Annotated in this window: 53 protein-coding genes (2 of these 53 running past the window's edge); 31 read left to right on the top strand and 22 right to left on the bottom strand. The window is 68.9% G+C overall.

All coding sequences use genetic code 11. The features are described from left to right. The 5 genes from HKK74_RS18470 to HKK74_RS18490 form a co-directional block, all read right to left on the bottom strand. Window positions 1-83 carry the 5' portion of an FtsX-like permease family protein gene (locus HKK74_RS18470; RefSeq protein ID WP_187244485.1) on the bottom strand. The gene continues 2,569 nt to the left of window position 1, outside the view, so 83 of the gene's 2,652 nt are visible here — the first part of the coding sequence; it begins with the start codon at window positions 81-83; its stop codon lies beyond the left edge, outside the window. After that, a complete protein-coding gene (locus HKK74_RS18475; protein ID WP_187244486.1) occupies window positions 71-742 on the bottom strand; it encodes an ABC transporter ATP-binding protein in 672 nt (223 codons plus the stop codon). Before HKK74_RS18475 ends, HKK74_RS18470 begins: the two co-directional genes overlap by 13 nt. After that, entirely contained in the window at window positions 739-1,437 is a 699-nt protein-coding gene (locus tag HKK74_RS18480; protein WP_222722438.1) for an ABC transporter ATP-binding protein, read from the bottom strand. The genes HKK74_RS18475 and HKK74_RS18480 overlap by 4 nt, the downstream gene beginning before the upstream one ends. Further along, the gene (locus HKK74_RS18485) at window positions 1,398-2,045 is read right to left on the bottom strand and encodes a hypothetical protein (protein ID WP_187244487.1); all 648 of its coding nucleotides are present in this window, start codon (window positions 2,043-2,045) and stop codon (window positions 1,398-1,400) included. Before HKK74_RS18485 ends, HKK74_RS18480 begins: the two co-directional genes overlap by 40 nt. 94 nt (window positions 2,046-2,139) lie before the next feature. Beyond that, window positions 2,140-3,474, bottom strand: a complete 1,335-nt coding sequence (locus HKK74_RS18490) for a sensor histidine kinase (RefSeq protein WP_312881599.1) — start codon at window positions 3,472-3,474, stop codon at window positions 2,140-2,142. Window positions 3,475-3,565: 91 nt separating this feature from the next. Here HKK74_RS18490 and HKK74_RS18495 point away from each other — a divergent pair, with 91 nt between their 5' ends. Together HKK74_RS18495 and HKK74_RS18500 are read left to right on the top strand one after the other, a co-directional pair. Next, window positions 3,566-4,264 (top strand): response regulator transcription factor, encoded by a 699-nt coding sequence (locus HKK74_RS18495; protein ID WP_187244488.1) that lies wholly within the window; start codon window positions 3,566-3,568, stop codon window positions 4,262-4,264. A 22-nt stretch (window positions 4,265-4,286) separates the two neighbouring features. Next, the gene (locus HKK74_RS18500; RefSeq protein ID WP_187244603.1) at window positions 4,287-5,495 is read left to right on the top strand and encodes an ROK family transcriptional regulator; all 1,209 of its coding nucleotides are present in this window, start codon (window positions 4,287-4,289) and stop codon (window positions 5,493-5,495) included. On the opposite strand, the gene HKK74_RS18505 is transcribed toward HKK74_RS18500, so the two are convergent. Beyond that, window positions 5,490-6,113 (bottom strand): TetR/AcrR family transcriptional regulator, encoded by a 624-nt coding sequence (locus tag HKK74_RS18505; protein WP_187244489.1) that lies wholly within the window; start codon window positions 6,111-6,113, stop codon window positions 5,490-5,492. The genes HKK74_RS18500 and HKK74_RS18505 overlap by 6 nt on opposite strands. Before the next feature lie 114 nt (window positions 6,114-6,227). Between HKK74_RS18505 and HKK74_RS18510 the strand changes: the two genes are divergently transcribed. Together HKK74_RS18510 and HKK74_RS18515 are read left to right on the top strand one after the other, a co-directional pair. Further along, window positions 6,228-6,674: an SRPBCC family protein gene (locus HKK74_RS18510; protein WP_187244490.1), complete on the top strand. Its 447-nt coding sequence runs from the start codon at window positions 6,228-6,230 to the stop codon at window positions 6,672-6,674. Between the two features lie 33 nt (window positions 6,675-6,707). Continuing rightward, complete coding sequence (locus HKK74_RS18515) at window positions 6,708-7,295, top strand: chloramphenicol phosphotransferase CPT family protein (protein ID WP_187244491.1); 588 nt, start codon at window positions 6,708-6,710, stop codon at window positions 7,293-7,295. Window positions 7,296-7,320: 25 nt separating this feature from the next. Here the strand turns inward: HKK74_RS18515 and HKK74_RS18520 are convergent, their stop codons facing one another. Both HKK74_RS18520 and fabG read right to left on the bottom strand, forming a co-directional pair. After that, window positions 7,321-8,511 carry an MFS transporter gene (locus HKK74_RS18520; protein WP_187244492.1) on the bottom strand — a complete coding sequence of 397 codons (1,191 nt, stop codon included), beginning with the start codon at window positions 8,509-8,511 and terminating at the stop codon, window positions 7,321-7,323. 31 nt (window positions 8,512-8,542) lie between these two features. Next, window positions 8,543-9,310 carry a 3-oxoacyl-ACP reductase FabG gene (gene fabG, locus HKK74_RS18525; protein WP_187244493.1) on the bottom strand — a complete coding sequence of 256 codons (768 nt, stop codon included), beginning with the start codon at window positions 9,308-9,310 and terminating at the stop codon, window positions 8,543-8,545. A gap of 56 nt (window positions 9,311-9,366) precedes the next feature. Here fabG and HKK74_RS18530 point away from each other — a divergent pair, with 56 nt between their 5' ends. Then, the gene (locus HKK74_RS18530; RefSeq protein WP_187244494.1) at window positions 9,367-10,353 is read left to right on the top strand and encodes an ArsR/SmtB family transcription factor; all 987 of its coding nucleotides are present in this window, start codon (window positions 9,367-9,369) and stop codon (window positions 10,351-10,353) included. Window positions 10,354-10,405: 52 nt separating this feature from the next. Then, window positions 10,406-11,578, top strand: coding sequence for a M20 family metallopeptidase (locus HKK74_RS18535; protein WP_187244495.1), 1,173 nt, complete (start codon window positions 10,406-10,408; stop codon window positions 11,576-11,578). 82 nt (window positions 11,579-11,660) lie between these two features. Here HKK74_RS18535 and HKK74_RS18540 read toward each other — a convergent pair whose 3' ends face one another. Both HKK74_RS18540 and HKK74_RS18545 read right to left on the bottom strand, forming a co-directional pair. Then, the gene (locus tag HKK74_RS18540; protein WP_187244496.1) at window positions 11,661-12,125 is read right to left on the bottom strand and encodes a hypothetical protein; all 465 of its coding nucleotides are present in this window, start codon (window positions 12,123-12,125) and stop codon (window positions 11,661-11,663) included. Between the two features lie 241 nt (window positions 12,126-12,366). Then, window positions 12,367-13,293 carry a sigma-70 family RNA polymerase sigma factor gene (locus HKK74_RS18545; RefSeq protein WP_187244497.1) on the bottom strand — a complete coding sequence of 309 codons (927 nt, stop codon included), beginning with the start codon at window positions 13,291-13,293 and terminating at the stop codon, window positions 12,367-12,369. An 803-nt stretch (window positions 13,294-14,096) separates the two neighbouring features. Here HKK74_RS18545 and HKK74_RS18550 point away from each other — a divergent pair. Then, entirely contained in the window at window positions 14,097-17,240 is a 3,144-nt protein-coding gene (locus HKK74_RS18550) for an AfsR/SARP family transcriptional regulator (RefSeq protein ID WP_187244498.1), read from the top strand. Between the two features lie 4 nt (window positions 17,241-17,244). Here the strand turns inward: HKK74_RS18550 and HKK74_RS18555 are convergent, their stop codons facing one another. The 4 genes from HKK74_RS18555 to HKK74_RS18570 form a co-directional block, all read right to left on the bottom strand. Continuing rightward, window positions 17,245-18,081 (bottom strand): DUF4097 family beta strand repeat-containing protein, encoded by an 837-nt coding sequence (locus tag HKK74_RS18555; RefSeq protein ID WP_222722439.1) that lies wholly within the window; start codon window positions 18,079-18,081, stop codon window positions 17,245-17,247. A 109-nt stretch (window positions 18,082-18,190) separates the two neighbouring features. Next, window positions 18,191-18,940 (bottom strand): ABC transporter permease, encoded by a 750-nt coding sequence (locus HKK74_RS18560; RefSeq protein WP_187244499.1) that lies wholly within the window; start codon window positions 18,938-18,940, stop codon window positions 18,191-18,193. After that, window positions 18,937-19,878, bottom strand: a complete 942-nt coding sequence (locus tag HKK74_RS18565; RefSeq protein WP_187244500.1) for an efflux ABC transporter ATPase subunit, DrrA-related — start codon at window positions 19,876-19,878, stop codon at window positions 18,937-18,939. Before HKK74_RS18565 ends, HKK74_RS18560 begins: the two co-directional genes overlap by 4 nt. Window positions 19,879-20,246: 368 nt before the next feature. Continuing rightward, window positions 20,247-21,005, bottom strand: coding sequence for a serine/threonine protein kinase (locus tag HKK74_RS18570; protein WP_187244501.1), 759 nt, complete (start codon window positions 21,003-21,005; stop codon window positions 20,247-20,249). Between the two features lie 117 nt (window positions 21,006-21,122). On the opposite strand from HKK74_RS18570, the gene HKK74_RS18575 reads away from it, so the two are divergent. Genes HKK74_RS18575 through HKK74_RS18585 form a run of 3 tightly spaced genes read left to right on the top strand, consistent with a single transcriptional unit; the run spans window position 21,123 to window position 26,769 of the window. Further along, a complete protein-coding gene (locus HKK74_RS18575; RefSeq protein ID WP_187244502.1) occupies window positions 21,123-23,138 on the top strand; it encodes an outer membrane protein assembly factor BamB family protein in 2,016 nt (671 codons plus the stop codon). Continuing rightward, complete coding sequence (locus tag HKK74_RS18580; RefSeq protein ID WP_187244503.1) at window positions 23,135-24,538, top strand: outer membrane protein assembly factor BamB family protein; 1,404 nt, start codon at window positions 23,135-23,137, stop codon at window positions 24,536-24,538. The genes HKK74_RS18575 and HKK74_RS18580 overlap by 4 nt, the downstream gene beginning before the upstream one ends. 2 nt (window positions 24,539-24,540) lie before the next feature. Further along, on the top strand, window positions 24,541-26,769 hold the full coding sequence (locus HKK74_RS18585; RefSeq protein WP_187244504.1) for a serine/threonine-protein kinase: 2,229 nt from the start codon (window positions 24,541-24,543) through the stop codon (window positions 26,767-26,769). 148 nt (window positions 26,770-26,917) lie between these two features. On the opposite strand, the gene HKK74_RS18590 is transcribed toward HKK74_RS18585, so the two are convergent. Continuing rightward, window positions 26,918-27,343, bottom strand: coding sequence for a hypothetical protein (locus HKK74_RS18590; protein WP_187244505.1), 426 nt, complete (start codon window positions 27,341-27,343; stop codon window positions 26,918-26,920). Between the two features lie 158 nt (window positions 27,344-27,501). Between HKK74_RS18590 and HKK74_RS40900 the strand changes: the two genes are divergently transcribed. Continuing rightward, on the top strand, window positions 27,502-28,092 hold the full coding sequence (locus HKK74_RS40900) for a DUF4232 domain-containing protein (protein WP_222722440.1): 591 nt from the start codon (window positions 27,502-27,504) through the stop codon (window positions 28,090-28,092). A 74-nt stretch (window positions 28,093-28,166) separates the two neighbouring features. Here the strand turns inward: HKK74_RS40900 and HKK74_RS18600 are convergent, their stop codons facing one another. Further along, the gene (locus HKK74_RS18600) at window positions 28,167-28,571 is read right to left on the bottom strand and encodes a hypothetical protein (protein WP_187244507.1); all 405 of its coding nucleotides are present in this window, start codon (window positions 28,569-28,571) and stop codon (window positions 28,167-28,169) included. Window positions 28,572-28,769: 198 nt separating this feature from the next. Here HKK74_RS18600 and HKK74_RS18605 point away from each other — a divergent pair, with 198 nt between their 5' ends. From HKK74_RS18605 to HKK74_RS18615, 3 genes are all read left to right on the top strand, one after another. Then, window positions 28,770-29,516, top strand: coding sequence for a haloacid dehalogenase type II (locus tag HKK74_RS18605; protein ID WP_187244508.1), 747 nt, complete (start codon window positions 28,770-28,772; stop codon window positions 29,514-29,516). A 139-nt stretch (window positions 29,517-29,655) separates the two neighbouring features. Further along, a complete protein-coding gene (locus tag HKK74_RS18610; RefSeq protein ID WP_222722441.1) occupies window positions 29,656-30,435 on the top strand; it encodes a class I SAM-dependent methyltransferase in 780 nt (259 codons plus the stop codon). 262 nt (window positions 30,436-30,697) lie between these two features. Continuing rightward, on the top strand, window positions 30,698-31,519 hold the full coding sequence (locus HKK74_RS18615) for a hypothetical protein (RefSeq protein WP_187244509.1): 822 nt from the start codon (window positions 30,698-30,700) through the stop codon (window positions 31,517-31,519). Window positions 31,520-31,542: 23 nt separating this feature from the next. On the opposite strand, the gene HKK74_RS18620 is transcribed toward HKK74_RS18615, so the two are convergent. Then, the gene (locus HKK74_RS18620) at window positions 31,543-32,010 is read right to left on the bottom strand and encodes a GNAT family N-acetyltransferase (protein WP_187244510.1); all 468 of its coding nucleotides are present in this window, start codon (window positions 32,008-32,010) and stop codon (window positions 31,543-31,545) included. A gap of 110 nt (window positions 32,011-32,120) precedes the next feature. Between HKK74_RS18620 and HKK74_RS18625 the strand changes: the two genes are divergently transcribed. Then, the gene (locus HKK74_RS18625; protein WP_187244511.1) at window positions 32,121-32,288 is read left to right on the top strand and encodes a hypothetical protein; all 168 of its coding nucleotides are present in this window, start codon (window positions 32,121-32,123) and stop codon (window positions 32,286-32,288) included. Window positions 32,289-32,338: 50 nt separating this feature from the next. On the opposite strand, the gene HKK74_RS18630 is transcribed toward HKK74_RS18625, so the two are convergent. The 4 genes from HKK74_RS18630 to HKK74_RS18645 form a co-directional block, all read right to left on the bottom strand. Further along, window positions 32,339-32,836 (bottom strand): hypothetical protein, encoded by a 498-nt coding sequence (locus HKK74_RS18630; protein WP_187244512.1) that lies wholly within the window; start codon window positions 32,834-32,836, stop codon window positions 32,339-32,341. 42 nt (window positions 32,837-32,878) lie between these two features. Then, on the bottom strand, window positions 32,879-33,352 hold the full coding sequence (locus HKK74_RS18635) for a hypothetical protein (RefSeq protein WP_187244513.1): 474 nt from the start codon (window positions 33,350-33,352) through the stop codon (window positions 32,879-32,881). Between the two features lie 787 nt (window positions 33,353-34,139). Next, window positions 34,140-34,475 carry a type II toxin-antitoxin system RelB family anti-toxin gene (relB, locus tag HKK74_RS18640; protein WP_187244514.1) on the bottom strand — a complete coding sequence of 112 codons (336 nt, stop codon included), beginning with the start codon at window positions 34,473-34,475 and terminating at the stop codon, window positions 34,140-34,142. Beyond that, complete coding sequence (locus HKK74_RS18645; RefSeq protein ID WP_187244515.1) at window positions 34,472-34,789, bottom strand: type II toxin-antitoxin system RelE/ParE family toxin; 318 nt, start codon at window positions 34,787-34,789, stop codon at window positions 34,472-34,474. The genes relB and HKK74_RS18645 overlap by 4 nt, the downstream gene beginning before the upstream one ends. A gap of 236 nt (window positions 34,790-35,025) precedes the next feature. Between HKK74_RS18645 and HKK74_RS18650 the strand changes: the two genes are divergently transcribed. The 6 genes from HKK74_RS18650 to HKK74_RS18675 all read left to right on the top strand — a co-directional run bounded on the left by HKK74_RS18650 (window position 35,026) and on the right by HKK74_RS18675 (window position 43,742). After that, window positions 35,026-36,546 (top strand): glycoside hydrolase family 30 protein, encoded by a 1,521-nt coding sequence (locus HKK74_RS18650; protein WP_187244516.1) that lies wholly within the window; start codon window positions 35,026-35,028, stop codon window positions 36,544-36,546. A gap of 233 nt (window positions 36,547-36,779) precedes the next feature. Then, on the top strand, window positions 36,780-38,201 hold the full coding sequence (locus HKK74_RS18655; RefSeq protein ID WP_187244517.1) for a dihydrolipoyl dehydrogenase family protein: 1,422 nt from the start codon (window positions 36,780-36,782) through the stop codon (window positions 38,199-38,201). Window positions 38,202-38,228: 27 nt separating this feature from the next. Continuing rightward, window positions 38,229-39,617 (top strand): glucose-6-phosphate dehydrogenase, encoded by a 1,389-nt coding sequence (gene zwf / locus HKK74_RS18660; protein WP_187244518.1) that lies wholly within the window; start codon window positions 38,229-38,231, stop codon window positions 39,615-39,617. Window positions 39,618-39,854: 237 nt separating this feature from the next. Then, window positions 39,855-41,918: a transketolase gene (gene tkt, locus HKK74_RS18665; protein ID WP_187244519.1), complete on the top strand. Its 2,064-nt coding sequence runs from the start codon at window positions 39,855-39,857 to the stop codon at window positions 41,916-41,918. A 71-nt stretch (window positions 41,919-41,989) separates the two neighbouring features. After that, window positions 41,990-43,018 (top strand): phosphogluconate dehydrogenase (NAD(+)-dependent, decarboxylating), encoded by a 1,029-nt coding sequence (gnd, locus tag HKK74_RS18670; protein WP_246491723.1) that lies wholly within the window; start codon window positions 41,990-41,992, stop codon window positions 43,016-43,018. Between the two features lie 217 nt (window positions 43,019-43,235). Further along, window positions 43,236-43,742 (top strand): GNAT family N-acetyltransferase, encoded by a 507-nt coding sequence (locus HKK74_RS18675; protein WP_187244520.1) that lies wholly within the window; start codon window positions 43,236-43,238, stop codon window positions 43,740-43,742. 27 nt (window positions 43,743-43,769) lie between these two features. On the opposite strand, the gene HKK74_RS18680 is transcribed toward HKK74_RS18675, so the two are convergent. Continuing rightward, window positions 43,770-45,227, bottom strand: a complete 1,458-nt coding sequence (locus HKK74_RS18680; RefSeq protein WP_312881600.1) for a WGR domain-containing protein — start codon at window positions 45,225-45,227, stop codon at window positions 43,770-43,772. A gap of 429 nt (window positions 45,228-45,656) precedes the next feature. On the opposite strand from HKK74_RS18680, the gene HKK74_RS18685 reads away from it, so the two are divergent. From HKK74_RS18685 to HKK74_RS18730, 10 genes are all read left to right on the top strand, one after another. Then, a complete protein-coding gene (locus HKK74_RS18685; RefSeq protein WP_187244521.1) occupies window positions 45,657-46,487 on the top strand; it encodes an alpha/beta fold hydrolase in 831 nt (276 codons plus the stop codon). Between the two features lie 158 nt (window positions 46,488-46,645). After that, window positions 46,646-47,836 (top strand): helix-turn-helix domain-containing protein, encoded by a 1,191-nt coding sequence (locus HKK74_RS18690; protein WP_187244522.1) that lies wholly within the window; start codon window positions 46,646-46,648, stop codon window positions 47,834-47,836. A 476-nt stretch (window positions 47,837-48,312) separates the two neighbouring features. Next, entirely contained in the window at window positions 48,313-48,534 is a 222-nt protein-coding gene (locus tag HKK74_RS18695) for a hypothetical protein (RefSeq protein ID WP_187244523.1), read from the top strand. Continuing rightward, window positions 48,531-49,409 carry a hypothetical protein gene (locus HKK74_RS18700; protein ID WP_187244524.1) on the top strand — a complete coding sequence of 293 codons (879 nt, stop codon included), beginning with the start codon at window positions 48,531-48,533 and terminating at the stop codon, window positions 49,407-49,409. The genes HKK74_RS18695 and HKK74_RS18700 overlap by 4 nt, the downstream gene beginning before the upstream one ends. A 115-nt stretch (window positions 49,410-49,524) precedes the next feature. Further along, complete coding sequence (locus HKK74_RS18705; protein ID WP_187244525.1) at window positions 49,525-50,919, top strand: glycosyltransferase family 39 protein; 1,395 nt, start codon at window positions 49,525-49,527, stop codon at window positions 50,917-50,919. A gap of 245 nt (window positions 50,920-51,164) precedes the next feature. Then, window positions 51,165-52,487: a glutamyl-tRNA reductase gene (locus tag HKK74_RS18710; protein ID WP_187244526.1), complete on the top strand. Its 1,323-nt coding sequence runs from the start codon at window positions 51,165-51,167 to the stop codon at window positions 52,485-52,487. Between the two features lie 207 nt (window positions 52,488-52,694). After that, complete coding sequence (locus HKK74_RS18715; protein WP_246491724.1) at window positions 52,695-53,687, top strand: hypothetical protein; 993 nt, start codon at window positions 52,695-52,697, stop codon at window positions 53,685-53,687. 219 nt (window positions 53,688-53,906) lie between these two features. Then, a complete protein-coding gene (locus tag HKK74_RS18720; RefSeq protein ID WP_187244527.1) occupies window positions 53,907-54,902 on the top strand; it encodes a DUF1702 family protein in 996 nt (331 codons plus the stop codon). Window positions 54,903-55,170: 268 nt separating this feature from the next. Next, a complete protein-coding gene (locus HKK74_RS18725) occupies window positions 55,171-56,139 on the top strand; it encodes a DUF1702 family protein (RefSeq protein WP_246491725.1) in 969 nt (322 codons plus the stop codon). 3 nt (window positions 56,140-56,142) lie between these two features. Continuing rightward, window positions 56,143-56,824: the 5' portion of a CRTAC1 family protein gene (locus tag HKK74_RS18730; RefSeq protein ID WP_187244529.1), read on the top strand. The gene runs 1,289 nt beyond the window's last position; 682 of the gene's 1,971 nt are visible here — the first part of the coding sequence; its start codon is at window positions 56,143-56,145; the stop codon falls past the right edge of the window.

Below are 56,824 nucleotides of genomic sequence, written 5' to 3' on the forward strand. Positions count from 1 at the left end.
GCCGCCGCCACCCCGACCGCCGCCGCGGCCAGGCGCGCGGCGCGGTGGAGGAGCAGCCCGCGTAGCCAGATCAGGGTGAGCATGTCTCGTCCTCTCGGAGGGTGCCGTCGTGCATCGCCCACCGTCGCGGCAGCCGGCCGGCGATCCGCGGGTCATGGGTGGCGACGACCAGCGTGGCGCCCAGGTCGGTGGCGGCGTCGACGAGCAGGTCGATCACCGTGAGCGCGTGCGGGGAGTCGAGCTGGCCGGTGGGCTCGTCGGCGACGATGAGCCGTGGGGAGGCCGCGAGGACGCGCGCCACGGCGACCCGCTGGGCCTGCCCGCCGGACAGCTCCTCGGGAAGGCGTCCGGCGAGGTCGCCGACGCCGACGGAGGCCAGCGCCTCCAGGGCCTTCTCGCGAGCCGGCCGCGGTGCCTCACCCGCGAGCAGCAGGGGGAGCGCGACGTTGTCGGCCGCGTCGAGGGGCGGCAGCAGGCTCGGGCCCTGGAACACCAGGCCGACCTGTCCCGGTTCGCTCAGCGGATGACCGCCGAGCGCCGGCCACCGGATCGACCCGGTCGTGGGCCGGTCGAGGCCGGCGATGAGATGCAGGAGCGTGGTCTTGCCGGATCCCGACGCGCCGGTGACCGCGACCTGGTCGCCGGATTCGAGCCGGCAGCTCACGCCGTGCACGGCGACCACCGAGGCGGATCCGCTCCCGTGGGTGCGCGCCACGTCCTGAAGCTCGACGAGGGTGTTCACCGGATCTCTCCGTCCAGCATCGTCACCGTACGGTCCGCCGCGTGGGCCACGGCGGCGCTGTGCGAAGCGACGATCACGACCGTGCCCTGCTCGGTCTGATCGCGCAGCAGGTCGAGCACCTCGCGCTCGGTCTGGGCGTCGAGCTCACCGGTGGGTTCGTCGGCGAGTACGACGGCGGGATGCGTGGCGAGCGCGACCGCGAGGGCGGCCCGGGCGGTTTCGCCGCCGGACAGCCTGCTCGGACGGCTGTCGGCGCGCTGTTCCATCCGCAACTCCGCAAGCAGTTCGGCCTGCCATGCCGGGTCGTACCGCCCGGCGAGGCGCTGGGCCAGTTCGATGTTGCGGCGAACGGTCAGGTGCTCGATGAGGTTGCCGGACTGGAACATCACCCCCACGAGCCGGCTGCGCAGCGCCGCTCGCTCTCCTTCGGGCCGGTGGCTGAGACGGGTGCCCTCGATGCGGACGGTGCCACCGTCGGGCTCGTCCAGCCCGGCGAGGCAGGCCATCAGCGTCGACTTGCCCGAGCCCGAGGGCCCGCTGATCCCGATGAACTCGCCGGCCAGCGCGCGCAGGGTGACGCCGCGCAACGCGGCGGTCTCCTCTTCACCGGCGCGGTAGAAGCGGTAGAGGCCGGTCGCCTCCAGCACCACCGGGCTCATGCCGCCCACCGGAAGGAGTCCGACACGGTGCGCCACGGGTCGACGTTGTCGGCGCCGACCGGGCCGGAGAGGGTGAGCACGGCCTCTTGCCCGTGGCTGAAGAACTCATAGCGTTCGACGGCGTCGCGGACGATCTTGCCGGTCACTGGGTCGGGTGTGCTGTCGGCGGCGTACCGGATCCGTACGGCGGTCCCGCCGTGGCGTTGCACGGTCTCGATCTTCTGGAGCGCGACGTTGTGCCCGGCGGCCTCGATCTTCGGGACCTCCTGCGCACGGGCCGTCGCCGGGGTGGGCGCCGCAGCGGCGGGGACGACCTCCACCCGGACGGTGTTGAGCTTGTCGGTGAAGCTCGCGCCCGTCGCGAGATCGGTGCGTGCCCAGCCCTCGGGCACCTTGATCTCGTATCCGTGCGACCGGAAGGCCACGTACTGCGTGTCGTCTGGAATGTCGCCTGGCGGGTTCGACTCGGTCTCGTGCGGCCGGGGAGCGTCGGAGGAGCCCGGCCGGGTCGAGGAGCCGGCGGTGGGTCCGGCGATCCGCCGGTCGGTCGCCTGTCCGCAGCCCGCGACGGCCACCGAGGTGAGGGTCGTGGCGAGGACGATGGTGAGGACCATGGTCACGGTCCGGTGATGGTGCGTGCGCATCGGGGCTCCCGGGTCGTGGGGATGTTCCGCCACGGTAGGAAGGCCCCGGTCAGCGGCGGCTTAGCGCGAGGTAAGCCCCGTGATTACCTTCCGCCTACTGGCCGTCGTTGCCTGGCGACGGCAGCAGCAGGGTGAAGATCGGCGGAACGGGCCGCCGCAGCACCAGGCGCCCGCCCTCGGCCTCCGCGAGAGAGCGGGCGAGGGCCAGCCCGATGCCATGCCCCTTCCCGGTGGAGTTCCGCCGGGCGAAGACGTCCTCGCCGTCGGCGATCCCCGATCCCTCGTCGGAAACGTCGATGGCCAGCCCGGTGCCGACGTCGCCGGCCTCGACGGTGATCCGGCCGCGCCCGTGGACGGCCGCGTTGTCCACGAGTACGTCGAGGATCTGCCGGATCGTGGAGGGCATGGATTGGATCTCCGGCAGCGGCTGCTGCACGACGATGGTGAACGGGCGGCCAGTGGCGGCGAGAGGGCCGTGCCAGCGGGCTCGCAGCTCGTCGAGGAGCGCCGGAGTATCGAGCCGCTGGCGTTCGGGTCCGGCATCACGGGCCAGGCGGAGCAGATCTTCGATGATGTCCTGCAGATGCTCGCCGCGCCGGACGGCCGTCCGGATGGCGGCGGGCAGGTCGGCCCGGGGCCGCTCCAGCGCCGATTCCAACCCGAGCAGCAGGCCGGTCAGCGGGGTACGGAGCTGATGCGAGACATCGGCGCTGAACGCGCGTTCGCGGTCCAGCACCGAGCCGAGACGGCGGGCGGTCGCCTCCAGGGCGAGTTCCGCCGCCTCGGCCTCGCGTACTCCGGAACTCTTGGCCCTGATCGTGAAGTCGCCGTCACCGAGGGCCTGAGCCGCCCCGGTCAGCCGTTCCAGCGGCCCGGCCAGCCGGCCCGCCTGGTGACGGGCGAGCGCCGCTCCGAGCCCGATGACCAACATGGCCAGGCCGGCCATGAGCAGCCACGCTCTCCTGATCCGATCGGTGACGGTGTCGTCGGGCATGCTCACCCGCACCATCGCCCGCGGGACCTCATCGGAGGGGATCGGCGCCGACACGGTCAGCTGGCCGTGCTCGACGGACTGATGAAGCCGCCCGTCCGCGGCGTCGGCCGCGGTCTTGGACCGGGCGGGTCCCTCACCCGCGATGCGCTCGCCGCCGTCCCGGTAGATCCCCACGCTCAACCAGGGATGCAGCCCCTTGGGCAGCCGGACCGCACGGGGATACGACGCTTGATCGTCGGGTGCCACCGCGGCGACCCGGGTCGCGTCGCGTTCGAGCGACGTCACGGCCTCGCCCCGATAGAGCCGCTGAACGGCGACACCGAGCGGAATGGCGAAAAGAACGACGGCCAAGGTGGTGATCCCGACGATGGCCATGTGCAGCCGCCTGCGCAGCGGTACGCCGGCCGGGGACGCGGGGTGCGGGCGCAGGGCCACGGCTGAAGCCTCCTGTCGAGCGGCTGCCTGCAGGGTATGCGCCCACCCGGGTGAACGCGGCGCTTACCTTGCCCGGCCTACCATCGGTGTCATGGGAGCTCAGGTACTGGTCGTCGAGGACGACGAGGCCATCGGCACCGAGCTGACCGAGGCGCTGATCAGCCAGGGCTACGAGGCCGGCTGGGTCACCACCGGGAAGCAGGCGCTGGACATGGTGGACCGGGTCGCGCCCGAGCTGGTCCTGCTGGACCTCGGGCTGCCGGACGTCGACGGGGTCGCTCTGTGCAGAAAGCTCCGCATGACGCTGCACGACACGGTGATCGTGGTGCTGACCGCCCGTACGCTCGAGTTCGAGGTGGTGATCGCACTGGACGCCGGAGCCGATGACTACCTCACCAAGCCGTTCCGGCTGACCGAGCTGATGGCCCGCCTGCGGGCCCACCTGCGCCGTAGCGCGGCCCGTCCAGAGGAACGGTACGTGACGGTCGGTCGGCTGCGGCTCGATCTCGCCGCCCGGCGCGCCACCATCGGTGGTGCCGAGATCGCACTGCGTCCCAAGGAGTTCGATCTGCTCGCGTGCCTTGCCGCCCGCGCGGGTGAGGTGGTGACCCGGGAGGACCTGATCGACCAGGTCTGGGACGTGAACTGGTTCGGCCCCACCAAGACACTCGACGTGCACGTCTCGGCGCTGCGCCGCAAGCTCGGGCAGCACGGAGAGGACGCGTTCCGCATCACCACCCTGCGCGGCCGTGGTTACCGCTACGAGGCCGACCAGGTGTCGGATCGCTGATGATTGTGGTCCTATGGGGACGATGCTGAAAGCCGGTCGTTCCCAGGAGGAGATCCGCCAGCGCAATCTGGGCACCCTGCTCCGGCACGTGCACCTTGGCGGGCCAGTCTCCCGTACGGCGCTGGCCGGCCGGATGGGCCTGAACCGCAGCACGATCATGGCGCTGACCGCGGAGCTCACCTCGGCGGGCTTGGTGCGCGAGGAACTCCCCAAGGACACCGGCAGGGCAGGCCGGCCGTCGCTGGTCGTGCGCCCGCAGTCCGACCGGGTGTACGTACTGGCCTTCGACGTCGCCGTGGACCGGCTGGTCGCCGCCCGGGTGGGGCTGGGCGGCAAGGTCCTGGACCGCAGGGAGGCCGTCCGGCGACGCGCCGGGGCCGACCTCGACGACGTGGTGGGGGTACTCGCCGGGTTCGCCCATGAGATGCACCGCGAGGCGGACTCCAACTCGGTGTGCGTCGGAATCGGCGCGTCCTACTGCGGCATGATCCGGCCCGGCGACGGGATGGTGCGTTTCGGGCCGGACATGGGCTGGGTCGATCAGGCCTTCGGTACCGAACTCGGCCTCAGGCTGGAGCTCGGGCTGCCGGTGTCGGTGGGCAACGAGGCCCATTTGGGCGCGCTGGCCGAGCACCAGCGCGGGGTGGGCATCGGCGTCCAGAACCTGATCTACCTGCACGGCGATGTCGGCGTGGGCGGCGGGATCATTGTCGGCGGCAAGCTGCTGGACGGCGACGGCGGTTACGGCTGCGAGCTCGGGCACATGGTGGTGAACCCGTACAACGGGCGGCCCTGCGGGTGCGGCTCGCGAGGCTGCCTCGAGGCGGAGGTCGGCGAGCGGGCCCTGCTCGACGCCGCCGGCCGGTCCCCCGAACTGGTCGGCCGCGAGGCCGTACGGGCCGTGGTGGACGCCGCCGAGCGCGGCGACATCGTGGCGCGCGAGGCACTGCACCGGATCGGCGACTGGCTCGGCATCGGAGTGGCGAATCTGATCAACCTCTTCAACCCCGGCCTGGTGGTCTTCGGTGGGATGCTGCGTGACGTCTACCGGGGTTCGGCGGCCCAGGTCCGCAGCCGGATAACGGCCAACGTGCTGGTGATCTCGCGGGAGAAGGTGCGACTCCGTACCTCCGCTCTCGGGGACGACACCACCCTGATGGGTGCGGCCGAACTGGCCTTCTCCGAACTGATGGCCGATCCCCTGAACGTGCTGACCCGCGCGACGTCATGAAGCGGCGGGTCGGTTCGCCGTGTTCGCCGGTGTACGGGTGGCGTCGTGGATCAGTAGCCGCGCGGTGGCATGCGCCTTGTCCATGACATCACTGACGTTGCCGAGCGCGTGATTGGCGATGGCTCCTTCGTAGACGAACAGGAGCCGGTCGACGAGCAGCCCGGGGTCGGCCGTACCGGTCGCCTGGGCGAGGCCGAGCATGCGTTCGCGCAGCGCCTTCTTGCTGGAGGTGACGACCTCACGTGCGGGGTGGCCCGGGTCGGCCAGCTCGGCCATGGCGTTGGCGAACGAGCAGCCACGGAATCGGGACTCCGACACCGCCCAGGTGCGCAGCGCGCCGAAGACCGCCAGCAACCTGGCGGACGGGTCGTCGCCCGCCGCCTCGATGGCCCGCTCGAGGATGCCGCGCCAGCGGACGTCCCGGCCGTCGAGGTAGGCCAGGATCAGACCTTCCTTGCCGCCGAAGTGCTTGTAGAAGGTCATGCGCGCCACCTTGGCGGTATCGATGACGGCGTCGATACCGGTGGCGTTGATGCCGTCGACGTAGAACAGCCTGTCGGCGGCGTCCAGGATCCGGCGGCGGGCGGAGGAGGTCGGGGGTTCGGTTTCACTTGGCATGGCTCGACTATACGGAACGTTCTATCTCCTGTATAGATCGTTCCGTCTACCGCCCGTCCGTGGGACAATGCAATGTGCGCCGCAGTCGGAGCGCGAACGACCAGAGGAGGGGCCATGGCGGGTCAGTTCGAGGCGACGATTGAGATCGACCGCCCCATTGCAGAGGTCTTCGCGTTCCTCGCCGACGGTGAGAACGATCCCAAGTTCAGTCCCCGGGTGCTGCGGATGGCGAAGTCCACGGACGGCCCGACCGCGGTGGGCACCGTATACGCCAGCACGGTCAAGGACGCCGGAATGAAGACCCAGCGGGAGTTCCGGATCACCGAGTTCGAGCCGCCCAGCAGGATCCGCTGGACCGAGATCTCCAAGAATCTCGTGACGGCCACCGAGGGCGGCTACGACCTCGCGCCCACCCCGGAGGGCGGAACCCGCCTTCGGGTCTTCAACGTCCTGGAAGGCCACGGCATCGGCAAACTCATCGCGGGCTTTGCCCTGAGCGCCGCGCGCAGGGACGCTGACGCCTTTGCACAGCGCATCAAGGCGGCCGTCACCGCGTCCTGAACGGCGCCGGCCGCGAGCGTGCATCCTTGGAGCGTGGAACCCCGTCCATTTCACCGTGGTCCCGGTCGCGTGATCCTGCTCAACGGCGCGTCCAGCTCAGGCAAGTCGACGCTGGCCAAAGCGCTGCAACGCACGCTCGGGGAGCCGTTCTTGCACGTGTCCTCCGATCAGTTCGTGGCCACCGGCATGCTGCCGGATCGGCGGGAGGAATCCGGGCCGTTCAACTGGTGGAGCCAGATGCGTCCCCGCTTTTTCGCCGGATTCCACCGCTGCCTGCCCGCGCTCGCCGAGGCCGGCAACGATCTGATCGTCGAGCATGTGATCGAGTTTCCGGCATGGCGCGATGAGCTGGCCAGGCTGCTGGCGCACCTGGACGTCTTCCTCGTCGGCGTGCACTGCGACCTCGACGAACTGGATCGGCGCGAGCGCGCCCGCGGTGACCGCCGGATGGGCGAGGGCCGCAGCCATGTCGAAGAGAACCTCATGCACACCTTCGGCCCGTACGACTTGGAGGTGGACACGACGGCGGGAGTATCGGCCACGCTCGCCGATTCGGTCCTGACGGCCTGGCGGAATCGGACCGTACCCCGGGCCATGCGGCCGGGACCGGCCGCGGGATGAGATGGGCGTTCGGCGGACCAGCGCTTCAAAGCCGTCCGGGGACCTCGGCACGCACAGGTGACGCGGATGACGACAGGTGGCGGCCCAGGGCCACCGCGGCGAGCAAGGCCACGACCGCGCACACGCCAGGCCACCCGACGTGGGCATAGGCGCGGGCTCCGATCCAGGAACCCATGCTGCCGCCGAGGTAGGCACAGGTCATGTAGGCGGTGTTGAGCCTGCTGCGGACCTCTGGGCGCAGGGCGTAGATCCGCACCTGGTTGGCGACCTGCCCGGACTGCATCGCGACATCGAGTAGCAACGTGCCGATGACCAGCGCCACCAGGCCCAGCGCACCGCCGAGGCCGCCGAACGCCAGGACGCCGGCCGACGCGATGACCCCCAGCATGCAGACGAGGTTTACCGTGTCGGGCCCGCGCCGGTCCACCTGGCGTCCCGCGACCGGTGTGCACAGCATGGTCCCGGCGTTGACCAGGGCCAGCACCCCGACCGCCTGCGCGCCCAGGTTGTACGCCGGGCCGGTCAGCAGCAGCGCGACGCCGGTCCAGACCGCCGAGAAACCGGCGAAGATCGCGGCCTGGTAGAAGCAGGAACGGCGCAGCTCCGGCTCGGTGCGCAGTAGGCGTAGCGACTCGGCCAGCAGCGCGGGGTACCGCTGTCCCGACGGCGGGGACGTCGTCGGCAGCGCGCGGGCCAGGAACGCCGCGATGAGCAGAGAGAGTGCTGCGGCGATCAGGTAGGGAGCCCGCCATCCCCACCACTCGCTGATGGTCCCGCCGAAGGCGCGGGACAGCAGCATGCCGCCGATGGACCCGCTCAGCAGCGTCCCGGTGACCGTACCGCGACGGTCGTCGGCCACCAGGCCGGCCGCCATCGGGGCGATGATCGGTGCGACCACGGTGGTGACCCCGATGAGGATGCTCGCGCCGACGAGGGGCGGAAGCGCGGGCGCGGCGCTCGCGGCGAGCAGTCCCAGCCCGGTGATGCCGAGCAGGGTGACGATCAATGGACGGTACGGGAGCCGGTCGCCGAGCGGGACGAGCAGGAAGATCCCGGCCGTGTAGCCCAGCTGCACCGCGGTCACCACCAGGGCGGCCGAGTCGGGTGTGATGTGCAGGCCGGAGGCGACCGACGGGCTGATAGCCTGCGGAAAGTAGACGTTGCCCACGGCCACCCCGCAGGTGAGGGCCAGGAGCAGGGTCAGTCGGCGGCTCATGTGGGACCCGGATGTTCTTTCGTCGGCCACGTCAGTCCACCGGCCCGCCGGCGACGTAGATGACCTGGCCGGAGACGAACCCCGCCTCGGGGCTCACGAGATACGACGCGGTGTGCGCGATGTCCTCGGGCCGGCCGACCCGGCCGACCGGGATGGACTGCGCCGCGAGCCGCTGGTGCTCTTCGAAGTCGCGGCCGAGCCTCCGGGCACTGGCCCTGGTCATGTCGCTCACGACGAAGCCCGGCGCGATGGCGTTGGCGGTGACGCCGTGCCGCCCGAGCTCGAGGGCGAGCGTCTTGGTGAAGCCGATCAGGCCGGCCTTCGCGCTGGAGTAGTCGACGCGACCGGCGTCGCCGACCGCGGAGATGCTCGACATGTTGACGATGCGCCCCCACCCGGCCTCGATCATGTGCCGGCCGACGGCCCTGGTGGCGAAGAACGGGCCGCGCAGGTTGACCCCGATGACGGAGTCCCACTGCTCGGTGGTCATCTCCACGATGTCGGCACGGGGACCGATTCCGGCGTTGTTGACCAGCACCGTGGGCGGCCCCAACTCGGCGGCGACCCGCGCGACCGCGGCGGTCACCGCGGCCTCGTCGGCGACGTCGGCGGCGACCGCCATCGCCGACCCACTGTCGCTCGTGATGGCCTCGACGGTGCCGGCGCAGTCGGCCTCGCTGAGGTCGATCACCCCGACCGCGAGGCCGTCGCGCGCCAGACGCTCGGCCACCGCGGCGCCGATGCCGCGTGCCGCACCCGTAACGATCGCCGTGCGCTGCCCATGGGCTGTACTCGTCATGCGCCGAAGTCCACGGCATCGACGTCCCGCTGCCAAACGATGTAGCGTATGGCTTAATGATCAGCTTTGTGCTCGGCGTCGAGGATCTCGCGGACACCCGGTTCGCGATCTCACCCCTGCACGAGACGGTGTGCAGCCTGCGGGTGCTGCGCGATCCCAGCCGGTACGCGTTGCAGCTTCCGTGGCGCAGGTCCGTTCTCGGCAGGCTCGACGGGCTCGACACCGGTCTGCTGATGTCCATGGTCGGGGACAGCCACGCCCTTCCGGACTTCCTGACGCCGCGGCCCATGGCCTTCGCTCCGACCTTCGAAGAGGAATTGGCCTTCGTACGCCGGACGTCCCCGGATCTCGTACGCCGTGACCTGCTGGCCACGCACGCGCCCGGCCCGATTCCGGACGCTCTGCAAGAGGTCCAGGCTCCTGGCGACGCGCCGGTCCGCAGGCTCCGCGATGCCCTCTGCGAGCTCTTGCGGGACTACTGGGACGTCGCAATAAAACCGACATGGCCGCAGATGCGACTCGTGCTGGAAGCCGACATGACCTACCGCGCGAGGCAACTGGCCGTCGGCGGCGCGCGCCTGCTGTTCGCCGACATGCATCCGAATCTGCGATGGCAGGACGGAGTGCTGCACATCGACAAGATGATCGGCAGGCACCGCGTCGCGGCGTCCGGTCGAGGGCTGCTGCTGGTGCCGTCGGTGTTCGCCTACAAGCCGGCCCCTCCGCTCAGCCCGGAGGAACCGCCGCTGCTGTCGTACCCGAGCCGTGCGGTGGCGACGCTGTGGGCTCCGGTGCCGACCGCCGACGCGACCGCTCTCGCGTCGCTGGTCGGAGCGCCCAGAGCGAGACTGCTCGGTCTCCTCGACGAGCCGCTGCCGACGGTCGAGATCGCCCGCCGCCTCGCGGTGACGCCCAGCGCCGTGTCACAGCACCTGCAGGTGCTCCACGCGACCGGTCTGGTCACCCGCACCCGCGACGGACGCCACGTGCTGTACCGTCGCAGCGGCCTCGGCGACCGGCTCGCCGACCAGTCGGCCGGCTGAGTGCGCGCGTCAGGCGTCCGGCGCGGCCAGCCGTCGACGAAGGTGGCCTGACATGGACTCCCCGGATCCCGTCACCCGCATGCGCGCCGCGCTGCCGGGGATGCTCACCGACATCGAGGAACTGGTCACGTGCGAGTCGCCGTCCGCCGACCTGGCAGCGGTCGCGCGCAGTGCCGACACCGTGGCCCGCGTCGGCACGCGGCGGCTCGGCGTACCTCCGGAGCGCATCGTCATCGACGGCAGGACCCACCTGCGGTGGCGGCTGGGCGACGGGCCCGCGCGGGTGCTCCTGCTCGGCCACCACGACACGGTCTGGCCGCTGGGCTCGCTCGAAACCCGTCCGTACGCGGTGAGCGGCGGGGTGCTGCGCGGCCCCGGCAGCTTCGACATGAAGGCTGGCCTGGCGCTGGCGATGCACGCGGTGGCGAGCCTCGCCGATCCTTCGGGCGTGACGCTTCTGGTCACCGGTGATGAGGAGATCGGATCGCCGAGCTCGCGGACCCTCGTCGAGGACGCGGCGGCGGGTTGCGCCGGGGCACTCGTGCTGGAGGCGTCCGCGGACGGCGGCGCGCTCAAGACCGAGCGCAAGGGCGTCTCGTCGTACGGCGTCCATGTGCACGGGCGGGCGGCGCACGCGGGCCTCGAGCCGCAACGCGGAGTGAACGCCTCCGTGGAGCTGGCCCACCAGGTGCTGGCGATCGGCGCACTCGGCCGTGATGAACGCGGGACGACGGTCACCCCGACCACGATGTCGGCCGGGACCACGAGGAACACCGTTCCCGCCGCCGGCGAGCTCGCCGTCGACGTACGGGTCCGCGACGCCGCGGAGCAGGCCCGGGTGGACGCCGCGATCCGCTCCCTGTCTCCCGTGCTCGACGGCGCGCGCCTGGAGATCAGCGGCGGGCCCAACCGCCCACCGCTCACCCTCGAGGCGTCGTCGGCGCTCTTCTCCGCAGCCGCGGCGCTGGCCGGGCGGCTCGGCCTGCCGCCGCTGACGCGCGCGGCGGTGGGCGGCGGCTCGGACGGCAACTTCACCGCCGGGATCGGCACCCCCACGCTCGACGGGCTCGGCGCGGTGGGCGGGGGAGCGCACGCGGACGACGAGCACGTCCTGGTCGACGCACTGCCCGGCCGTGCCGCGCTGGTGGCCGCCCTCGTCACCGAACTGCTCGCCGGCCCCGGCCGGCCGGAACCGGACCCTTCCGCCGGAGCGCCCCGGCCATGACCGACCCAGACGAGATCACGAGAATGAGACCCGAGACACGTAGCCGGCAGAGGAAGGCGACGCCGCCTCAACCCGGGCCGGGTCAGTCTGCCGGTCGCAGGTCGGCCGGGAGAAGTTGCTCGGTGAGCAGACGGCGGACTCGCGAATCGCGGTCGGGAGCGGCGAGCCAGGAGTCCAGGAGCCGCCAGCCGTGGAAGTATCCGAGGACGTACAGGGCCATGCCCGTCGCTCGCAATGAGCCCAGTGCCGCGCCGGTCTCGGTGTCGGAGAGCAGCGCCCAGCGGGACAGGTAGGCGGCCAGTTCCGTGTCCGGGCGGCCTTCGGCGGCCATGCACGCGGTGTTGGCCCAGACGCCGAACAGGACGTTCTGGGCGCGGTGGATCGCGGCGAAGTCGCTGCCGTCTGGGGCCATGCCGTGTTCGGCGAGGGCGTGGTCGGTCAGCCATGCCTGGGCCTTGTCGCCGGGGAAGACGATGTCCTGCGCATGCAGGCCCAGCCCTTCACTGATCACGAAGCTCCGGCAACTGACGCGGAGCCGGCAGGTCATGCGGCGTCACCCTTGGCTGCCCGCCCTGATGGCCACTCGCCCGCTGCTCGACGGCTCCGACGTTGCACGGCTGCGGCGTGACCTGGACCAGGCCATCGCCTTCCCGGACGCCGCCCGGCGCACCGGGTGGGTGCTGGGAGACGTCGCCGTCGCCCCCGGTGAGCAATCAGTGCAGGTGCTGGACACGCCACAGGGCAGCCTGGCTCCACGCCCGGCGGGCTCGCCGGTTCCCGCTCGTCGTTCATCCTGCCCGTCCTTCGAGTCTTCCGGGACCGTCCGACAGGTCCACGATGGGCTCGGCGAGCTTGGCCAGCGCCTTCTGCTGGATCTGCCGCACCCCCTCGCGCGACAGCCCGAGCCGCTCGCCGATGACGCGCAGCGACTGCTCCGGCTCGCCGTCCAGCCCGAACCGGCGCTTCAGCACATATCGTTCGCGGGGGTCGAGATTCGACAGGCCGCTGATGGCGCGCAGATCAAACCGCAGCAACACCTGCTCCTCGACGCCCGGGGAGGGGTCGTCCAGCCGTTCGTCCCATGGCACCTCGTACTTTCCCTCTCCCGGGGCGGGCGCGTGCAGGCTGTCGAGCCGGGGCGCGTCCAGGACGCGGCGCACCTGGGCCTCGGTCACCCCGGCGCGCCGGGCGACGGCGGCGTGGTCCACCGGGGCGGTAGGCCCGACCTCCTCCAGGAACGCTCGCTCGGCGGCCAGGATGGCGGGGCGCTTCTCGAAGTCCCCGGGATTGAGATTGGGGTGGTCGGCGTCCCGCACCGCGCGCAGCACCTCGCGCTGGATCGGCTTGAACGCCCAGCCGGCGAACGGGCCACGCTCCGGGTCGTAGGAGGAGATCGCCCACAACAGTCCGACCTTGCCGGCACTCTCGAAATCCTCGACGTGCTCTTTGGACCTGGACGTGAACATGGCGACGTATCTGCGGACCAGACCGAAGTTCACGTTCAGGATTTCGTGGGTGACATCCTCGAACTCACGCTCGGCCCGGCGCAACGCCAGTTCCGAGAGCATGTCCAGTTCACCGGAATCGGCTCGGGCGCGCAGAACGGTGAGCTGCTCCTGGAGCTCTTTGCGGCGCGCGAAGTGCTCGTTGTTGCGGGTGCGGAAATCCTCGGCGGCGGCGGGACGCCCGCCATCGGCCAGCTGCACGATGTTCATCCGTCTCCTCGCCATTGGAGGTCGTTTCATTCGGCGATGGCAGGTGATGCGACGGCATTACCGGCAAAGGCCAGAAAAGGGCAGGGCCTTATCAGCCACACCAAATGGAACAACATCTCTTTTGTGTGCTGATTTCCCCCATCGGCACCCTGATACGGAGAAGATGACACGCGGGCGTCGTCGACCGCCCCTGGAGAGTTCCAGGGGCCCATCACCTCGGCGGCCTCAGAGTGGGGCTGCGGCGTACGCGGGAACCGGTGGTCTGCGGTGTTACCGTCCGGCCCGTAGGCGCGTTGGCAAGGAATTGCTCGTTAGTGATACTTATGCCGAATCGGCATTGCTGGTGCACTGCCGTGCGCGTGGAAAGTGGCTCCGCAGGTCGACGAACGCCGGGTTGCGGAATCCGGGAACGCGCGGACCCTAGAGGTCAGGGGCAGGCGCGGTCCGAGATGCGGAGTGTGACCGGCCGAGCCAAGCCCACCTGACAAACGAAAGGACCATGACCGGTGCGAACGATCCTGAGCGACCCCGGTCTCGAATCCCCGCTCGTCGGAACGACGGTGACGGCGCATATCGCGTCGAGCGGTCCCGACGGATTCCGCTGCACCGTCGACGATGTCGTCACCCTTGAGCCTCGTGAGGCGCTCCTGCCGCGCGGACGCCTTCGATCTCCCTGGCCCGCGTCGATGAGCTCACCCCGGGCAGACGTAGCCCTTGTCACCGAGCACGGCGTCGGGGCCGGCGGCGCGGCCTGCCGGGCCTGCGGGCCACAGGCCCCAAACGCCCCATGGCAGAATCATCGGGTGCAGATCGGGATGCTGGGGCCATTCGAGGTCCGCACAGACGACGGCAGTTTGGCCGACGTCCCGGGCGCGCGGCTGCGCGGACTGCTGATCGCCCTCGCGCTCAAGCCGGGTCATGTGGTGCCGAAGGCGTCGCTCATCGACTGGATTTGGGGGGAGCACCCGCCCGCCGATGCGACGAACGCCCTGCAGCGCTTGGTCTCCCGGCTGCGGAAGGCACTGCCGGGCGGGGTGGTCGAGGGGCAGACGGACGGCTACCGGTTGACGGTGGAGCCCGACGCCGTCGATGCCGTGCGGTTCGAACGCCTCCTCATCGCGGGCCAGGCCCGCACCGAGGACGGTTCTCGGCGGGTGCGGCTGCTGCGCGAGGCCCTCGAGCTGTGGCGCGGTGCGGCCATGCAGGACGTCGGTCTGCAGGACAGCGCCGCGTTCGACGCCGCGGTCGTCCGGCTCGCGGGGTTGCGCCTGACCGCCACGGAGGAGCGGGTCGACGCGGAGGTCGCCCTCGGGCGCGGTGCGGAGATGGTCACGGAGCTGACCGACCTGGTGGCCGCGCACCCGGTGCGGGAACGGCTCGTCGCCGCGCTGATGCGTGCCCTCGTCGCGACCGGTCGCGACACCGAGGCGCTGCTCGTGTACCAGCGCACGAGAGAAGCCCTGGCCGACGCGCTGGGCGTCGACCCCTCACCGGAGCTGTCCGCGTTGCACGTCGCGCTGCTGCGGGGCGAGTTGGGACGGCGGGAGGAGAACCGGAAGACCAACTTGCGTGCCGAGCTGACCAGCTTCGTCGGCAAGGAAGCCGATGTCGCCGCGGTCCGCGAACTCATCGCCGAACATCGGCTCACCACCCTGATCGGGCCGGGCGGTTCGGGGAAGACCAGGCTGGCCGTGGAAACCGCGCGCACGCTGCTCGGCGACCTGCCGGACGGGGCCTGGCTGGTGGAGCTCGCGGCCATCGGCGCCGACGGTGACGTGGCGCAGGCGACGCTCGACGGGCTCGGCCTCCGGGACGCCCTGCTCGGTGAGGCACCGAACGTGGAGTCGGCCGAACGGCTCATCGCCGCGATCCGCGAGCGGGAGGCGCTGCTGATCCTGGACAACTGTGAGCACGTGATCGAGTCGGCGGCGGCGCTCGCCCATCGAGTGCTCGGGGAGTGCCGGCGGTTGCGGATCCTGGCGACGAGCAGGGAACCGCTCGGCATCACCGGTGAGGCGCTGTGGCCGGTCGCGCCGCTGGCCTTGCCGGAGGGGGACGCCGCCCCCGGCGAGATCGAGTCCTCTCCAGCCGTCCGGTTGCTACGGGATCGGGCGAGCGCGGTGCGCAAAGATTTCGTGGTCGACGCCCACACGTTGTCGACGATGGTGCGCGTCTGCCGGGCGCTGGACGGGATGCCGCTGGCGATCGAACTGGCCGCGGCCAGGTTGCGCACCATGTCCATCGATCAGCTCGCCAGCCGGCTCGACGACCGGTTCCGCCTGCTGACCGGTGGTAGCCGTACCGCGTTGCCGCGGCACCGAACGCTGCGCGCGATGGTCGACTGGAGCTGGGAGCTGCTGACCGTCGCCGAACGGATGGTCCTGCGCAGGCTCTCGGTGTTCTCGGGCGGGGCGAGCCTGGAAGCGGCCGAGCGGGTCTGCGTCGGCGATGCGGTGGAGCAGGAGCAGGTGTTCGAGTTCCTCACCGCGCTGGCCGAGAAGTCGCTGCTGGTCGCCGAGGGTGACGGCGCACCGCGCTACCGGATGCTCGGCACGATCAAGGAGTACGCCGCCCACCGGCTCGCGGAGGCGGGGGAATCGGACCCGGCGCGCCACGCGCATCTCGCCTACTTCACCGAACTCACCGAGACCGCGGATACGCACCTTCGCCGCGTCGACCAATTGGAATGGCTCGCCACGCTCGATGTCGAGCACGACAACATCGGTTCCGCTATGCGTGGTGCGCTCGCGGCCGGCGAGGCGCACGCGGCGATGCGGCTCGCGGCGGGCGCCGGCTGGTACTGGTGGCTCGGCGGGCGCAAGGCCGAAGGCATCGAGCTGATCATCGCGGCCGCGAAGACGCCCGGCGAGGTGGCCGACGACGTTCGGGCCATGGCGTACGCGCTGGTCGTGCTGTTCGAGACTTCCGGGCTGAGCGACGAGCACAATGCCGAGGAGTGGATCCACCAGGCATACCGGTTCAGCCAGGGGGGCCACGGCCGCTACCCGCTGCTGGGGCTCATCGCCGCGATGGAGCGCATGTTGCAGGCGCCGGACGCGCTCTTGGCCGCGTTCGAACCCTTGCTGGACGATGATGACCCCTGGGTACGCGCACTGGCCCGCTTCCACCTCGGCAAGATGCGGATCTTGCTCGGCGACGGTGGAAGGGAGGCGGACGCTCATCTCGAGCTGGCGCTCGCCGAGTTCAGAGCCCTCGGCGAACGGTACGGGATCTCGTTGGCCCTCACCGAGCTGGCGAACCGGATCGCCATGCGCGGCGAGTTCGCCCGTGCATGCGAGCATTTCGAAGAGGCGATCGCGGCCGTCACCGAAATCGGTGCCATCGACGATGTCATCCGGATGCGGTCGCGACAGGCGCAGCTGTACCGGCTGCTAGGCGATGAGGACGCCAGCGCGGCCGCCATGGCCGAGGCCGAGCGGTGCGCGGAACGGGTCACCTGGCCGGATGCGCTGGCTGCGCTGGCCCTCTCGAAGGCGGAGCTCGCTCGCTGGGGCGGCCGCATCGAGGAGGCCTTCCAGCAGCTCGGCGTCGCGACGACACTGCTGGGCGACGAAGCGGAGCAGGCGAGTATCCGCGGGGGGACCCACGACCTGCTCGGCTATCTTGCCGACGACCTCGGTGAGGCCCGTACGCACCGCATCGCGGCCTTCCAGGCGGCGTCCGAGGCGGGTAACGCACCCTTGATCGCGCAGGTACTCGTCGGGGTCGCGGACCTGGCACTCCGCCGCGACGAGTACGAGCAGGCCACGCGGCTGCTCGCGGCAAGCGCCGGCGTGCTCGGACTGCCGGATCGTTCCCACCCGGATGCGGCCAGGATCGAGCGGGACGCGCGACGTCACCTCGGCGAAGCACGGTTCGCCGAGGTGACGCGGGAGGGTACGCAGACGAGCTCGTCTCAGCTGGTCGAGGTCACGCTCGCCTCCTGACGGGTCAGCCTTGCCGCGGGTTGAATGATGATGTCGCCGTGCCGCGTGCGGGCGTGGACCGAACCTTGAGGTCGGACGGGCCAGGACTCGCCTGCGACGGAACCCAGTTGCGCACCGACCCTCGCTCGCTGTTGACGTCGATGGAGGCAGCGGTGCCCTCGCTGATGCCGACCTCGATGTTTCCTGAGCCGTTCATCAGCTTCGCATGACCGTTCCTCAACCGTCCGATCCGAATGGCACCGCCGGCGGTCGTGGCGGTGACGCCGCCATCGGCGCGGTCGATGTCGAAGTCGCAGCCGCCGCTGCTGAGGTCGAGGTCGGCCGAGGCGTGGCCGATCCAGGCCTGCCCGTCCGAGTTCGTGAGCACGACAGTGCCCTCGACCTCGCTGATCCGCATCGCGAACGCCCCACCGTCGATGTTGGCGTGCCCGGCGATGTGGCCGATCTCCACCTCACCGGACGCGATGCTCGCCCGCAGCGCGCTGATGCGATCCAGCTGGACCCGACCCGATGCCAAGTGCAGCTCGCACTCGCCGAATGAGCCGTCAGCGTGAACACCCGAGTGCGCCAGGTGCGCGACCAGGCTGGAGCCGGTGGGCAGGTCGATCGTGATGGCGACCGAACCGTTCTTGTCCCCGGAGACGGTCGTTTTGACCGACAGCCGACCGCCGGCGAAGTCGACCTCGGTCCTGTCGGCCACCTTGATGTCCGACCGGCTCGCTTCGTTGATGGGTTCGACCAGCACCACCGTGTCGGTCCGGTCGCTCGCGGTGACCCGCACCTGAGCACCGGCGACTTCCACGGTGGCGGCGATGGGCCCTGGCGTGGCGAATGTAGGCATGACAACTCTCGTCTCGTAGTCGATCAGTTGGTGGGCGCCGCATCAGCTCGTCGCTCGCGGCTTCGGGGTCAGTCCGATCACGGTCATCGGAAGGCCATCGCCCGGAAGGTCACGCTCGCTTGTTGAACGTGGAACGCGCCCACAGGTACCCGACGAGAGCGATGCCGACGCACCAGGCGATGGCGGTGATCGCGTCGCTGGAGGACGGTGCGCCGTTGAGCAACCCGCGCACGGTTTCGATGATCGGTGTGAAGGGCTGGTACTCCGCGAACTGCCGGACGCCCGGCCCCATCTTCTCCGCCGGTACGATCGCGCTGCTGAAGAACGGCAGCATGACCAGCGGCACGGCGGCCAGACCCGCCGTTTCCGGAGACTTCGCCGCCAATCCCAAGGCGACGGTGAGCCAGCCGGCCGCGAAACCGAGCAGCGCGACGATGCCGACCACGCCGAGCCAATCGACGAAACTCGCCGACGGGCTGAATCCCAGCAGGAAGGCCACCCCGATGAGCGCCCCGATGGCGATCAGATTGGTCAGCAGACTGGCGACGACGTGACCGGTCAACACCGCGCCACGGGAGACGTCCATGACCTTGAACCGGTTGATGATGCCCTTCGTCATGTCGGAGTTCACCGACGTCGCGGCGGACCCCAGCCCGTAACAGACGGCCAACAGCATGAGTCCCGGGGTCACGTAGTCGATGTAGTCGACACCGACGTTGAAAGCGTCTCCCATCATGTACACGAACATGAACAGCATCACGACCGGCATCAGGACCGCGTTGAACACCGAGGTCGGATTCCGGGCGATGTGCTTGAAGTTGCGACGCAACATCACCATCGAATGGGAGTTGGTGTTCATTTTGCGGCCTCCGTGGTGCGGCCCGTCAGGGCGAGGAAAACGTCATCGAGGTCGGGTGTGTGCACGGAGAACTCCTCGGCACTGAGCGAGTACTCATCGAGCCTGTCCAGCAGAGCCCGGAGCGATTTCGTCCCGCCATCGCTGGGAACCCGCAGGGCCAGTGCCTCGTCGTCCCGCGTGGAGTCGGTGAAGAGACGCGCGGCCGCGTCGAGTTGGGAGACGGTGGTGAACCGGAGCCGGACGTGCGTCCCGGGGATCTGGCGTTTGAGCTCGTCGGGAGTGCCATGGGCGACCAGGTGACCCTGATCGAGTACCGCGATCCGGTCGGCGAGCTGATCGGCTTCCTCGAGGTACTGGGTGGTGAGGAAGATGGTCACGCCGTCGGCCACCAGCTCGCGGATGATCGACCACATCGTGCGACGGCTGCGCGGGTCCAGTCCCGTCGTCGGCTCGTCCAGGAAGATGATCCGTGGGTTGCCGATGAGCGTCATCGCCAGGTCGAGCTTCCGGCGCATACCTCCGGAGTAGGTCGACACGGGCTTCTGCGCCGACTCGACCAGATCGAACCGTTCCAGCAGCTCGGTGACGACCCGCTTGCCGTCGCGGGAGTTCACCCGGCGGTTCAGATCCACCATCAGCTGCAGGTTCTCCTGCCCAGTCAGCAGCTCGTCCACCGCCGCGAACTGACCGGTGACCCCGATCGCCGCACGCACCGCCTTGGCCTCGGTCGCGACATCATGGCCGGCAACGCGTACCGTCCCGCCGTCGGCCTTCATCAACGTGCTCAGCACGTTCACCGCCGTCGTCTTACCCGCCCCATTCGGACCGAGTAGGGAAAAAACCGATCCCGCGGCAACATCGAAATCGATGCCGTCGAGCACGACTTTGTCGCCATACGCCTTGCGCAGCCCTGAAACTGCAATTGCCGAATTTCTCATGCCCCCACCATCTCCACCGGGCCTGTCACCCCCCTGTCACACCCCTGACACGACCACTGACACGGCGTTCCACCACATCGTCCCTGGTCAGAGCACCGCACAGCCCACAGGCGACCGCCCGCCACCACGCTATTGATCCGAAACTGTTTGGGTTCTGGGTCGTTGAGGCTGTGTGAGCGATCTGGTGAGGGACGCGCGGTATCTGTCGCCTTCGGCGCAGGAGGCACTGCGGACGGTCACGCATATCAGGACTACCTAAGGAGCAGTCATGACGAAGCCGCTGCCGGTTCCGGACCCCGATCCGCGACACCCGCTGCCGGTTGACTGGCGTGCCTGACGAGCGGTGCCTGAATCGGTCGGCCTGAACGTTAGGCGTCGCTCGGGCGGGGTGGGCGGCGGCCGGGTAGCAGGGACAGGTGTTCCTCGCGGACCAGGCCGAAGCGCAGGGCGGTATCGACCACGGCGGCGCGTTTGCCGTCCAGGCGTTCTTCTTCGAAGGGCTGCTTGACGCGCAGTTTCTGTTCGGCCAGGTAATCGATGTGGAAGTTCACCGCGCGCAGGGTGGGGTTGCGGTCGGGCAATGCGCTGAGGCGTTCCACGACCTGACGCGAGGTCGGAATCGCGGTCGAGGACTCGTCTCGTAGGCGCGGTTCGCAGAGGGTCACCAGGACGAGGAAATAGATCGCGTCCTGGTCCAGGGAAAAGGCCGAGACGGTCGAGGAGCCATCCGCTTCGGGCAGTTCGAGGTCGGACGATTCCAGGTACAGGTGCTGGGGCGCGTACACCTGGAAGGAGGCGGTCGGGCCCTGGGTGGTGAGCACGACGCGGGAGAACTCGAAGGGCACCGGGCAGGAGGCGCGTCGCGGTGGGATCCGCAGGTACTCTCCCGCGCCCTCCGGATTCTCCACCACGAAGGTGCGGTCGTTGCTGAAGTTGCTCAACCGCCAGTGGTCGTCGACGGCGAGGATCTCTCCGGCCAGGCGCGGAATCGTGGGATTGTCCAGGTGCAGGTCGACCAGGCGACCTGATGCGCCGCGTCCGAACCTGAGGGTCTCGCCCGGTGCCAGTTCCCTGCGTACCGAGTCGCGGCGCGAGTCCGATGGCAAATACACCAGAACGCCCGACACGCCGTCACCTCGAGGAACTCGTCCGATGGGGGAGCGTTTATCCCGTAGAGACGCTACACGGGATCTTCTGCCGTCTATTCTGCCCACCGGGCACACCGGGTCTTCGAGGGGAGCGGAATGGAGCCGTTGCGCGCGGACGATCCGGCGCGGATCGGCGACTACCGGCTGGTCGCGCGGCTGGGGGCGGGGGCGATGGGCCGTGTGTTCCTGGGCCAGGGCCCGTCTGGAGACCCCGTCGCGGTGAAGGTCGTCCACGCGCGCTTCGCCCATCGCCAGGACCGCCGCGAGCGGTTCGCCCGGGAGATCGCCGCCGTGGGCGGCATCGACCCGGCGTACGTCGCGCCGGTGGTGGACCACGACATGAGTGCGGCCGAGCCCTGGCTGGCCACCGCCTACCTGCCCGGTCTCACGCTGCGGCAGGTGGCGGAGCTGCACGGCCCGCTGCCCGCGCCGTCGGTGCGCGCGCTCGGGGCGGCGTTGGCCAGGGCACTGACGGTGATCCATCGGGCCGGTGTCCTGCACCGGGATCTCAAGCCGTCGAACCTGGTGCTCACGCCGGACGGTCCGCGGGTGGTGGACTTCGGCATCGCCCGTCCCGACTGGGCCGACACGATCACCGTGCCCGGGGCGCTGCTCGGCACCCCGGGCTACATCCCGCCCGAGCGGATTCGCGATCGTCGCTCGGGACGGGAAGGCGACGTCTTCGCGTTCGGTGCCGTGCTGGTCTACGCCGCCACGGGCGAAGGGCCGTTCGGTGACGGCTCGGCGCCGGTGCTGCTCTATCGCACGCAGTCCGAGGAGCCTCGGCTGGATGCGCTGCGTGCCGCCGTGGACGATGCGCAGCTCATCGAGATCATCATGAGTTGTCTCGCGCGTGACCCCCGGCGGCGTCCCACGGCCGAGGAACTGGCCGGACGATTCACCGAGGCGCCCGATCCGGTGGGCACCCGGTGGCTGCCCGACGAGGTGGCCGCGAGCGTCACCGACGCCGGTGGTCCCCAAAGGCCGCCGCATGCGCCGGGCAGGACGCGTACCCGGCGGACCGTTCTCGCGCTCGGCGCCACCGGCGCCGTTCTGGCGACGCTAGGACCATCGGCGTACGGCGCGTTCTCAACAGGGGCCCGGCAGCCGTCCAAGGACCGGTCGCCGTTGTGGACCTACAGCAGTCCCGACAGTGAGAACCAGCACTGGTTCACCAGGCCCACCGTCGTCGGGGACATGGTCTATCTCAGTTCGACCATGGGAGTGCACGCGCTGAACTGCGCGCGGGGCGAGTTGTTGTGGACGGCCAACCGAGGCGTCTCCATTTCGCCTCGTTCGAGCGTCACGGTGTTGAGGGCGGAGACGGTGCTGATCAGCGACGGACGGCTGTGGGCCCTACGCGCCACCGACGGATCCCCCGAATCCGGCTGGCGGGAGCAGCCGGGGATCAGCATCACCGGCGCCCCGGCCGCGGGTGCCGAGCAGGTCTTCCTGTTCGACACTCTCGGCGACCTGTCGGCCTATGACGGCCGGACCGGCCGCCGCCAGTGGAGGTTGCGGCTGGTCAAACCCGGCAAGGACGGTGGCATCGACCCGATCCGCGTCCAGGGCGGCCTTGATCCGGTGATCGCGGGCGGTCTCGTCTACGCCGCGCCTGGCGGGGTGTTCGCGGTCGATCCCAAAGCCCGGGCAGTTCGGTGGCGGTTCGGCGAGGCGACCGCCGCACCCGCGATTCACGACGGCCTGTTGTACACCGCAGGCGCCGATCGCGTGCACGCTCTCGACGCGGCCGACGGCGACGTGCGCTGGAGCCGTGCCGTCGGTGCCCGGATATCGAGCGGTGTGACGGTCGCCGACGGCCTGGTGTTCGCCGGTGACGGCTCCGGCCGTCTGCACGCCCTTGACGCCGCGACCGGACGACCGCGCTGGCGCTTCGACACCAACGGGCCACTGCGCGCCGCCCCGGCGGCCGCCCCGGGCACGGTCTTCGCCGGTTCGGACAACGATCGTCTCTACGCGATCGCGACGGCGAATGGGAGGGTGCGCTGGAGCCATCCAGTGGGACGCCAGACCGAGGTCCACGCCCAGATATGGCGCGACCGGGTCTTGGTGTGCGCAGACCTCACCCGGCTCTACGCCTTCCAGATATGAGCGCCGGTGAGCCCGGGCGGCTGAGCCGGCGCCGTGCCATCGCAGGGCTGGCCGGAGCCGCGATCGCAGGGGGTGCGACCGTCTGGCCCCTGGGCGAGGGACGGGACGCGTACCCGAGCATTCCCGCCGCGGACGGGCCGCTGCTGTGGACGGCCGAGGTGAAGCTGGCCGCGGATGAGTTCTTCGGGCCGGTCACGGCCGAGTGCCTGGTGCTGGTCGAGCGGCCGTTCGTCGCGCGAGGACCAGAACGGTGGACCGTCCTGTCGTGTCTGGACACCGCGACAGGACGCCGGTTGTGGTCGGTCTCGCTCGGGCGTTCCCCCGTGACGCTGCGGAAGGTGGTCGTCTCCGGCTCTGTCGTACTGGCACGGACGTCCGCGGCCCTGCACGCGTTCGACCTGCACACGGGACGGCTGCTGTGGCGCCGGGAGCGGAACACCAGCGGTTCGCCGTCCCTGATGGTGACGGTCGGCGGGGGCCTCGTGCACGACAGCGGCGGTGAGGAGAACGCGACGACCACCACGTCCAGGCATGCGCTGCACGCCTATGAGGTGGGCAGCGGACGATTGCGCTGGACGACTGCCGTCCGGCCGCGCGTGGTGACGGCGGACGCCCCGATCTACGCGGCGGGGTCGCTGCTCGGTACCGCCGTCATGCTGGGCCCGTCCCGGACCGCGGAGGCGTTCGCCTACGCCGTGGACGCGGCTACCGGTGAACAACGCTGGTCGCGACGCCTCGGCGTGCGGGACACGGGGCTGTCCGGCGTTGCCCATGCCGCGGGCACCTTCTATGTCTTCTCCCGGGAAGCCGGCGTCCTGCATGCCGTGGACGCGTCCACTGGAACGATTCGATGGCAGGTTCGGCCGAGACCGCGTTCCCGTGGTGGCGCCGGCCTTTCCGTCGGAGAGAGGGTGCTCGACGCAGGCGTCCCCGTGGTCGCTGGTACAACCGTCTACGTGTGCGACGAGTACGGCGTGCTGCACGCCTTCGACGTGCGTGACGGCCGGCGGCGCTGGGCCTTCACCACTGGAGCAAGGCCTTCGCGGGTGCACGTGGTCGCGGGGCCGCCCGGCGGGAACGGCCTGGTGTACTTCAAGGCCCAATACACCGGTAGGAGCCGCGGCGGCAGCACCATGTACGCCCTGGGCGCCGACGAAAGTCGGCCCCGGTGGCAGCGGCGCGCCGACGGCTCCCATAGCGGCCCGCTCGTGTCCGGGGACATGCTGTACGTGTCGGACGGGGACGCCATCACCGGGTACGACCCGATCGACGGGGCCGTCCGTCGCCGCGTGGACCTCAGGGCCCTCGGAGCGGGCGGAAGCACCGAACTGGTCACCGACGGTGCGCGTGTCCATGCCCTTTCCGGCGTCCAGGTCCTCGCCTTCCGCCTGGAGGGCTGAGGATGGAGGCACTGCGTCCCGGCGATCCGGAGAAGATCGGTGGATACGAGTGCGTCGGCCGCCTCGGGGCCGGTGGGATGGGGGAGGTGTTCCTCGCCCGGGCCGGCGACGGTGGGCTGGTGGCGCTGAAACTCATCCACGCCGACCTCGCCGAGGATGCGGCCTTCCGCGCCCGTTTCGCTCGGGAGGCCGCAGCGGTGCGCCGGGTGAGCGGTCCGTACACCGCGCCGTTGCTGGACAGCGGTGACGTTCCCCGGCCCTGGCTGGCCACCGCCTATCTTCCGGGGCTGTCGCTCGAGCAGGCCGTCACGCGGCACGGCCCGCTGAGCGTCGAGGCCACGCGCAGGCTCGGGGCCGCGCTCGCCGAGGCTTTGGGCGCGATCCACCGGGCGGGCGTCGTCCATCGAGATCTGAAGCCCGCGAACATCCTGCTGACCGCCGACGGACCGCGCGTGGTGGATTTCGGCATCGCGGGAGGCCCGGACTTCAGCACCGGCGACGGGACCGCCGGACGGCCCGTCGGCACACCCGCGTACATGGCACCCGAGCAGCTCACCGGCGGATCGGTCACCCCCGCCGCCGACGTCTTCGCGCTCGGCGGGGTCCTGGTGTTCTGCCGTACCGGGTCGCCGCCTTTCGGGACGGCGCCGCCGCCCAAGCCACTCGACCGAGTCGTGCGGGGCCGTCCCGTCCTGGACGACGCCGACGACGCGGGCCTCCGCGAGGTGGTCGCCGCCTGCCTGGCCGAGGGTTCCGCACGACGGCCCAGCACGGAACAACTGGTCACCATGCTGTCCCCGGGAGCCACGGGCACGGGCTGGCTGCCCGGGCCGATGGCCCACGAGATCGCCGACCAGGCCACGTCGATACCACCCTCGACCCAAGGCCCACGTCCCCGTCGTCGCGTGCTCCTGCGGATCTCCGGGGTGGGCGCGGCGGCTCTCGCGGGCATGGGGGTGGTTCGCGCACTCGGGGGCGCGGCGCCTCCGGCGGCGTCCGTGCTGTGGGCCGCCCGCGCCACGGTGGTGACCGGCTACGAATTCGGGCCCGCACTTCCCGGCCGGCTGTTCCTCCTCGACCGAACCGTCGTCACACGCTCGGGCGGCGCGCGCCTGGACCTGTGCTGCCTGGACACCACGACGGGACGCTACCGATGGCGTCGTCCTCTCACTCCGTTCGAGCGAGAGCGGGGCGAGGTGGTCGCCGGTCCCGGAGGCGTCTGGGTGCGCAGCAACCGTGAACTGCACGCGATCGACCCTGATTCCGGCACGGTGCGGTGGTCGCAGCGACGCGCGTTCCCGGGACTGGTGCCTGCGGCGGCCTACGGCGAGAACCTCGTGTACGACGTCGGTCCCTTCGCGGTTTCCGATGGCGCCGGCAGCGTGTACGCGCATGAGCCTCGCACAGGCCGGGTGGTCTGGGAGCGCCGGATCGACGGCAGGCCCGTGGGCACTCTCGTCGTCGCAAGGGGCGTCCTCTACGTCATCAGTGCTTCGGCGCGGGGACGGTGGGAACGTGTGCACGCACTTGACGCCGCCACCGGTGCCGTGCGCTGGGTGTCCGGCCTCGCCGACGAAGACGTGGTCAGTGCGCCGCCGTTCGCACCCCGCTACACCGACGCGACGCTGTCCGTCGCCGATGACACCGTCTACGTCTCCGTCGAAGGCCGTCATGTTCACGCCTTGGACGCCCGCACCGGCTCGGCCCGCTGGCGGGTTCGTCCACAGTTGAACGTCGACGCCGTGTTGGGGCTGCCCTATCCGAGCGCGGCCCTTCCCGTGGCCGCCGGGAACAGGCTGTTCTTGGGCACCGGAGACGGGGTGCTGCGCGCCTTCGACACCCGTGACGGGCGCCGGCGGTGGGCCGTCGACACAGGTGTGCCGCCCGCCCCCGTGGGGGTCTTCCGCCGCCGTTTCACTCCGGTCGTCGGTCACGGGCTGGTCTTCGTCCGCGGTGCCGACAGCGTCCGCGCCCTGCGGGCCGAAGACGGTGACGTGCGCTGGGAGCTCAGGACCGATCCCTCCGCGGGCGAGCCCGTCCTGGCCGGCGGAACGCTGCACGTCCCCGGCAAGTGGGAGGTCACGTCGCACGATCCGGTCAGCGGCCGGGTCGTGCAGCGGCTCGATCTGCGGGACCACCACCGTTCTCCGACCGCCGTGCTCGCCGGCCGGGACGCTCTGTACGTTCTCGCCGGGGTGGATGCCGTCATCGCCGTCGGCCTGCCGGGATAAGGGAGAGATGAGGGGCGCAGCCCCTGGACTCAGTCAACCAGCCAGACCGGCACGTTGAGAGCTCGGAACCGCGCCGGTGCCTGAGGTTTCCGAGCCGAGAGGCGCTCAACCATCCCGGTGGTGTCTCCATCTTCGAGTTTCCGCGGGCTCAGGGCGCGGAGTCTGATGCTGGTGGCAGCGCGAATGGATCGTCGGGTAGGAAGCAGCCATAGTCCTGCAACGGTTGTGGTTCGTCGAGCACTATCTGTTGCAGCCGACCGGCGGGCGACAGGCCATCGGATCTGTCGGAGATGCGCACTCCTGGCGGAGGTGCGCCAGAACCGACCTCAGGATCCGTCATCGCAGCGCCGACGTGGTCCATGGCGAGCTGTCCGTCGCGGTCCAGCAGTGCGTGGACGGCGTCGGTGACGTCAGTGAGGGCATCGGCGGCTTGGGCCTCGGTGAGTTCCGGGTTGAGGTCGCGCAGCGCTTGGCGCGCGGCCGTCAGAAACCTGTCCGGATCCACGATCACGACATCGCGTCGGGTTCGGACGCTGATCGTCATACCTGCCGTCGCAACCACCGCGTCTGCCATGCGGCCAGGGTAGATGCTCGTCATCGCGATGTCGGGTGGCTCATACGCGCACCGAGACCGTACCTCTCCACCGGACATCCTGTACTCCGCGGAAGAGTCCGCAGCACGAGGGCCTGCCCACGTCGTGAGGCATGGTGCTGATCAGGGAGGATTGCCGGGTGAGTACGCCTCCCGCCGCATCCCGTCGCACCCTCGGCACCCACGTGGGTCTCCTGCTGGTCACGATCGCCGCACTGAGCGCCTGCTTCTCCGAGGCGAAACCGAAGGCCCTGGATCCCGTGCGATCGCCCACCACGAGCTCCACGCCCGGCTGTCCGGCGTCCGGCGTGGCCATCACGCCGGCACCGGTCGACGCCGCCATGGGCCTGCGGGCGATGAGGATCGACCTGCTCAACTGCGGGACCGCACCCTACACACTGCAGGGCTATCCGGCCGTTCGCGTACTCGACGCCGATCGCCGCCCACTCGACGTCACGGTCCTCGACGGGACGGCGAAGATCTCTCGTATCGAGCGGTTCGACGGCCCGCCGAAGCGGGTGACGGCCGCACCGGGTGGACATCTCGCGGCGGTGGTGGTGTGGCGCAACTCGGTGACGGACGTCGAGGTGTCGGCCGCGACCGGCCGGTACCTGGAGATCGCCCCCGCCGACGGGCGACCGGCGCAAACGGTGACGCCCGAGGGCGGCATCGATCTCGGCACCACCGGCCGGCTGGCGGTGAGCGCCTGGACCACACCACCGACCGGCTGACCGGCAAGACGAGCCTCAGAGGCTGGAAAGACCAGTTGCTCGCCGCGCGGCGCCGAGAGGTGAGGCGAGGTGATTCAGCTCGCCAGCTTCACGCCCAGCTGACATGCCTCGATGAAGGCGGCCCGGCCCGCAGGGAACTTGCCGCCCCCGTCGACACCCTCCTTGTAGGAAATGGAACAGAAGTTGGCAGGAAGGCCCTTTTCCCCGTAGACCGCAGCCATCCCCACCGCCAACTGGATCATTTCCGTGCGGGTGTACTTCTTGCCATCGGGATCAATCATGATCACTTGAGAACCGCTCACCTTGGGATCCGAGGTCGGCTTCGACGACGGGCTCGCGCTGGGGGACGGGGTGCCCGAAGACGGTGAGGTCGGCGCCGCGCTGGTGGACCCCCCGTTCGCGGTCGGCGACGTGGCCGGTGGAGCCGAGGGTTCGGCGGCAATGCCGTCATCGTCGCAGGCTGCCGCTCCCAGCGACACGACCCCCAGGGAGACTGCGGCCAGCAGAGTTGCGATGTTCTTGATGACTATCCCCTTTTCCCCACGCCCAGGAACTTGGCGGACAGACCATAACAGAACGCGCCACTACAATGTCTTATATATGACCAGCTCTGGTCTCGCGTTCTCACGTCAATGCACGGCGTCCTCGTTATGGAACGTCACGGGGGGATGACGACGATGAACCACAACCTGACCACACCCGCCACAGGGGAGCCCGCCGACGGCGAGTGGATCGGCGGAGAGCCTTCGGTGCTGGTTTTCGATGTGAACGAAACGCTGATCGACTTCGAGTCGATGGACCCGCTCTTCGAGAAGATCTTCGGCGACGGGCGGGTCATGCGCGAATGGCTCGGCCATCTGTTCATGTACTCCATGACGATCACCCTGTCCGGCCTCTGGGAGAGCTACTTCACCCTCGGTCAGGGGCTGCTCAAGATGGTCGGTGACATCCACGGCGTGGAGGTCACCGACGCCGACATCGAGGAGATCCGGCAGGCGATGCTGACCATGCCCGCGCATCCGGACGTGGAGCCGGGCCTGAGCCGGCTCAAGGACGCGGGCTTTCGCATGGTGACGCTGACGAACTCGCCGTCCAACCCGCACGGGCCAAGCCCGCTGGAGCATGCCGGCCTCGCCCACTTCTTCGAGCGGCAGTTCACTGCCGAGACCGTCCGCGCCTACAAACCCGCCCCGCAGGCCTACCACCTGGTCGCCCAGGGCCTGGACGTGCCGCCGTCCACGTGCTTCATGGTCGCGGCACACGTCTGGGACACGGTGGGCGCGCAGAGCGCCGGCTACACCGCCGGCCTCATCACCCGGCCCGGCAACGCTCCATTGCCCGTCCACTCCCTGCCGCAGCCCAACCTCGTCGCACTGGATCTCCCGGCCCTGGCCACCCAATTCATCCAGTTGTGGCGTTCGTGAACGGCGAGACGCATCTGACGGTGCGAGCGGTTCACTCCTGGGGTCGGCTCGAGGTAGCCGGATGCCCGGAGGGTGAAGAGTTCGGCGTAACGACCGGCGGCGGCCATCAACCGAGAGATTCGATGGGGTCGGCACGTCGATGTTCGTCATCCTGAATCGATTGACGCAGCAGGAGGAAACCATGACTGTGCCCGCGTTCGATACCGATGGTGTGTTCGGCGAAGACTGGGTCTATTTCTTCGCCAAACTGCTCGATTCCAACAGTAATCACGAAGCCGACTTCATCTGGCGTCTTCTGGAGTTGGACCCCTGCATGGAGGTCCTCGATCTGGGCTGCGGATATGGCCGGATCGCCAATCAACTGGCCGAGCGTGGCTGCCGGGTGACCGGGCTGGACACGACATCGTCGTTCCTGGACCGGGCCCGGCGTGACGCCACCACCCGAGGGGTCACGGTGACCTACGTCGAGGGCGACATGCGGGAGCTGCCGTGGACAGAACGGTTCGATCGGGTCGTCAGCTGGTTCACCTCGTTCGGCTACTTCGACGACGCCGACAATCGGCGGGTCCTCTCCGAGGTGGTCCGCGCATTCAAACCGGGCGGACGGTTCATGATCGAGATGATCAACCGTGACTGGATGATGCGTCGGTTCCAGCACGCCAGCGTGGTCGAGCGGGACGGCGACCGCATCGTCGACCGACACCGGTGGGAACCGCTGACAGGCCGGCTCGTGACCGAACGGACCATGATCCGCAATGGCCACACGCGCGACGTGCAGTTCTTCGTGCGCATGTTCACTTTCACTGAACTACGAGACTGGCTGCTCGACGCGGGCTTCACCAAGGTCGACGGCTATGACGAAATCGGCGAGCAGCTGGGGCCGGAGAGCAATCGGATGATCGTGGTCGCCACTCGCTGACCGGTGCCGTTCGGGGCACCAGAGCCGGGGCCGTCTCCACCGTACGCCCAGCACCTTCAGCGCGATGCTCGACCGGCTCGAGGCGGAGCGCAGCGCGCACGCGCTCACCGCCCAGGATCGACGTGCTGGGGCTATCCGGGTCAGCGCTGTGGCGACTGGGATGAGTGTCTGTTTCGGCCGCGTGCACGGGCGTGCGGAAAACTTACCTCGACGTCACGCTCGATGCCTTCTGCCGCAATGAGGCATCCGCATCCTGGTGGCCATGCGATTCAAGATCCGACGCGGCGGTGCATCCGGCCGCAAAGGCCCCCACGTCCGTCCCGTGCCCTGGGGGTCGTGGCGGAGGGAGGCCATTGAATTAGGCGCGCTGTTCATGACGGCGGGCCTCGCCCATGTCTTCTCGGCTGAACTGGGCCACCGCGAGTCCGGATCGGTGGTGTTGGTCGGCCTTGGTGGCGTTCTGTGCATCATCGTGGTCGTGCACATGTGGTGGGCGCACCAGCGGGAGCACCGTCGGCCGCACGCCCCTGGACCGCCGGAGGGGAACAAGACCACGTTCCGGTCGGCCCGGCTGTGGAGAGTACGCGCTCAGGTTCGCGAGACGCCCGGGCAACTGGCCGCGCTGGCCGCCGCCATCGCGGCCACCGGCGGCAACATCATGTCGCTGAACAGCCAGCCTGATGCAGACGGCACGGTTGACGAACTCTATGTTCAGATGCCGACGCCGGTTATGAAAGAGACCCTCGAAAGAGCGCTCACGTTGGCCGGTGGCCGCGCGGTCACCGTGGTCCGCGCCACCATGCACGAACTCGTTGATCCGATCACCCGTACGCTCCTGCTGGCATCCTCGGTCAAGGCCGAGCCCCACAGGCTGTCGGCCGCCCTTGCCACGATGCTCGACGCTGACCTGGTGTCCGCTGAGGACCGCCATCACGACGGCCGGGAGACATTGTCGCTGGTGTCCCCCGCGGGTGGACCGATCCGGCTGCACCGGCCGGGTATGCCATTCACCGCGAGCGAAACAGCACGGGCACTCGCGATGCTCGAGTTCGCCCGGCTTGTCGACGACCCGTCCCCGACCTGAGCACCCTTCTGGCAGCAGCTTGATCAGGCAGAGACTTCAAAGATGAGTTCGAGGCCGTCCTCCTCGTCCCACTGCTCTCCGACCTCCACGAAGCCGAACCCGGAAATCGTGGCCAGGGACGCGGCGTTCTCGGGACCGATCGTCACCCGCACGGTCCTTACTGAGGCTTCGGCAACGGCCCGATGCACCAACTCGGTCAGCATCGTTCTGGCGTACCCCAGACGACGGTAGTCGGGGGCCACGGAGTAACCGATCTCCACCATGCCCGCCTCGTCCGGCGGCCCGTGGAACCCGGCATACCCCACGACAGCTCCTTCCGGCTCGGCTACCACGGCCTGTGTAAGCCACCCCGCGCTACTCGGGTCCGAGCTCAGCTGATTGATCCGATACCGCCAGACCCATTTTGCCTTGTCGGTGATGAAGTACTCAGTGAGAGCAACCCCTGCTTCGGCACTGGCTCCAACGAGATCGTCCTCCAGCAAGGCGGTCATGGCCCTGCTCGACAACTCAACAAATCGCACTGACCTCAGGCTGGTGGGGGCAGGGGGCTGGGACTCGACCTCATCTGTCACAGTGCAAATGCTCGTGGAGCGCCTAGGACGTGTCCAATGGTTTTCGGAGTGGCCGATGCCTGCCCGCGGACCTCCTCACCTGGTTGCGCGAGGTGGTGCCCGAACTGCCCGAGCCCGTTCTGCCGAACGGGCAGCCCGTGGCATCCGGGTCGATCGTCGAGCGCTACGGCTACAACGCGACCGGCACGGACCGCTGAGTACTACGGTCGCCTCTTCGAACAGATCCACCCTGCGCTCCCTGACCGCCTCAAGGCTCGCGATAGGGCGGCAGGCCGAGAGCCTTGCGCAGTGCCGTCGCTTCTCGTTTGCCGGATAGTTTCGCCGCTTTCAGCGCGGCTGTCTGGAACTGCGCCGGGCTGGTCGCCTTCGCGGTGGCGTTCCAGTACCGGCCGGCCTGCAGGGAGACTGCGATCAACGCCCTGACGTGCACGCGTGTCTCCGTCGGCCAGTGCGTGCCGCGCAGCGCCTGTATTTGCGTGGTGTTCGCCTTGACGATGCGTGCGGCCGAAAGCCGCAGGTCTGTCCACGGCCGATTGGCGTGGGCGGCGGTTTCGAAGCGTTCCAAGGCCGCGTTGTACGGTTCCACGATCCGCAGATAGCGCCTGGCCGCCTGAGCCTTCGTCAACGCGGCAGGTGCCGCCTGCGGGGCCGAAGGAGCCGCACTGGCGGGCGGTGGGCCGGGGGTCGGCTGCGTGGCCGGAGTGGAGTCGAGGCAGCCAGAGCAGACGATCACCGTCGCCAGCACGGGCCATGGCAATTTCATGAGTCGTTTCCGTCCAGATCAGCTCTAGCGCTGATCGTTGTCGATGTGCCGAGCACCCCGCCGAGCGGGCGGGGTGCTCGACGGCCCCACCCACAGCGGTTCGGTGGCGCCGCGCAGCGGATGGTCAGAACGCAAGCCCACATCGGAACCCGCGTGGTTGGGGGCCTCGACCGGCTGCCATGGCGACCATGTTCCAGCGGCCGCACCGCGCGTACGGACCTGCACCGTCCCGTCGAGCCGCGTGCGTATGTCATCCCAGGAGACTCCGAGCATGCTGAACGGCTTTGTGCTCTTGGCCGGCAGACCCATGACCGGATGCTGGGCTCCTCCGGTCTGCTCCGCGCTGGACATCGTCTCCAGCGCGAGTGTGCGGACCTGGCCGGCGCCGGGCTCCGATCCAGGCGAGGCCGCCGGGGAGGGGCCGGCCAGTACGTAGACCACGGCTGCGGCTGAGACCAGCCCGGCCGTGGACAGCGCGACGATCACGCGCCTTTTCATCTCCTTCCGATCATGCGGTGGACTCACCGTGTCCACCAGATAAGACCTCTCCCGATGGGGTGAGGACGGCATGCTTGCGATGGTGACTCCGGTTACTTCAGCGACTTCGGCCGGGTTTTGTCACAAACCTGATAAACAGCAACTCGATGTACTAACGAACTCCCTGATCACAAGCGAAGCTCCTGCTCTGGCCGCAAGCGGTCGTGGTGCTATCGGGGCAACGGCGGCGCACTCGACCGCGAACGGGTTAGGGATGCCGCGATGATGGCGTTTTGGACTTGCCGGGGGCGGTTTTTGTTCGGTTTTTGACGGGCTGTGATCGTGGGTGGTCTCGCGCCGGTTGCTGGGTGGGGTGTGTGGCTCTGCCGTGTGGTGGCCGGTGGGCCGCGCAGTAGCCAGGCACTTTCTGCTTGCCCCCGGCGGCGCGTACGAGGGGGGAGAGGGCGGGAGCGTCCTTGTTCTCGGTCGCCTTATAGGTCTTGCACAGTTTGATCAGGGCCGAGGGCGGTGAGGGAGAGCGATTTCAAGGTCGCACGTTTGGGGAGATCATCGGCTGATGTTCAGATCTGCTGGTGTTGCGTAGAGTCGCCGCCAGAGAGCGCACCGAAATCAGGCCGTGTGATGGCGAGAGGGCAGGGGGCACGGTCATCCGCGTAGGCCCTCAGTCAGCCCGTCCTGCCAAGAGACGTTCTCAGCCCGCGCACTTCCACGCCAGCCAATCGCCGACAGTAGCCACCTGCGACGGTCGGCTGGGGTGCCATGACCGGGTGGTGGTCTGCCGTTGGGGTTATGCGGCGTGGGTGTCGGTGCCGCGCAGGATGTACAGGTCGTCGCCGAACACCGCGGAGATCTGGATCTGCCCGCCGAGGGCCTGGACGTAGCGGGCGATGACCTCGACCGTGGACACCTCACCGCGTTCGATCTGCGACACCCGGCTCTTGGTCACGCCCATCCGGTCGGCCACGTCGGTCTGCGACAGCCCGAGGGTTTTGCGCCGGTCGGTGAGCCGGTGGCCGTCGATGTAGGCCTGGTTGCGCTTGCGGGCCTCGGCAACGCCCTGTTCGCCGCCGGCCCCGGCGACGACGTCTGCGCGCACGTCACTCCACTTGGGGAAGTTCGTCATCGCTGTTCCTCCTCGGCTTGGCGTTCCTTCAGGTACTCCTCGTAGAGGTCTTCGGCGCGGGGGATGGCTTCCCGGTACCAGCCCGACCAGTTCCCGGACTTGTCGCCACCGATCAGCAGGATGGCCGAGCGCCACGGGTCGAACGCGAACAAGAGCCGGATCTCCGAGCGACCTGCTGAGCCTGGGCGTAGCTCTTTGAGGTTGTGGACCCGGGAGCCTTCGAGCCTGTCCACGAGCGGACGGCCCAGCGCAGGGCCTGCCTCGGCCAGGCGGTCGATGGCATCGACGACCTGAGCCTTGGACCGCTCGTCCAAGGCGTTGACCCAGCCCCGTCATCCTCGTCGTCGCGGGGCTGACCACCGGCGTTCTGGCCGCCACCGCCTGGCAACTCGACCACGCCCTGGGCTTCGCCCTCCTGTGACCGACGAGCGGCCTCCCCGTTGTGATCTCGCGGGACAGTACGGCAGGGCGTACCATCGCAAATGATCAAGATGTGGGAAGGAGATCACGGGGGAGCGGAGCGGTCGGGGGTCTGAGCGAAGGATGAGAAATGAGACCCAGACGTACCATCGTGACCACAGCCGTGATCGTCTCGCTGATCGGGGCCTTGCCCGGCTCGGCGATGTCGTCGGCGATCTCCCCGCGCTCGGCGGGGTCGCCCGCCGGATCCACGGCGGGGAAGGACGCGGTACACGCGTGGCTGACGACCGGTGACAAGAAGAACCTGCTGGCCCAGCGCGACGACATGATCGGCGCCCCCGACGGAACCGTACCGACGATCACGGTCGATCCGGCGAAGACGTTCCAGAAGGTCGAAGGCTTCGGCGCCTCGATCACCGACTCGTCGGCGCACCTCATCGCGAACTCACCGCACCGCGACGCCATCATGAGGGACCTCTTCGACCCGCGGCGCGGGTTGGGGCTGAGCTACCTGCGGCAGCCGATGGGCGCCTCGGACTTCGTCGCGGGCCCCCACTACACCTATGACGACGTCCCGGCAGGCCAGACCGACTACGGCCTCAAGCGCTTCTCCATCGCCCACGACAAGGCCGAGATCCTCCCGTTGCTGCGCCAGGCACGGGCCCTCAACCCGCGGCTGAAGGTCATGGCCACGCCCTGGAGCCCTCCGGCCTGGATGAAGACCAACGGATCGCTGATCGGCGGCCGGTTCATCGACGACCAGCGCGTCTACGACACCTACGCCCAGTACTTCGTCAAGTTCGTGAAGGCGTATCGGGACGCCGGTGTGCCCATCGACGCGGTGACGCTGCAGAACGAACCGCAGAACCGCAATCCGAGCGGTTACCCGGGCATGGATCTGCGAGATTCGGAGCAGGCCAGACTGGCCATCGCGGTCGGCTCCGCCTTCGACAAGGCGGGACTGAAGACGAAGATCCTCGGCTACGACCACAACTGGTCTCTTCACCCCAATGACGTCGGTCCGCCGGACGATGCCGCCAACCCGGAGTACGCGAAGTCCGTGCTCGACGACGCGAAGGCGCGCCGCCACATCGACGGGACGGCGTTCCACTGCTACTTCGGAGACGCCGAGCAACAGTCACGGCTCCACGACGCCCACCCCGACAAGGACATCTACTTCACCGAATGCTCCGGCACCGAGTCGGGTGACAGGGCCACGACCTTCCCCGACACACTGCACTGGCACACGGCCAATCTCACCGTCCGGGGGACGCGGAACTGGGCGAAGACCGTGATCACCTGGAACCTCGCCCTCGACCCCGAGGGCGGACCCCACAACGGTGGCTGCGACACCTGCACCGGCGTGGTGACGATCGACCCGGCGACCGGTGAGGCGACTCCGGGCGCCGACTACTACGTCTTCGGTCACGTGAGCAGATTCGTCAGGCCCGGCGCGGTGCGCGTCGACTCCTCCGTGGCCGGCAACATCGTGACCACGGCGTTCCGTGACGTCGACGGAACGGTCACGCTGCTCGCGGTGAACGACGACTGGGGTACCGGTTCGCAGCGGTTCAACGTCCAGGCCGGCGGCCGCACGTTCTCCTACACCCTCCCCGCCGGTGCCGTGGCCACGTTCACCCTCGGGCGCTGAGCGTCCGAACCCCGACGCCGACCGATGGCGCCGGGGTTCTCTGCCGTCCACCGATCCAGCACGTACGGGAAGCGTCCAATGCTCCCGCTGCTCCCTGCTCCGGCGGGGGCAGCGGGAGCGTCCATGAATGCCTGTCACGCCGTGTGACGGACGTGATCGCATCGGTCTTTCCCTCTTTCGGGCGATAGGGCGCAAAGCGAGGGGTAGGGACTGCTGCAACTGGGGGAGGTGCCATGGCTGACGAGGACGTCTTCGACGTGATCGTGATAGGTGCGGGACCGGTCGGGGAGAACGTCGCCGGGCGCGCCGTACGGGGCGGTCTGACGGCGGCCGTCGTCGAGGAGCGCTTGGCGGGCGGTGAATGCGCCTACTACGCGTGCATCCCGAGCAAGGCGCTGTTGCGGCCGGTGGGTCTGGCGGCCGAGGTGAGCCGGATACCGGGGCTGGAGCTGCGCGGCCCGATCGACACCGCGGCGGTGCTGGCCCGCCGCGACAAGACGGTGTCCCACCTCGACGACGGCGGCCAGGTGGGCTGGATCGAGAACGTCCCGGCGACGTTCGTTCGGGGCCGGGGACGCCTGGCCGGACCTCTGCGGGCTGAGGTGACGACGCCGGACGGCGACACCCGGGCGCTGCGGGCCCGGCACGCCGTCGTCGTCGCGACCGGCAGCGACCCGTACATCCCTGACGTGCCCGGGCTGCGGGAGGCGCGCCCGTGGACGAACCGGGAGGCGACCAGCGTGCAGCAGGTGCCGAAGCGGCTGGTCGTGATCGGCGGCGGGCCCGTCGGCTGCGAGATGTCCCAGGCGCTGCACGCCCTCGGCGCCCATGAGACGACCATGCTCGTACGCGCCGACCGGCTGCTCGACCGGACCGAGCCGTTCGCCGGTGAGCTGCTGGCGAACTCGTTCCAGGAGTCGGGCATCGACGTGCGCTTCGGCCGCTCGGCCGTCCGTGTCGAGCGCCCGGTCCCGGGCGGCCCGGTGACCGTCCACGCCGACGACGGCTCGCGGTTCGAGGCCGATGAGGTCCTCGTCGCCACCGGCCGCCGGCCGGCCGTGGGCGACATCGGCCTGGAGACGGTCGGGCTGGAGGCGCGCGGCCCGATCGAGGTGGACGCGAGCATGCGGGCGACGGCCCTCCCCGACGGCTGGCTCTACGCCGTCGGCGACGTCAACGGGCGCAACATGCTCACCCACATGGGCAAGTACCAGGCCAGGGTGTGCGGCGACGTGATCGCCGCCCGCGCGAAGGGCCGGCCCGACGACCTGCCGGCGCTCCGCGACACCGCCGACGATCGGGGCGCCCCCCAGGTCATCTTCACCGACCCGGAGGTCTGCGCGGTCGGGCGTACGGAGTCCCAGGCGCGCGCCGACGGCTTCGCGGTACGCGCCGTGGAGTACGACATGGGCGCGGTCTCCGGCGCCTACCTCCAGGCCGACGACTACACCGGCCGGGCGAAGATGGTCGTCGACGACGGCCGCCGCGTGCTCCTCGGCGTCACCTTCGTCGGCCCCGCGGTGGTCGACCTCCTCCACTCGGCCACGATCGCGGTGACCGCCGAGGTCCCCCTCGACCAGTTGTGGCACGCGGTTCCGTCGTTCCCGACAGTCAGCGAGATCTGGCTCCACCTCATGGAGGAGTACGGCCTGTGATGCGTAGCGTCCATAGGAGGGGGCGTCATGAACGTACCGCGAGGGCAGGTCCTGGTGCTGTACGGCATCTCCGGGGACCTCGCCAAGAAGATGATCATCCCAGCGCTGTATCGGCTCACCGCCCGCGGCGTACTCGACATGCCGGTCATCGGCGTGGATCGCGATCTGGACATCGCCGCGCTGCGGAAACATGTCCACGACAGCGTCACGACCGCGTACGGACGGGTCGATGAGGACGTGTTCGGTGCGCTCGCCGATCGGCTGGTGCCGGTTTCCGGCGATGTGACCGAACCGGCCGTCTACCCCGAACTCGCCCGGCACATTGCCGACAAGGCGTTCGCCGTCCACTATCTGGCCATGCCACCCGCGCTGTTCGCCCGGATAGCCGAAGGACTGAGCACCGCGGGGCTGAACACCCGCGGCCGGCTGGTGGTGGAGAAGCCGTTCGGCCACGACCTCACCTCCGCGCGGCGGCTCAACACGGAACTGCACCGGTACTTCCCGGAGGAGCGGTTGCTGCGTGTCGACCATTTCCTCGGCAAGGAGCCGGTCCAGAACCTCGTGATGTTCCGCTTCGCCAACAGCCTGCTGGAGCCCATCTGGAACCGCGACCATGTCGCTGCCGTAGAGATCACGTTGGCCGAGTCGTTCGACGTCGCCGACCGGGGGGCGTTCTACGACGCGGTCGGCGCCGTCCGCGATGTCGTGCAGAACCATCTGCTGCAGGTCCTGGCATACCTGACCATGGATCCTCCGGCCGACCACCGAGCCGAGGCCGAACGCAGTGAGAAACATCGGCTGATGTGCGCGATACGGGCGATCGACCCCGATGACGTGGTGCGTGGCCAATACGCCGGCTATCTCGACACGCCGGGTGTCGCCGCCGGATCGACCACCGAAACCTACGCCGCGGTGCGGCTGTGGATCGACAACTGGCGCTGGGCCGACGTCCCGTTCCTGATCAGGGCGGGTAAGGCGCTCGCGGTCACCACCACCGAGATCGCGGTCCGGCTCCGCCGGCCGCCCCACATGCTGTTCCTGTCCGCCGACGCGGGCCGCCCGCGACCCAACCTCGTACGGTTCCGGCTGGAACCCGATCCCGGGGTCACCTTCGAGCTGCTCACCAAGGACCCCGCTGCGGTCGACGCGATTCGCGAGGTACCGGTGTCGGTCGACTTCGCGGCGCCGCCGGGTCAAGCGGAAGGCGCGTACGAACGAATCTTCACGGACGCCCTCTCCGGCGACCCACGCCACTTCGCCCGCCAGGACAACGTGGAAGAACAATGGCGCATCGTCGATCCCATCCTCGACGTCAAGACGCCACCAGAGCCGTACGAGCGCGGCGGGTGGGGGCCGTCCAACGCCGGTCGTCTCACCGAGGACGGCCGCTGGATCTCCACACAGGTACGTACGTAACCGTGATCTTTAGGCAGGAGACGCTTCGCGATCTGAGGAGGTGATGAACAGGCCTTTGGTCCCTGGGTTCGCGGTCGTCGGACTCTTCCCAATGAAGCCGTCCCGATGAAGCCTGAATGTCGGATATGTCGATGGCGGCATGGCATCGCGGAGATTCGCGTAAGGAAGGCTGCGATCTCCGAGGTCGGACCGGCACCGCCATCGCGGACTGGTTCCGGCATCGAGGAAGTCACGCAGATGATGACCGATCTCGACACACTTTCCATCAACACGATCCGCGGCCTGTGCATGGACGCGATCCAGGCCGCAGACTCGGGGCACCCCGGCACCCCGCTGGACATCGCTCCTGTCGCCTACACGTTGTGGCAGCGCTTCCTGAGATTCGACCCCGCCGACCCGATCTGGCCGAACCGCGACCGATTCGTGCTCTCGGAGGGTCACGCTTCGGCCCTGCTGTGGTCGCTGCTCCATCTGACCGGAGTCCATGCCGTCGATCCGGACTATGAGATCCTCGGCCGCCGTGCGGTCACGCTCGATGACCTGAGGTCGTTTCGCCGGCTCGACTCGCACTGTCCCGGCCATCCCGAATACCGCCTGACGAGCGGTGTCGAGACGACGACCGGTCCACTCGGCCAGGGCGTGGCGACCTCGGTCGGCATGGCGATCGCGGGCCAGTGGCTCGCCGCCCGCTACAACCGGGACGGCTTCCCCCTGTTCGATTTCGACGTGTACGCCCTGGCCGGGGACGGCTGCATGATGGAGGGCGTCTCCTCCGAGGCCGCCTCGCTCGCAGGCCACCTGCGGCTGTCCAAGCTGTGCTGGATCTACGACTCGAACCGGGTGACGATCGAGGGCCACACCAGGATCACCTTCACCGAGGACGTCGCCGAGCGCTTCCTCGCCTACGGCTGGAACGTCACGACCGTGGCCGACGCGAACGACCTCGATGCGGTGAGCCGGGCGCTGCACAGTTTCAAGGCCGAGACCGAGCGGCCCACCCTCGTGGTGGTGCACAGCCATATCGGATACGGCTCACCGGTGGAGGACACGCCGGAGGCGCACGGGGCGCCGCTGGGTCCCGACGGCGTCCGGGCGGCCAAGCGCTTCTTCGGCCTACCGGAGGATGCCGACTTCTTCGTACCACCGCAGGTCTATGACTGGTTCGCCGAAGGCATCGGCGCGCGCGGCGACAGAGCCAGGGCCGCATGGGAGGGCGGCCTCAAGGCCTACCGTGACGCCTACCCACAGGCGGCCGACGAGCTCGAGCGCATCCAGCGCCGGGAGCTCCCGGATGATTGGGAGTCGGCGCTGACCACCTTCCCGCCGGACCCCAAGGGAATGGCCACCCGTGACTCCTCCGGGCGTGTGCTGAACGCCCTGGCCCAGGCGGTGCCCTGGTTGCTGGGCGGCTCGGCCGACCTCGCGCCGTCGACGAAGACGCGTCTCGTCTTCGACGGCACCGGGGACTTCCAGGCCGGCGACCACTCGGGACGTAACCTCCATTTCGGTGTGCGGGAGCACGCGGCGGCCGCGATCGCCAACGGCATGGCGGTCACCAAGCTCCGGCCGTTCTGGTCCGGGTTCTTGATCTTCTCGGACTACGCACGCGGCGCGATCCGCCTGTCCGCGCTGATGGAGATCCCGGTCCTGCACATCTTCACCCACGACTCCATCGGTGTCGGCGAGGACGGCCCGACCCACCAGCCCGTCGAACAGCTCGCATCGCTGCGGGCGATGCCCGGGCTATTGGTGTTCCGGCCCGCGGACGCGAACGAGGTCGTCGAGACCTGGCGGGTCGTCGCCGCACTCCGCCACGAACCCGCGGCGCTGGTCCTGTCCCGCCAAGCCCTCCCCACATTCGACCGATCCGGGTTCGGCGCGGCGTCCGGAGTCGCGAAAGGCGCCTATGTGCTGGCGGAGGCCCCGTCGGGCACCCCGGACGTGATCCTGCTCGCCACCGGCTCGGAGGTGGCGCTCGCACTCGCCGCCCGCGATGAACTCGCCGCCGAAGGCATCAGCGCCCGAGTCGTGAGCATGCCGTGCTGGGAGCTGTTCGACCGTCAGCCCAGGGAGTACCGCGACCAGGTGATACCACCAGGCGTCACGGCGCGGGTCGCGATCGAACAGGCGTCGACGCTCGGCTGGGATCGCTACATCGGCGACGGCGGCGCTGTCGTCGGGATGCACACCTTCGGCGCCTCCGCACCGCTCAAACAACTGCTCACCAAGTTCGGGTTCACCCCCGAAGGCGTATCGCAGGTCGCCCGCGAACGCGTGGCCGCCGGAAGGGGAGAGGCGTGAAGACGACCCATGCCCTGTGAACCCGGCACGAAGTCAGTACCGGAGGCTGAAGAAGAACTAGGGGGGATCTCATGACGACCGACAGACCGATGAAGCTCGGCATGGTCGGGCTCGGGAGAATGGGCGCCAATCTCGTCCGGCGGCTGATGCGGGACGGCCACCAGTGCGTGGTCCACGACCTCAACGAGGAGACCGTACGGGAACTCGCACGCGAGGGCGCGATCGGTGCGACCTCGCTTGAGGACCTCGTGGCGAAGCTCGACAAGCCGCGTGCCGTCTGGCTCATGCTGCCCGCCGCCGTCGTACAGCCGACGCTCGACGAACTGGTCCCGCTGCTCGAACCGGACGACACAGTGATCGACGGCGGCAACTCCTTCTACCGGGACGACATGGCCCGCGCGAAGCGGCTCGCCGCACTGCAGCTCCACTACGTGGACTGCGGGACCTCGGGCGGGGTCTGGGGCCTCGATCGCGGCTACTGCCTCATGATCGGTGGCGAGGGCGCGGCCGTACGGCGACTGGACCCGGTATTCCGCACCATCGCGCCCGGTAGGGGCAGCGCGGAACCGACGCCCAGCAGAACGCGAAATGGGACCGCGCCCGATGGCTATCTGCACTGCGGGCCCAGTGGCGCCGGCCACTTCGTGAAGATGGTCCACAACGGGGTCGAGTACGGGATGATGGGCGCGATCGCGGAGGGGCTGTCCATCATTCGGCACGCCAACGTGGGCAAGAAGGGCCGCGCCATCGACGCGGAGACCGCGCCTCTTCGGGACCCCGAGGCGTATCAGTACGACATCGACGTCGCCGAAGTCGCCGAGGTCTGGCGGCGGGGCTCGGTCGTCGGTTCTTGGCTCGTCGATCTGATCGCCGACGCGCTCGCGCGGTCCCCGCAGCTCGACGGCTTCGAGGGCCGCGTCTCTGACTCCGGTGAAGGCCGCTGGACCGTGGATGCCGCGATCGATGAGAGCGTGCCCGCCCCGGTCATCACGTCGGCGCTCATCGAACGGTTCGAGTCGCGCGGGCTCGGACAGTTCACCGACGCGGCCCTGTCCGCGATGCGCAGTGAGTTCGGCGGCCACGCCGAGAAGCGCGGATGACGAACGGGATGCGCCACGTGCTCGAAGCCCTGATGAGCCCGCAGGCCGTGCCACCGCTCGCCAACGCCGCACGTACGAGCCCGGCACGGGTATCACCCGCGCCGGGTCCGCACGTCGGTCGGAACCGGTCGTCGTCGGCTTCGTAACGCATGGCCGGTCGGCGCATCGTCGGTGGAATCATAGGCTCCTCGTGATCAAGGAAACGTAGGCTCCTGCCATGGGTGACCTACGCGGGAAAGCGGTCGTCTTGGCTCCGGTGGCAGCCGAGCACGTGGCGGAACTCAAGCGCATCCGGCGGACGCCAGAGGTACGGGACCGCTGGGGCGACGTCGACGCCGAGCCGGACTGGCCGTTCGACGACCCTGACACCGTGCCGTACGCGGTCCTGCTGGACGGCGTGGTCCGCGGGCTCGTGCAGTACGGCGAGGAGGAGGATCCCATGTACCGGCACGCCTCCATGGACATCTTTCTTGATCCGGCCGTACACGGTCAGGGCGCCGGCCAGGACGCCGTGCGCACCTTGGCCCGCCACCTCATCGAGGACCGAGGGCACCACCGCCTGGTGATCGATCCCGCCGCCGACAACGAACCGGCCATCCGCTGCTACACCGCCGTCGGCTTCCGGCCGGTCGGTGTCATGCGCGACTACGAACGCGCCGCCGACGGCACCGGCTGGCACGACGGTCTCCTCATGGATCTCCTGGCCGGGGACCTTCGGGAATAGGCCCAAGACCGGCGTGGACGGCGCTGGTCAGGCGAGGCGGTGGATGTCGCCGTACGCGCGGTAGAAACCGCCGCGTCCGGACTCCCGAACCTCGGTGACGACATACCTGGCGCCCCGTTCGCGGATCTCCTTCGGGAACTGCACGCGCCAATCCGAGTGGAACCCGGGGGAGGCCACCCGTACCCGTAGGTGACCACGGTCCTCGAAGCACTCCACGACAATGCCCCCGTTGCTGTCGTGGACGATCTCGACGGTCCTCGACGGAACGACGGTCTCGACCCTGACAGGTGCCTTGACGTCGACGACTTCGGGCACCGAGCCGTGCTCCGCCGACCTGATGGCCTCCTCGCTCGCGTCGATGCAGGCGAGGGAGCCGTCCGTGGTCACGATGTAGAGGCGCTCCCCGTGGTACTGCATGGAGTACGCGGCGCCGCAGCCGGTAGCGAGTTTCCACAGGCGGGTGCCGGCCTCGTCGAAGCAGTAGATCGAGCCGCTGTTGTCCCCGGCGAAGACGTACCAGCCGTCCTCAGCGGTCGCGCACGAGAAGACCGGCGCGTCACAGTCGTAGGCCCGCTCACGACCGCCGTCCTTGCGCAGTCGCACCACCGTCCGGGTCGACGTACCCGCGTACAGCGTCGACCGCTCCTGCCAGCCGAAGAGCACCGACCCGGTGGACTGATGCCACAGCTCCTTTCCGGTACGCCAGTCATAGCTGGTCACACCGCCTGAGTGACCGTGGTGGACGGCGTCGGCGTCACACCGCACCATCCAGCCCGCGTTCCCGCGTCCCTGCCTGCGCCACAGGAACTCGTCCTCGTGGTCGATCGCCACGACGCTCCCGCCGGCGTCGGACACTCCGAGGATGCCGTCGTGGATGTCCAGCCAGAAGATGTCGATGTCCGGAGAGATCCGGTACGCCAGCCTGGGCACCTTTCCGGAGAGGTCGTACACGTTGCCGTCGTCACAGCCCGCGTATAGCCAGGCGTCGTCGGCCACCATGCACTTCACCCCGTCGGGTAGCCGGACCTGCTGCACGACCTCGGCATCGTGCGTCAGCGTCGTGATCAGGCCGGCCTCGTTGCCGACCATGCACACCCGGTCGTCGATGAAGATTCCGAACGCGGCAGAGCCCGAGGCATAGCGCCACAGGACCGGCGCCCGCCGGGTCGCATGCCGCCCGGTAGCCGCCGGAGTGCCTGCGGCCTGTGCGTTCATGATCTGCCGGCGGGAGGTGCCACGCTTCTTCCGGACGCCCCGTACCGCCGGTGCGTATCCCTTGCGAACCTTCTCTCCGATCTTCTTTGCCGCGGCCGCCCTCGCCTTGGCGGCATCGGCGAAAGTCGTGGTCTTGCACTGCCCGGCGTCGCTGATCCGGCCGTACCGGATGGTCATCGTGGGGCCGTCGACCGTGACCTCATAGAACTTGTGCGATCCGCCGCCGTTCTCGGACAGTTCGAGGTAGGTGGTCTCATGGGTCGCTTCCACGGTGATCGGCCCTTCCAGTGAGAACTGAAGATAAAAGGCGTAGAAAGCGACACCATGCTGCCTACGTCCACAGCCCAAACCGTATAAGTCGGATACGACAGAATCCTTGGACGACGGGCTCTTGGCGCAGGGTCATCGACCGGCCGAAACGGATTCTGCATGCGTAGGGCACCGGAGTGGGCGGCCGCGCGGGTTGCGTGTGGGCGGCGTCCTGGGCGGTGGGCTGTACGGCGCTGAGGCCGATGCGATCGAGGACGTCGCCGAGAATCACACCGAAGGCGGTAAGGTCGCCGCTGACGGACGCGGTCGTCGATCGGCTGCTGCCCGGCCACGGCTTCGGCCTGCGGCGCAAGGACCATCTGGGCGGCGCGATCGGCGCCGGATCTCCATTGGCATTACATCACCAGCGAGGACGCGAGGAGCATCACCGTGACCACCGATTGGACGCGCGACGTCAAGGGCACCGGCCAATACGCTGAGGTCAACGGCATCAACCTCTACTTCGAGACTCACGGGGCCGGGCGGCCGCTGATCCTGCTGCACGGCGGGCTCGGGTCGGGCGAGATGTTCGGGCCGGTGCTTCCCGCGCTGGCCGAGCATCACCAGGTCATCGCCGTCGACCTGCAGGGGCACGGCCGGACCGCCGACATCGATCGGCCGATCGACGTCCGGCTCATGGCGGATGACATCGCGGCGCTCATCGACCACCTCGGGCTCGACAGGCCGGACCTCGTGGGCTATTCGCTCGGCGGGGCGGTGGCGTTGCAGACCGCGGCGAAGTACCCGAGCAAGGCCGGCCGGCTCGTCGTGGCCTCGGTGAACCTCCGGCCCGACGCGATCTACGCGGAGATGCGCGCGCAGCAGGGCCAGGTGAGCGCGGCCGCCGCCGAGTACATGAAGGACACCCCGATGTACCAGCTCTACCAGCGGGTGGCGCCGCGCCCCGAGGACTTCCCTCGGCTGCTGGACAAGATCGGCGAGACGATGGCGAAGGACTTCGACTTCACCGAGGACGTTCGCAATCTGCAGGTTCCGACGCTGATCGTCGCCGCCGACGCCGACATGGCGCCGCCGAGCCACTACGTCGAGGTCTTCAACCTGCTCGACGGCGGCCTCCGCGACGGCGGCTGGATGGGCGAGGGCCGGTCGAAGGGTGGTCACGCGCTAACGATCCTGCCCAGGGTGACCCACTACAGCATCTTCAGCTCGCCCCTCTTCGCCGCGGTCACTCTCGCTTTCCTCGACGAGCAGCCGAGCTGAACGAGCAACGCCGCTCGCTCCAACGGCATGTCATGCCCCGGAACACCGCCATCTGCTGACCGCTGCGGTGCGCTGTGCTGTGCTGTGCGGAAGCCCTGTCATTGCATGGGTCCTGCCTCGTAGCCTGAGAGTGCGACCAGTCAGGGGAGGCAGGGCCTATGTCCGGTGAGGACATCCGCGAGTCCATCGGTGTACGTATCGCTCGGGTGCGTAAACGGCGCGGCCTGACCCAGCATGGGCTTGCCCAGCGCGCGAGCTATTCCCGGTCGCACCTTGCCCAGGTGGAGGCTGGGCACAAGGTTGCGACGCCGGCGTTCGCGGCTGCGGTGGCTGCGGCGTTGGGCGTCGATGTGGCCGAGCTGTACGGACAGCCGTTCCGCGCGAGTACGGGCCGGGAAGATCAGGTGCACGCGGCGATCCCGGAACTGCGGAAGGTGCTGGCCTATGTCGATGTGGGCCCGGACCTTGCCGGGCCGCCGCGCACCCTTGACCAGCTAGCCGCCGAAGTCGCCACAGCCCGCCGACTTCTGCTGCAGGCACGTCTGGCCCAGCTCGGCGCGCGGCTGCCGGCGGTCCTCGAAGAGCTCACCTATCACGCCCATGAGACCGACAGCCCGCGCGCTTGGGCGTTGCTTAACCGAGCGCATGCCTCGGCTGTCAGCTTCGCCCGCCGTCTGGGGTACACCGGTGACGCGCTGGCGCTTCTGGACCGGGCTGCCGACGCTGCGCGCCGCTCCCAAGATCCGCACCTGCCGCTGCTCGTGGCGCTGCCCCGATCGCTCCTGCTGATGAACATGAGCCAGAACAAGCCCGCCTTGACCCTTCTCACCCGGGCCGCTGACAACGTGCAGGATGACCGGGTCGACGCGGGCGAGGTTGCTGGGGCACTGAGCCTGCGGGCCGCCATCGTCGCCGGGCGTGCGGGTGATGCCGGCCAGGCGTGGGAGTTCTTCGGGAGAGCGGCCGAAATGGTCGAGGCCGGGCGGGCCGGTCCCCCGGTACACAGCGTGCAGTTCAATGCGGCGAACGTGGCCATCCATGGGGCGGCTGTCGCAGTAGAACTGGGCGACCTCGACGAGGCCGCCCGCCGTGACCACCAGATCAGCGAGAAGACCATCAATGGCTTGGTCCCCGAGCGGCGAGCGCACCACGAGATCGACATGTCCCGGGTGCACGTTGAGACCGGCGACTACAACAAGGCGCTTGAACGACTCCTGAGTGCCGAACGGACCGCACCGCAGATGACCCGCTTTCACCCGTCCGCTCGCGCGGTGGTTTCCCATCTGGTGGACGTACGGCGGACCCTGCCTGAGCCATTGCGAAGGTTGCACACTCGCATGAGCGCATAACCCATCGGGTCCGTCCGTCACAAGGCTGGATTGTTCCAAGCAGGAACACCACGGTGAGTGACAGCTACGACCGTATGAGTCGTGAGTGCGACCAACAACACGCCGCAATGCAAGCCGCCACGGCTCTACTCGTGGAGCATCGCGACAGGCGATGACTCCCGTACGGTCGGGATAACCGATGACCGGTCACGTGCGATGGTTCACGCTGCGGCAGCCTTATGGGCCGCGCTTGCCGGTGCCCGTGGTCTCGTCCATAAGGTGACGCTGAGCTTCTCCCGCGTCGCGTACGTGTATGAGCGGCTGGTCGAGCGTGGCCGATGGAACGCGGCCACCGGCGTGGTGGTCTGGGAGCAACTCGCTGCATGTTCTTCATCCGATCGGCTGAGCGCTCTACTGGGCGATGCAGCCGATGGTGTGCCGCCTGAGGCGCTGGCCGCCGGCTTGGCCGACCTCAAGACCGCAACCCGGCCGCTGCGGTGGCCGTGCTGCAGGAGGCCTTCCCCGACGTGCCGATCTGGTACGGCAGATTTACCCGGCATTACTGGGCCCTGGTCGGCGACCAGCTCCTTGAGGCCCATCACCCCGCGCAGCTCGCCCGCATCCTCGACGACCTCACCTCATCGCGGCCACGCCGACCGAAACACGGTCGTACGGTTCGTGCACAGTCCCGGGCGCCGGACCGTACGGCCCTCCCATGATGGCCGAGGCGGCGCAACCGGCCCCCGCTTCGGTCGGTCGTGGCGGGCGCGGGGTTGGCATCCGCTCGTTGACCAGCGGGCCGCGCGCATCGCCGCTGGCGCCGGGGTACGGCCCGGGGAACTGGTGGTGGACATCGGTGCTCGCCTGGCTGATCGATCGAGCACTGCCGGCCGGTGGACCGACTGGATGTGCCTGTCACGCCGAGCGGCCAAGGATCGCTAAGGTGCTCGGCGTGGCCGATCTGTATGAATTGCTGGTGACTGCTGATCTCCCAGACGACCTCTCGGAGGCCGAGGTGGCTGAGCTTCGCTGGCATCTCGGGCTTGGGCCAGAGCCTGAGGCGTTCACTATCGTGACCGGCTTTCCCGAGGTGTTCGTCGACGACTACGACGACCCCCAGGTTGCTGACAGTGGGGAAGGCTCTTGGGAGACTCTGCGTCGTCCAGCGCTGGCGGAGCGCGGGCCGGCCCACAGGATCGGCGGAGTGCTCTTCTCAGAGCTGGCGCGTCGCGAAGGCCCTGCCCGCCCGGGCTGGGCGCTGACCTCACGCCAGGAGATCCACGCCGCGGAGTTCCAGGGGCCGACCGAGCTGATCCGGTGGCTGAGTGAACGGGTGAACGACCGGATGTTCGATCTCAGCCTGCACATGCGCTTCTATGAGGATGATGTTCTCCAACCAGCCTCCCTCGAGAAGGACGAGCTCGTGATCCACGAGATCGTGTCCAAGACGCCCTCTCCACCCGTCCTTCGCCTGATCGCTGACGGCAAGCGGATCGAAGCAATCACCCAGGTCCGCTCGGACACCGGTATGAGCCTCGAGAAGGCCAGGAGATACGTCGATGCGCTGCGGACAGGCCACGTCATCTTGGTATAGGCGCCGCGCAACAGTGCACATCTGCCGGATCGGGGACGCCAGACGCCGGCCGGGGCAGGGGGAGGCGGGCGGACCGGTGACTGCTCGGTCGCGTCGAAACATCTGGGCACCTGCGGTGCCGATCGTTCCCGCCCTCGTGACGCTGGCCGTGACGGTGTGGGGTATCGGCGGGCCCTCGTACTGGCGGGACGAGTCCGTCAGCGTCGCCGCCGCTCACGGGTCGCTGGCGGATCTCCGGCTGTTTCTGCGGGACACCGACGCGGTCCATGCCTTCTACTACCTGCTGCTGCGTCCGGTGACCGCTCTGGGGACCAGCGAGATGATCACCCGGATGCCGTCGGTGGTCGCGGCGGCGCTGGCCGCCGCCGGGATCGCGGTGCTGGGGCGGCGCCTTTATTCAGCAGCGGCGGGTCTGTTCGGTGGCTTGATGTACGCGGTCCTGCCGGTGGTCAGCCGTTATGCACAGGAGGTCCGCCAGTACGCACTGGTCAGCGCGGGTGCTGTTCTGGCGACGTATGTCCTGGTTCGCGCACTGGAGCGGTCTCGGCCACCGCTCGTGCTGTATGCGGCGTACGGAGGCGTTCTGGCGCTGCTGGGCTGGTTGCATCTCTACTCGTTGTTCCTTGTCGCGGCGCACGGTGTGACAGTGCTCATGTGGCGTGGACGCGCTCATCTCCTCGGCTGGGCTTGCGGGGTCGGCGCGGCGGTGGCCCTGGCGGCGCCGCTGGCTCTGATGGCGTATGGCCAGCAGGCGCAGGTGGCGTGGCTGAGTCCGCCCGGGATCAGCGTTCCCATGGACTTCGGCTTGGAGGTCGCGGGAACCGTCCCCGCACTCCTGCTGCTCCTCCTGCTGGCGGTAATCGGGGTCGCGGGTCCACGTGGTCGCATCGAGTACATCGCCGTGGTCGTGCCCTGGCTGATCGTTCCCTTCACGTTGGCGGTGACGATCTCCCGGATACAGCCCGTTTATCACCCGCGTTATCTTCTCCACTGCGTTTGCGCGTTGGCCCTAGTAGCCGGTGTCGGTCTGGCGTACCTGGCGGAGCGGCTCCCCGGCTGGACGCGAACGGCCGTTCCGATCGTGGCGCTGGCCGTTCTCGCCGTCTTGAGCCTGCCCGCCCAGTTGGCGATCCGTGAACCGACCGCGCGCCCGGACAATCTCCGTGCCCTGGCCACCGTGCTTGGCGGCAAGGCCGAACCGGGGGACGCGGTGCTGTACGTTCCCGCGTACCGGAGGATCTTCGCGACCGCCTACGAAGACGCGTTCGACCGCCTTGACGCCGAGACGCTTCACGGCCAGGGACTGACCGACCTGCCGACCGGCGACCTCCGGGCGGCACTGGCCGATGAACGCCGGATCTGGGTTGTGGAGATCCCGCCACCGGGAAGCGAGTACCGCACGCCCACACCGAGGCGCAACCTGACAGCCCTGCGTTCCGACAAACGCTTCAGCCGAGCGGACTCCTGGGACTTCGGAGGTGTCCATCTCGCGCTGTACGTTCGGACCTGACGAGTCCTCCCACCCGCCCGGAGGCGGACCGCGGCAGCACTGATATCGAGCCTTGCCCGGCGACCCGGGCAGTCCAAGAGAAGCGACGACCGTGCGCAGGCGCCTACGCTCGCCGGTGATGTACAGGCAGTCCCCTTGATGTGGCGAAGACCGGCGGACCGATGGGTGGACGTATGGGGCCTGAGTACAAGGGATTTGGGGCGGATGAGCCATCCGGGCTGAGCTGGCATTGAGGCGGTTGAGGTATGAGTCTGCTGGTTGTCGGTTTGAGTCACTCGAGCGCGCCGGTGGCGATGTTGGAAGATGTTGCGGTGGCTGACGATGATCTCGTCAAGTTGCTGCATGAGATGTATGAATCCGTGCATGTGACCGAGGCATTGATCGTGTCGACCTGTAACCGCATTGAGGTTTATGCCGCGGTGAACAAGTTCCATGTCGGGGTCTCGGCGGTGTCGGAGTCGTTGTCCCGGTTTTCGGGGGTGCCGCTGGAGGAGTTGTCTCGGTATCTGTATGTCCACTACGAGGAGCGGGCGATCCAGCACGTGTTCGCGGTGGCGTGTGGGCTGGAGTCGATGGTGATCGGCGAGGGCCAGATCCTGGGTCAGATTCGGCGGGCGTTCCGGCTGGCTCAGGCGGAGGGCACGGTCGGTCGTGGCCTGCACGAGGTGGTCCAGCGGGCGCTGCGGGTGGGTAAGCGGGCACATGCTCAGACCGGTATCGACAAGGCCGGGGCGTCGTTGGTCGGCGTCGGTCTGCGGGACGCGGCCGAGCATCTCGGGCCGCTGAGGGGTAAGCAGGCGCTGGTGGTCGGTGCGGGGTCGATGAGCGCGCTGGCCGTGACTGTGCTGGCCCGCGCGGGTGTGGGTGAGATCGTTATCGCCAATCGTACGTACGTGCGTGCGGTCAGGCTGGCGCGGGCTGCGCAGGTGCCTGCACGTGCGATCGAGCTGACCGATCTGGGTGCTGCGCTGGCCACCGCCGATGTGGTTGTGTCCTGTACGGGGGCGAATGGACTGGTCATCACCGCAGATTTTCTGGAAGAGAATCTCGGGGCGGGCCCCAAGTTCTTGCTCGATCTTGCGTTGCCGCACGATGTCGATCCGGCTGTGGGTGATCTGTCCGGTGTCATGCTGGAGGGTCTCGAGGATCTGCGCAGGTCCGCGCAGACACGTGGCGTGATCGGTCCAGAGGCCATCGATGCGGTGCGCCGGATCGTGACCGAGGAGGTCGCCGCGTTCCTTGATGCCGCGCGGGCGGCGGCGGTCGCGCCGACCGTGGTCGCGCTGCACGGTAAGGCCGTAAGGATCGTCGAGGCGGAACTGGCCAGGCTGACGGGGCGGCTGCCGGAGCTGGACGACAGGGTGCAGGGCGAGATCGCTCGGACCGTTCGGCGTGTGGTGGACAAGCTCTTGCACACGCCGACCGTGCGGGTCAAGGCGTTGGCGGCCGCAGCGGGCGGCGACGCCTACGCCACCGCGCTACGTGAATTGTTCGACCTCGATCCGAAGGCACCCGAGGCCGTGACCCGTTCCGACATCGCAACGCCCGGCGGGCGGAGCGAGTCATGAGGCGTGACAATTGAATCCTTCGTCCCAGCTGTACGGTCGTCGTAACCGCCGACTCTCAGTGCCACGCTCTAATCCGTCTGACCGCATCGGCGAAGTCGCAATCTGAAAGACGTACCGCGCAGTGAGAATGTGGAACCGTCTTGTCCGACGGCCGGTCAAGTCGGCCGTTGAGTATCGGACGTGCTCCCTCGCGCGGAGGAATTCACAATGTCACAGGCCGTCGAGAATCCGGGTCCTCCGCCGCCGGCCGCCGTCGTGACCACGGGTGTTCACCAAACGGCGACCTCGATGTTCGTCAACGGACATTTTCCGCGCCGAAGGCTCCTGGTGATCGTGCTCAGCGCGCTGGCCGGTTTCCTGCTCACCGTGGTGTGGTCGGCGGAATTCGTCGACCAGACCATCGGCGACAATGTGGCCGACACCATGCTCGGCCACGAGGCCAAGGACGCGCCGATCAGCGGCATCCTGGCGGGCATCGCCTTCGCCTTCGCCTCCGGGGTCGCCGGGACCTTCACCGCCTGCAACGTGGCCGCCTTCGGTGCGTTGGCCCCGGCCGTGGGACAGACCCGGACGGCGCGGGGACGGGTGTTGCAGATGTTCAAGCCACTCGGCTGGCTTTCAGTGGGGATGATCACGATTTCCGCGACGTACGGGGCGATCGTCGCCCTCGTCGGCACCCGGATGCCGCAGTTCCAGACGGCGACGGTCAGGGTCGGATGGTCGCCGCGGATGATCCAGTCGATGATCGTGTTCGGCATCATCGGCCTGATCATGATCTTCCTGGGGCTGGCCGCCCTGGGCGTGGTGCGCGATCCGATGGCGCGCATCTCAGCGCGTTTCCCGAACGCGCCGATGGTCCTCATGGGAGCGCTGATCGGCGGCTTCCTCATCGGGCGTCCGTTCGGCCTGTTCCGGCAGATGTTCCGCGACGCCGCAGAGAGCCACAATGTCCTCTATGGAATCGTCGCCTTCAGCCTGCAGTCGCTCGGCAATATTGTGATCATGGCGGCGATCTTCCTGCTCATGGTGCTCTTGGCCGGCCGCCGCCTGCAGAACTGGATCGCCGCCGAACCGAGCAGGGCCTCCGTCATCGTGGCCGTCGCCTTCATCGTCGCCGGAGTTTTCACGGTGTTGTATTGGGACGTGCGAATTCTCGAGCGCCGTGAGTTGATCTGGTATCCGCTCGCGCCTTGGGCCTGAGCCCGGCCCGCCGATGAGTGCCCGCTCGCCGCATCTCCGGCCGGGTGCTCGTCCGAAGAGCGCTGCCCGCCTTCATGTGCCGACCGTGGCCGGCGCGATGCGCCTGCTCTCATGCGCTCATCCCCGCCCGACTGCGGCATGGCAATTCGGGAGATGTATCCCTTTCCTTGCTGTATGAGCATGTAATCGCCATCACTGTCCGGTTGTCCGGGAGGAACGATGCCCACCGTCCTCGGGTCTCTGCGCAGGCTCGTGCTCGCCCCGACGCTGGCGGAGGTGACGTTCGGTCGGCGAGGGTTCCCGGCGGAACCCACGGCGGCTGCCCGGCGGCTCGAGGCCATCCCCCAGTCGGTGATCTGCGGGTTCGAGTGGGGGATCGACACGCGCGATCAGTGGGAACTCGAGCGCAGGTTGGATTTCGTGATCCCGGAGCTGCGCGGATTCGCCTATGAGGGCGCGACGATGGCGTGCACGGTTCTGGACGCGATGCGCGGCGGCCGCGGTCACCGCGCGCGTGATCTGCTGGTCGGACCGGGACAGCCGCATATCTTCCTCGCCTACATCGGCATCGGGTTCGCCATGGCACGGCTGCCGAGGGTGCTTTGGAAAAAGGTGATGCCGGACCTGACCGGATCGGCCTACTACCCGACGATGTCTTGGCTGGCGGTCGACGGTTACGGCTTCGATCGTGCCTACTTCGACACACGGCGATGGGTCGACCGGCAAGAGGTGCCGTCGCCCTATCCCTGGGAGGGCGCGCCCGATTACTTCCTGCGTGCGGTGGACCAGGGCATCGGCCGCGCGCTGTGGTTCATCGTCGGGGGCCGTGCCCCCGACGTGGCCGCCGCGGTCCGGCGCTTCGCCGAACACCGGCAGGCCGACCTGTGGAGCGGTGTCGGGCTGGCCGCCGCGTTCGCCGGCGGGGGCGAGCCCGCGGATCTGGCCGTGCTGCGGCGTGACGCGGGCGAGTACCGGGCCGAGTTGGCGCAGGGTGTGGTCTTCGCGGCCAAGGCGCGCTCGTATGCGGGGTTCGTGCCCGTGCACACCGAGGTCACGGCCACGGCGCTGGCCGGCTTGTCGACCGAGGCGGCCGTGGCGCTCGCCGACGGCGCCGCCGTGCCGGCCGGGGCCGCCGGCGCGGTGCCCGCCTACGAACTGTGGCGCAGGAACGTGCGGAACCATTTCGCGTCGGAGGTGGACCTTTCCGCAGGTTGATCCGACCCTGTGTGAGCCGAACGTCAGTCGCATATCAGCCGCATTGACGAGTGGTTTCTGATCGGCTTCGACCGGTCACCGGCTTGCCGCCGCCGGTGTTATGCGTTGCCATTTGTTCTGGATGCGATCGCCGCCCGGATCAATGTCGCAATCGTACTGTTCGGTGAGCAATGACGAAGTAGCCGCTATCCGGTGCAGTCTGGGTAGATTCGACCGAGCAGGTGTCTATCTCGTCGAGGAGAATGCGTTGCCCGCCATTTTGCGAAAATTGGGTCGTCGTGTGCTCACCCCGGACGACTCGGAGACGAGTCTGGTAAAACGTGGTTTCCATGTGAAGAATGATGCCGCCCGAGAAATGCTCGAGACGATCGGCCGGAACTTTCTCACGGGTTTCGGTCACGCCGTCGAGGCGGGTTCGGCCGACGCGCTGCCCGCGCTTCTGGAAAGGGTCCCGATACGGTTCCGCGGGTTCGCCTATGAGGGCGCGGCGATGGGGTTCACCATGGTCGACGCGCTGACCTTCGCACGAAGCCGCCGGTTGCGCGGATTCCTGACGGGCCCGGGCGACGACCACGTCTATATGGCCTACATCGGAGTCGGCTGGGCGATGGCCCGGCTGCCGAGGTTCCGCTGGCCCAAGCTCCGGCTCGACCCGCTCCTGCAGTGGTTCGTGCTCGACGGCTACGGCTTTCACCAGGCGTACTTCCGGACGGATCGGTACGTCCGGAAGCACTATCGGGAACCACTGTTCCCCTGGCCGGCCGATGATCCGTACGGGTACGCCGGCCGTGCACTCGACCAGGGCATAGGGCGGGCCCTGTGGTTCGTCGGCGGCACCGACCCGGATGTGGTGGCCACGGTGATCGAAGGCTTCCCCGCGGTCCGGCGGCCCGATCTCTACTCCGGCGCGGGACTGGCCGCGACCTATGCGGGCGGCGCCGACGAGGACGAGCTGCGGGGGTTCTGGAAGCGCGCAGGGAGGCACCGTCCCCAGGTCGCACAGGGGTGCGCCTTCGCGGCCGAGGCCCGGCGACGGTCCGGCCTGGAGGTGCCCCACACCGAGGTGGCGACCCAGGTCTTCTGTGACATGTCCCCCGACCGGGCGGCACAGATCTGCATCGACGCAATGCCGGGCCGTGGCGAGAAGGCCACCGGAGAGAGTCAGGGGACGCAGCTCCCCTTTGAGCAATGGCGGCGGCGCATCGCCGACGAGTTCGTATCACTTGGGAGGTGCTAGTTCGTGACCGCAAACTTTGGCCGGCTACGCAGACAGCTGCCGGGTGCCGTGGCCCTCGTGCTGGTGGTGAGCATGTTCTTCGTGGTCCGCCTGCCGGACGCGCCCGCGTCCGAGAGGTCGGATGTGGCGCGCACATACCGGTTCACCCCGATGAACATCGCGCTCCCTGGCGGATACCGGCAGCAGACGATCCGGCGCGTCAACAAGGACTACAAGCAGATCGACGCCTGGATCTCCTCCGTCGGCGCCGGCATCGCGATGAACGACCTCGACGGCGACGGTCTGTCCAACGATCTGTGCGTCACCGACCCGCGCATCGACCAGGTCGTGGTGTCCCCGGCCCCGGGCGCCCGCTCCCAGCGGTATGCGCCGTTCGCGCTGAGCAACGGCTCGCTGCCGATGAACGAGGCCATCGCGCCCATGGGCTGCGCCCCCGGCGACTTCAACGAGGACGGCCGGATGGACCTGCTGGTCTACCTGTGGGGCCGCACCCCGATCGTTCACCTGGCACGACCCGACGCAAAGGAGCTCTCCGCCGACGCCTACGTGCCCACCGAGCTCGTCCCGAACGGCGGCGGTAAGACCTACACCGGGCCGGAATGGAACTCCAACGCCGTGGCGATCGACGACTTCGACGGCGACGGCCACGACGACATCTACCTCGGCAACTACTTCCCGCACGGCC

This window comes from Actinomadura alba (genome assembly GCF_014323705.1).
GTDB classification, from domain to species: domain Bacteria; phylum Actinomycetota; class Actinomycetes; order Streptosporangiales; family Streptosporangiaceae; genus Actinomadura_C; species Actinomadura_C alba.

Excerpts from the sequence above, each read along its gene's own strand:
- HKK74_RS18485 (WP_187244487.1), bottom strand. The coding sequence starts at position 2,045 with ATGCGCACGCACCATCACCGGACCGTGACCATGGTCCTCACCATCGTC.
- HKK74_RS18495 (WP_187244488.1), top strand. The coding sequence starts at position 3,566 with ATGGGAGCTCAGGTACTGGTCGTCGAGGACGACGAGGCCATCGGCACC.
- HKK74_RS18500 (WP_187244603.1), top strand. The coding sequence starts at position 4,287 with ATGCTGAAAGCCGGTCGTTCCCAGGAGGAGATCCGCCAGCGCAATCTG.
- HKK74_RS18505 (WP_187244489.1), bottom strand. The coding sequence starts at position 6,113 with ATGCCAAGTGAAACCGAACCCCCGACCTCCTCCGCCCGCCGCCGGATC.
- HKK74_RS18510 (WP_187244490.1), top strand. The coding sequence starts at position 6,228 with ATGGCGGGTCAGTTCGAGGCGACGATTGAGATCGACCGCCCCATTGCA.
- HKK74_RS18520 (WP_187244492.1), bottom strand. The coding sequence starts at position 8,511 with ATGAGCCGCCGACTGACCCTGCTCCTGGCCCTCACCTGCGGGGTGGCC.
- fabG (WP_187244493.1), bottom strand. The coding sequence starts at position 9,310 with ATGACGAGTACAGCCCATGGGCAGCGCACGGCGATCGTTACGGGTGCG.
- HKK74_RS18530 (WP_187244494.1), top strand. The coding sequence starts at position 9,367 with ATGATCAGCTTTGTGCTCGGCGTCGAGGATCTCGCGGACACCCGGTTC.
- HKK74_RS18535 (WP_187244495.1), top strand. The coding sequence starts at position 10,406 with ATGGACTCCCCGGATCCCGTCACCCGCATGCGCGCCGCGCTGCCGGGG.
- HKK74_RS18540 (WP_187244496.1), bottom strand. The coding sequence starts at position 12,125 with ATGACCTGCCGGCTCCGCGTCAGTTGCCGGAGCTTCGTGATCAGTGAA.
- HKK74_RS18545 (WP_187244497.1), bottom strand. The coding sequence starts at position 13,293 with ATGAACATCGTGCAGCTGGCCGATGGCGGGCGTCCCGCCGCCGCCGAG.
- HKK74_RS18555 (WP_222722439.1), bottom strand. The coding sequence starts at position 18,081 with ATGCCTACATTCGCCACGCCAGGGCCCATCGCCGCCACCGTGGAAGTC.
- HKK74_RS18560 (WP_187244499.1), bottom strand. The coding sequence starts at position 18,940 with ATGAACACCAACTCCCATTCGATGGTGATGTTGCGTCGCAACTTCAAG.
- HKK74_RS18565 (WP_187244500.1), bottom strand. The coding sequence starts at position 19,878 with ATGAGAAATTCGGCAATTGCAGTTTCAGGGCTGCGCAAGGCGTATGGC.
- HKK74_RS18575 (WP_187244502.1), top strand. The coding sequence starts at position 21,123 with ATGGAGCCGTTGCGCGCGGACGATCCGGCGCGGATCGGCGACTACCGG.
- HKK74_RS18580 (WP_187244503.1), top strand. The coding sequence starts at position 23,135 with ATGAGCGCCGGTGAGCCCGGGCGGCTGAGCCGGCGCCGTGCCATCGCA.
- HKK74_RS18585 (WP_187244504.1), top strand. The coding sequence starts at position 24,541 with ATGGAGGCACTGCGTCCCGGCGATCCGGAGAAGATCGGTGGATACGAG.
- HKK74_RS18590 (WP_187244505.1), bottom strand. The coding sequence starts at position 27,343 with ATGGCAGACGCGGTGGTTGCGACGGCAGGTATGACGATCAGCGTCCGA.
- HKK74_RS18605 (WP_187244508.1), top strand. The coding sequence starts at position 28,770 with ATGAACCACAACCTGACCACACCCGCCACAGGGGAGCCCGCCGACGGC.
- HKK74_RS18610 (WP_222722441.1), top strand. The coding sequence starts at position 29,656 with ATGTTCGTCATCCTGAATCGATTGACGCAGCAGGAGGAAACCATGACT.
- HKK74_RS18615 (WP_187244509.1), top strand. The coding sequence starts at position 30,698 with ATGCGATTCAAGATCCGACGCGGCGGTGCATCCGGCCGCAAAGGCCCC.
- HKK74_RS18620 (WP_187244510.1), bottom strand. The coding sequence starts at position 32,010 with ATGACCGCCTTGCTGGAGGACGATCTCGTTGGAGCCAGTGCCGAAGCA.
- HKK74_RS18635 (WP_187244513.1), bottom strand. The coding sequence starts at position 33,352 with ATGAAAAGGCGCGTGATCGTCGCGCTGTCCACGGCCGGGCTGGTCTCA.
- relB (WP_187244514.1), bottom strand. The coding sequence starts at position 34,475 with ATGACGAACTTCCCCAAGTGGAGTGACGTGCGCGCAGACGTCGTCGCC.
- HKK74_RS18650 (WP_187244516.1), top strand. The coding sequence starts at position 35,026 with ATGAGACCCAGACGTACCATCGTGACCACAGCCGTGATCGTCTCGCTG.
- HKK74_RS18655 (WP_187244517.1), top strand. The coding sequence starts at position 36,780 with ATGGCTGACGAGGACGTCTTCGACGTGATCGTGATAGGTGCGGGACCG.
- zwf (WP_187244518.1), top strand. The coding sequence starts at position 38,229 with ATGAACGTACCGCGAGGGCAGGTCCTGGTGCTGTACGGCATCTCCGGG.
- tkt (WP_187244519.1), top strand. The coding sequence starts at position 39,855 with ATGATGACCGATCTCGACACACTTTCCATCAACACGATCCGCGGCCTG.
- gnd (WP_246491723.1), top strand. The coding sequence starts at position 41,990 with ATGACGACCGACAGACCGATGAAGCTCGGCATGGTCGGGCTCGGGAGA.
- HKK74_RS18675 (WP_187244520.1), top strand. The coding sequence starts at position 43,236 with ATGGGTGACCTACGCGGGAAAGCGGTCGTCTTGGCTCCGGTGGCAGCC.
- HKK74_RS18690 (WP_187244522.1), top strand. The coding sequence starts at position 46,646 with ATGTCCGGTGAGGACATCCGCGAGTCCATCGGTGTACGTATCGCTCGG.
- HKK74_RS18700 (WP_187244524.1), top strand. The coding sequence starts at position 48,531 with ATGATGGCCGAGGCGGCGCAACCGGCCCCCGCTTCGGTCGGTCGTGGC.
- HKK74_RS18710 (WP_187244526.1), top strand. The coding sequence starts at position 51,165 with ATGAGTCTGCTGGTTGTCGGTTTGAGTCACTCGAGCGCGCCGGTGGCG.
- HKK74_RS18715 (WP_246491724.1), top strand. The coding sequence starts at position 52,695 with ATGTCACAGGCCGTCGAGAATCCGGGTCCTCCGCCGCCGGCCGCCGTC.
- HKK74_RS18720 (WP_187244527.1), top strand. The coding sequence starts at position 53,907 with ATGCCCACCGTCCTCGGGTCTCTGCGCAGGCTCGTGCTCGCCCCGACG.